Genomic DNA, 57,111 nt, shown 5'->3' on the forward strand with positions numbered 1-57,111 from the left:
GTCGCTTCGAGTTCGAGGTCGACACCGCCAAGGCGAACGAGGCCTGGGAGAAGGAAGTCGCCGAGAACCTCGAACGCACGAAGCACGAGGAAGAACAGGACAAGCAGGAAGCGGAGGTCTGACGATGAGCGCCTCGGCCCGAAAGATCACATGGGCGAAGTCCCCGGACTTCTCCGAATGGCCCGGCCGGGCCGAGGCCATCGCCGCTCAGACCGCCATCGACAAGATCGATTACCTGGAGTCCGGCCGGCACGAGGTGCAGTGCCGCGAGTGCGGCACGTGCGTCCTCGTCCGTAAGAACAGCCTGTCGCACACGAGCGTGCAGTGGCAGGAAGATCCGGACACCGTGTGCCCGACTTTCCGCGCGACCGCCTCGATACGAGGTTCGTCCATCACACCACGAGAAGGGTGTCCGCAGCTCGGGGCGAGCATCGACCAGGCCGTGCTCGACGGCACCCTCCCCGTTCCCGGCGAATCTCCCACCTGACCGACCGAGCACCGATCCACCACGCGACGGCACCGTCACACCGACTGTGCCGTCGCGTTCTGTTCTGCCGGTGATATTCGGTTCCACCACCGACATCACGTCGTCTTCGCTTCACGTCCAGGACTCTTCGTTTTCGGGGATGGACTCGGCACCACCATTTCTATAACGTGTTCTACATGACGGAGCAGGAGTACGACATCGTTGTCGTCGGCAGCGGCGCCGGCGGGATGACCGCCGCCATCACCGCGGCCCGCAAGGGCGCCGACGTGGTCCTGATCGAGAAGGCGCCGCGCTACGGCGGGTCGAGCGCCCGGTCGGGCGGCGGTGTGTGGATCCCGAACAACGAGGCGCTGAAGGCCGCCGGGGTGGACGACACCCCGGAGGAGGCCCGAAAATACCTTCACAGCATCATCGGCGACGACGTACCCGCAGAGAAGATCGACACCTACATCGATCGCGGACCGGAGATGCTCTCCTTCGTCCTGAAGAACAGTGCACTCGAACTGCAATGGGTACCGGGCTATTCCGACTACTACCCCGAGGCGCCCGGCGGACGTCCCGGGGGTCGTTCGGTGGAACCGACACCTTTCGACGGGCGCCGCCTCGGCGAGGATCTCGCACTCCTCGAACCCGATTACGCCCGCGCTCCCAAGAACTTCGTCATCACCCAGGCCGACTACAAGTGGCTGAACCTGCTCATGCGCAATCCGCGCGGACCGGTGCGAGCCCTGCGGGTCGGAGCCCGCTTCGTCTGGGCGAATCTCACCCGGAAACACCTGCTCGTCCGGGGTCAGGCTCTCATGGCCGGTCTGCGGATCGGCCTGCGCGACGCCGGTGTCCCCCTCCTACTGGAGACCTCGCTCACCGACCTCGTCGTCGAGGACGGCGCCGTGCGCGGTGTCGAGGTCGTCGCGAACGGCGAGAAGCGCATCATCCGTGCCCGCAAGGGTGTGATCCTCGCGAGCGGCGGTTTCGAACACAATGCCGAGATGCGGGCGCAGTACCAGCGTCAGCCCATCGGCACCGAATGGACCGTGGGAGCGAAGGCCAACACCGGTGACGGCATCCTCGCCGGACAAAAACTCGGTGCCGCAGTCGATTTCATGGACGACGCCTGGTGGGGACCGTCCTTCACGCTCACCGGCGGCCCGTGGTTCGCACTTTCGGAACGCAGTCTGCCCGGCTGTCTCATGGTCAACATGGCGGGCAAACGCTTCGTCAACGAGTCGGCGCCGTACGTGGAGGCGACCCACGCGATGTACGGGGGTAAGCACGGACGCGGCGACGGTCCGGGCGAGAACACCCCCAGCTGGCTGATCCTCGATCAGCGTTACCGCGACCGCTACACCTTCGCCGGCATCACGCCCCGCACCCCCTTCCCCCGCCGGTGGCTCGAGGCCGGGATACTCGTCAAGGCCGGCTCCATCACCGAACTCGCCGAGAAGATCGGGGTGCCGGCCGACACCCTCACCGAGACCGTGCAGCGGTTCAACGGATTCGCACGCGCCGGGAAGGACGAGGATTTCGGCCGCGGCGAATCCCACTACGACCACTATTACGGGGATCCGCGCAACAAGCCGAACCCGAGCCTCGGCGTGGTCGACAAGGCCCCGTTCTACGCGTTCACGGTGGTCCCCGGCGATCTCGGCACCAAGGGCGGACTCGTCACCGATGTCGACGGCCGGGTCCTGCGCGAAGACGGCACCGTGATCGACGGCCTCTACGCGACCGGCAACGTCAGCTCGCCGGTCATGGGCCACACCTATGCCGGCCCCGGCGCCACCATCGGACCGGCGATGACCTTCGGCTACCTTGCGGCGCTCGATATTCTCGGCCGCACACGTGACGACCGCACCGAAGAACTGCGAGAATCCGCCGACACCGTGTGACCCGACCGACCCGAGTTCGAGCCGTAGAAAGGAAGCGCCTGTGCCCATCGACCCCTCGGTAGCCGTCGGAGCCGAACTGCCCGCTCAGGAATTCGAGTGGAGCAGCACCGATGTCCAGCTCTACAACCTCGGCATCGGTGCCGGTTCCCGCCCCACCGACGCAGGAGAACTGCGGTACCTCCGCGACAAGGAGCCCCAGGTACTCCCCACCTTCGCCACCGTCGCCGCGACCTTTCACCACGTCGAGCCGCCGAAGGTGTCGTTCCCCGGAATCGAGATCGATCTCGCCAGGGTCGTCCACGGCAGCCAGGAGGTGACCGTGCACGCACCCATCCCGGCTTCGGGCAAGGGGCGTACGATCACCCGCATCGCCGAGGTCTGGGACAAGGGCAAGGCCGCTGTCGTGGTCCAGGAATCGAGGACCGAGGATCTCGACGGCAATCCCCTGTGGACCGCACGGTCGTCGATCTTCGCCCGCGGGGAGGGCGGTTTCGGCGGTGAGCGTGGACCGTCGGAGTCGGTGGAGTACCCCGATCGCGCGCCGGATGCCGAGTTCGACGTGCCGACCCTGCCTCAGCAGGCGTTGCTGTACCGGCTGTGCGGTGATCGCAACCCGCTCCACTCCGATCCCGAGTTCGCCTCGGCAGCAGGCTTTCCTGCACCGATCCTGCACGGGCTGTGCACCTACGGCATCGTGTGCAGGGCCGTGACCGACGGCCTGTTGGGCTCGGATGCCTCCCGCGTGAAGGGATTCCGTGCCCGTTTCGCCGGCGTGGTCTTCCCCGGCGAAACACTCCGGGTGCGCGTCTGGAACGACGGTGAACGCAAGCTCGTCACCGCATCCGTGATCGAACGCGACCTCGCCCCCGCCCTGGCCGACGTGGTACTCACCGTGGCCTGAGCGCCGCACCCCCCGAAAGAGCGACATACAACATGACACTTCGTGATTCGTCGCCGCGCCTGTCGCGGCGCGGCTTCCTCGCGGCCGGTGCAGGCGCACTGGCCGTCACCGCGATCGGCGGCTGGACTCCGGTCCATGCCGTTCCTTCCGGATCGGCAGGGGCGACACTCCCTACCCCGCCTGGCTTTCCCGAGGGCATCGAGCTCTACCAGCAGGCGTACCAGAACTGGTCGAAAGAGATCATGCTGGACGCGATCCAGACCTGCGCGCCGCGAACTCCCGACGACGTCGTGCGTCTGGTGAACTGGGCACACCGGAGCGGATACACCATCCGTCCGCGCGGAGCGATGCACGGCTGGACACCGCTGACGATCGTCAACGGCGCACCCGTCGACAGGGTGATCCTGGCCGATACCATGCTCCATCTCAACTGGGTCCAGGTGGAACCCGGCGGCTCGCCCGCGACCGTCACGGCCGGTCCCGGCGCGACACTCGACGCGATCACCACGGCACTGCAGGATCACGGCCTCGGACTCGCGAATCTTCCTGCGCCCGGCGTATTGTCGGTGGCAGGGGCTCTCGCCGTCAACGCACACGGTGCCGCTCTGCCCGCAGACGGTGAATCCACCCTGCCCGGACACACTTTCGGGTCGTTGAGCAACCTCGTCACCGAACTGACGGCTGTCGTGTGGGACGGAAACGCCTACGCACTGCGTACGTTCACCCGCGCCGACCCCGAGATCACACCCCTGCTCACCCACCTCGGCCGCACGTTCATCACGTCCGTCACCTTGCAGGCCGGACCGAACTACCGCATGCGGTGCCAGTCCTTCACCGACGTCTCCTGGCAGGAACTGTTCGCACCGGCCGGAGCGTCGGGTCGGACCTTCGAATCGTTCGTCGCCTCCGCAGGTCGCGCCGAGGCGATCTGGTATCCGTTCACGGACAAACCGTGGATGAAGGTGTGGTCGCTCGCACCGGAGAAGCCACCGACCTCGCGCGAGGTGACCGGCCCGTACAACTACCCGTTCTCCGACAATGTGCCCGAACCGATCACCGACCTGCTGGGGCAGATCACGGCGGGGAACACCTCGATCGCACCGGCTTTCGGCCAGACCTATTACGGCGTGACGGTGGCGGGTCTCGCAGCGACGGGATCGTCCGACATCTGGGGCTGGTCGAAAGATCTCCAGTTCTACATCAAGGCCACCACACTGCGTCTCACCGAGGGCGGCGGCGCGGTACTCACGAACCGGGCCAACATCGCCAATGTGATCCACGATTTCGCTCACTGGTTCGCCGAACGCATCGAGCACTACCGCGGTCTGGGACAGTTCCCCCTCAACGGTCCGGTCGAAATCCGTTGCTGCGGACTGGATCGGCCGGAAGACGTCCTCGTCCCGTCGGCAGGGCCTCCGACGATCGCCTCGACCCGTCCGCGGCCCGACCACCCGGAATGGGACACCGCCATCTGGCTCAACGTTCTCGGTGTCCCGGGCACGCCCGGGATGTTCGCCTTCTACCGCGAGATGGAACAGTGGATGCGGCAGCGGTACAACGGAAGCGACTCGACCTTCCGGCCCGAATGGTCGAAGGGCTGGGCATTCGGTCCCGATCTGCCGTACACGGACGAGCAGATCCTGACGCAGGGTCTGCCGGAGACCTATCGGGAAGGCGTACCGTCGGACGAGAACTGGGATTCGGCTCGCGCGGTGTACAACCGTCTCGATCCGCATCGGGTGTTCAGCAACACCTTCATCGACGCCCTGCTCCCCTGAGGGGCCCACGGGCACAGCTCGCTCGGCACGGGCACAGCGCGGTCCTTTGCTAGGGTTCGCACCATGCGGAACGTGCGAAGATGGATCGGTGCTGCTGCTGTGCCCGTGCTGGTTCTCGCGGGTGGTGTGACACTCGCCGGAACCGCGGTGGCTCTTCCCGATACGGGTTCGGCCACCGTGTCGAGCGGCAGCGACAGCCCGGTGACCTTCGAGGCCGCAGGCACCACCTTCCACGGCAGTCTCCGCAGTCCGGACGGTGCGACGGTCGCCGCCGCGCTGTTGCTCCCGGGCAGCGGCCCCACCGATCGCAACGGCAACCAGCCCGGCGCTGCGGCCGACACCCTGGTGCGCTCCGCGGACGCACTCGCCGCCCACGGCATCGCGAGCCTGCGGTTCGACAAGATCGGAGCCGGCGAGACAGGGCTCGGGACCTACACCCCCGAGACCGTCGGCGAGTACGGCTTCACCGAGCAGGTCGATCATGCCGAGGCCGCCGTGCGGTTGCTCACCGAACGCACCGGCGTCGCTGCCGAGGACATCCTCGTACTCGGACACAGCGAGGGCGGCCTGACCGCCCTCGCACTGGCCGATCGCGGCATCGGGAGCGGCTTCGCGCTGTTGGCGCCGCTCCCGATGCGCTATCTGGATCTGCTGTCCGCCCAGCTCACCGCGCTCGCCGACTCCGGGCAGCTCGGCGCCGATGCCGATGCCGTGCGAGCCGAGTTGCCGCGCACCGTCGAATCGTTGCGGACGACCGGCACCGTGCCGGCCGACCAGCACCCGATCGTCGCGCAGCTCGGTCTGAATGCCGCGAACGCCAAGTTCCTCTCCGAGGCCGACGAGCTCGATCCGGTCGAACTCGCCGCACGGTTGGCGACCGACACCCCTGTACTGCTGACCTGCTCCGACAAGGACCTGAACATCAGCTGCGCTCAGGTCGAACCGCTGCGTGACGCACTCGCACACACCGACCTGCAGTTCGAGCATTTCGCCACCGCGAATCACGGACTCGAGGAACTCGGCCCTCTGCAGCCGGGACCGGCCGACCTCATCGCGCTTCTGCCCGTGTCGTTCGAATTCTCGGCGGCCATCGACGATTGGGCCGAACGCGCACGCTGAGCGTGCGACGCACGTTCGAGGACGCGGGATTGTCGTCCGGGGGTGCGGGTATCCACGGCACATGACAGCACTCCACGCCGTAGCACTGAACTGCACTCTCAAGCCGTCTCCCGCCGAGTCCAGCACCGACAAGATGGTGGCGCACGTGTTCGACGCACTGTCGCAGCACGACGTCAGCGTCGAAACGGTCCGGGTCGTCGACTTCGACCTCAAGCCAGGCGTGGAAGCCGACATGGGCGACGGAGATCAGTGGCCGGAGATCGTCGAGCGCATCGCCTCGGCCGACATCCTGCTCGTCGCCACACCGACCTGGGTGGGACACATGTCGAGTGTCGCCCAGCGTGTCCTCGAGCGACTCGACGCCGAACTGTCGAACACCGACGACGAGAACCGGCCGCGCATGGTGGGCAAGGTCGGGATCGCCGCGGTCGTCGGCAACGAGGACGGTGCGCACAAGATCGTCGCCGACCTGTTCCAGAGTCTCAACGACATCGGGTTCTCCATCCCGGCCCAGGGTTCGACCTACTGGAACGGCGAGGCCATGTCGGGCACCGACTTCAAGGATCTCGCCGAGATCCCCGAAGCGGTGCGTTCGACCACCGAATCCGTCGCCCGGAACGCCGTGCACCTGGCCACGTTGTTGCGTCAGCGGCAGTACTCGCCCTATCCCGAGTGAGTCCCCACGTCGATGTGAGCTCGACCGTCAGCGGCTGACGGCCTTCTGGTACCTGCGAATTGCGAACGGCACGAAAACGATCAGCATCAGAGCCGTCCACATCAGCGATGCGAGGATCGGATTCTGCAGGGGCCACACGTCCGGAGGCGGCACCATGGGATTGGTGTTGCCGAACAACTCGCGCACCGCCTGCGTCAGCGCCGAGATGGGATTCCATTCGGCAATGGTCCGCAGCACCGGCGGCATCGTCGACGGGTCGACGAAGGTATTGGCGATGAACGACAGCGGGAAGATCACCATGAAGCTCGCGTTGTTGAAGACCTCGGGCGTGCGGATCCACATGCCGATCACGGCCATCACCCACGACAGGGCGTAGGCGAACAACAGCAGCAACAGGTAGCCGGCGAGCGCCTCTCCCAGCGAGGTGTTGATCCGCCAGCCTACGAGAAGGCCGGTCAACGACATCACGACAAGGCTGAGCACATTGATCAGTACGTCGGTGGTGGTGCGTCCGATGAGCACCGCGGACGGCGCCATCGGCAGCGACCGGAACCGGTCGATGATGCCCTTCTGGAGATCCTCGACCATCCCGAGGCCCGTCCAGGTGGATCCGAAGATCACCGTCTGGGTGAAGATGCCTGCGATGAGGAACTCCCGGTACGACATGCCCGGCACCTCGATCGCGCTGCCGAACACATAGGCGAACAGCAACACGAACATGATCGGGGAGAGCGTGGTGAACACCAGGAGATCCGGTACACGCTTGATCTTGATCATGTTCCGTTTCGCGATGGTCAGGCCGTCGGTTGCGACCATCTCGAGCGTGTTCACGACACCGCCTCCTCGACCTTGTCGTCCGTCCCGTGACCGGTGAGCGTGAGGAACACGTCGTCGAGCGTGGGCTTGCGCAGCGCGACGTCGGAGACCCGGATGCCCGCGGCCGACAATTTCCCCAGTGCGGTCACGAGACCGTCGGTTCCCCCGCCGGAATCCGCGCTCACCGGAACGGTGATACGGCCGGTGCTGCGCTCGACCCTGATCTCACCGGACGCGACCGATTCGAGTTCGCGGACCGCCCGGTCACGCTGATCGACCTCGGCCACGCCGAGTTCGATGCGTTCGCCCCCGACGCGGCTCTTGAGTTCGTCGGCAGTGCCGCGGGCGATGACCTTCCCTCGATCGATCACGGCGATGTCGTCGGCGAGGCGTTCGGCTTCGTCCATGTACTGGGTGGTCAGCAGCAACGTGGTGCCGCGCTGCACCAACGTGTCGATGACCTCCCACAACCCGAGACGGGCACGCGGATCCAGCCCGGTGGTGGGTTCGTCGAGGAAGAGCACCGGGGGATCGGCGACGAGAGCACCGGCGAGGTCGAGGCGACGTCGCATACCGCCCGAGTAACCCTTGACCGGGCGATCAGCCGCTTCCTCGAGGTCGAACTGCTCGAGCAGTTCCCGTGCCCGGAGCCGGCTCCGTTTGGTGCCGAGGTGATACAGACGCCCGACCATCTCGAGGTTCTCGAAGCCCGTGAGATATTCGTCGACCGCGGCGTACTGTCCCGACGCGCCGATCCGGGACCGGAGTGCGCGCGCCTCGGTGAGAACGTCGTATCCCGCTACCTCGGCGCGACCGGCATCGGGAACGAGCAGTGTCGTCAGGACGCGCACCGTGGTGGTCTTACCGGCCCCGTTGGGACCGAGCAATGCGGTGACGGTTCCTTCCGGCACCCGTAGGTCGACACCGTCGAGCGCTCTGACCTGCCCGTATGTCTTGATCAGTCCTTCTGCAACTATGGCGTCGGCCATGAGTTTCTCCCTGACTGTGGTGGCTAGCACAGTGTGCACGAAGAGACCGACACGATTCGACAGGTTTTCTCATCGCATCGACAGATGCTCAGCCCGTCACCCGCGCGGCATTTCCCGCATCGATCGGCAGCACGGTGCCGGAGATGTGTGCGGACGCCTCGTCGGCGAAGAAGAGAACGGCGCGGGTGATCTCGGCAGGTTCGAGCCACGGGACCGGTTGCGCGTGCAGCGAGGCGAACACCGGTGCGACGTCGTCGGCTGTCGGGTGCTCCAGGTCCGGCCGCAGCATCCCGTAGAGCGTGTCGTTGTGGATCATCGGCGTGGAGATGTTGCCCGGAGCGACCGCGTTGACGGTGATGCCGTTCTGCGCGAGGTCCAGGGCCGCGCTCTTCGTCAGACCGATCACGCCCCACTTCGACGCCGCATAGGCGGCCATATTGGTGTTGCCGGCCCGGCCGAGCATGGACGACACCGTCACGATGCGTCCGTAACCGCGCTCGATCATCCCGGGCGCCACCGCGGCGACGGTGTTGAACACCCCGGTGAGATTCGACGAGATCGCTTCGTCCCACATCGCCTGCGGCATGCGGTGCACCGGCGCCGCCACCGACACCCCGGCGTTGGCGACCGCGATGTCGATACGCCCCAATTCGTCGTGGGCCCGGGCTACCAGCGCGTCCATCGCCGGACGGTCGGCGGTGTCGAGTGTCGCCGAGACGACCCGGCGGCCGGTGGCTTCGACGAGGCGCACCGTCTCCGCCAGATCATCCTCCGTCGCGAGCGGGTAGCCCACCACCGGCGAATCTGCGCACCGATCGCAGATCACCAGATCCGCTCCGGCCTCGGCGAATGCGACGGCATGCGCGCGACCCTGCCCTCGCGCTGCTCCCGTGACGAACGCGACCCTGCCCTCGAAACCCATCATGACGTCCTTCCGTCGGCGCGTGGTTGCGTTACTTGTACCGCGCCGATCGTCGAGGACGGCGGACGGTCCCGGACACCGGAAGTGTCCGGGACCGTCGAGGCGAAGACGGGATCACAGTCCGGACTGTGCCTTCACCCGGCCCTGGTCCACTGCGTCGTGCAGCGCCTGCAGGTCACGTTCGGTCCGGTCTGCATAGGCCACCGCGAAGGACGCGAGCGCGTCGTCGAACTGTTCGTCCGTGCCGAGATAGGCCGCGAGCGCGATCCGGTCGCCCGCCCGGGCGTGGGCGTAGGCGAGGACCCGCGCACACAACCGCCCGTAGAGCTTCAGGCCCTTGGGCACCATCTCCTCGATCACCGCCGAGCCCTTACCGTCGCGGAGTTGGCGGATGTAGAAGTCCCGGTCCACTCCGTCGGCGCCCGTACCCCGCTGCCAGCCGAGGAAGATGTCGCTTGCGGACTGCATCAGGCGCTGACCGTTCACGACGCGTTCGCCCTCGTTCCGGAAGGACGGCCCGTCCACGTAGTACGACAGCACCGAACGCTGGGCCTCCTTCGCCTGCAGGAACAGCGGATCGTCGTCGTCCACACCCCGCAGCAGGAGGATCCACGCCCTCGTGCCGACACTTCCCACTCCTACGACCTTCCGCGCGGCCTGGACCAGTTCGAACTGTTCCAGAAGGACCCGGCGGTCCCACTGCAGTGTCGCCCGGTACGAACGGACACGGCCGTACAGCTCGTCGTAGATCGCCTCGGCGTCGAGGTCGGCGAAGACCTCCTCGACGGGCACGATGAGCGGCGGATCGCTGATGATCCGGCGGTGACCGTCGATGATGGTGGTCAGCTTCTCCAGTGCCTGGAGACTGTCGCGGCGCGAGGCTTTCTCGAGTACTTTCCGGGTGCGTTTCTCCATCTTCGCATCCAGCAGGTCGCCCAACTCCGCTATCTCGACCGTGGGATCGAGGTGGGAATACCGCACCGCCAGATTGCCGAGTTGCGCTTGCCTGCAGATCGTCTCGCGATACTCGGCCGCGCACGCCCGGGTGATCTTCCTGCATTCCTTCGCGGTGAACCCGTTGTCGCGACCTGCGATCTCGAGGCTTGCGACCAGGCGCTTGACGTCCCATTCGAACGGTCCCGGATACGTTTCGTCGAAGTCGTTGACGTCGAAGGCCGTCTTCCGTTCCGGAGTCGCGAACAGGCCGAAATTGCTCGCGTGAGCGTCGCCGCACAGCTGCGTGTGCAGACCACTGTCGGGCGTACGCGACAGATCGTCGGCCATCACCAGCGCGGCACCGCGGAAGAACGCGAACGCCGACGTCGCCATGCGGCCGTACCGGACCGGGACTAGCTGGGGGACGCGGGACTGTGCCTGACTCTCGAGCAGGGCGATCGGATCCCGGGACGACTCCCCGAGATCTGCCAGCGACTCGACCGGGGTGACCCTCCGAGCGGCGAGACCGTTCTGCACCCGCTGTTCGCGGGTCGGATGTACGACATGTCCGTTCGTCACCGACACGGGTCCTCCCACAGGGATCTCACCGGAGTGTGGGCCTTCATCGTAGGCAGGCCCACGTCCCCAGGGGAGGGAAACGGCCTCAGGACCGCGACAGCACCAGTCCCGAGGTCGGAACTCCCGTTCCCGCCGTGACCAGGACGTGGTCGACGTCGTCGACCTGGTTGACGGCCGTGCCACGGATCTGCCGGACGGCCTCGGCGATGCCGTTCATACCGTGGATGTAGGCCTCCCCCAGCTGACCACCGTGCGTGTTGATCGGCAGTCGCCCACCCACCTGGATGCCGTCGGCGACGAAGTCCTTGGCCTCGCCGCGTCCGCAGAATCCGAGTTCCTCGAGCTGCATGAGCACGTACGGGGTGAAATGGTCGTAGAGGACGGCCGTCGCGATGTCCTGCGGCCGGATGCCGGCCTGTTTCCACAGCTGGTCGCCGACGATGCCCATCTCGGGCAGTCCGGTCAGCCCGTCCCTGTAGTAACTGGTCATGATGTACTGGTCGGGTCCACTCCCCTGTGCCGCGGCCGCGATCACCGCCGGGGTCTGCTCGAGGTCCTTCGCCCGCTCGGCGCTCGTGACGACGACGGCGACGCCGCCGTCGGACTCCTGGCAGCAGTCGAGCAGGTGCAACGGCTCGGCGATCCACCGCGAGTTCTGGTGGTCCTCGAGCGTGATCGGTTTTCCGTGGAAGAACGCCTCGGGGTTGGTTGCCGCATGAGCACGGTCCGCGACGGCCACGGCACCGAAGTCGGCGCTCGTCGCCCCGGCGACGTGCATGTAGCGTTGCGCGACCATCGCGACGAAGGAGGCCGGGGTGCTCAGCCCGTGCGGGTAGGAGAACGCGTTGTCGGTGCCCGATGAATTCACCTGCGCGGCAAGTGCGGTGTTGACCTGACCGTAGCGCGCCCCGGATCGTTCGTTGAACGCCCGGTAGGCGACCACCACATCGGCCACGCCGGTCGCGACGGCCATCGCCGCCTGCTGCACCGTGGCGCACGCCGCACCGCCGCCGTAGTGGATGCGGGAGAAGAACTTCAGGTGCGGAATTCCCACCGAACGGGCTACGGCCACTTCGGTGTTGGTGTCCATCGTGAACGACACCAGACCGTCGACGTCGGTCGGCGCCAGACCGGCGTCGTCGAGGGCGGCGCGCACCGCTTCGGCTGCGAGGCGCAGTTCGCTGCGACCGGAGTCCTTCGAGAAGTCGGTGGCACCTATGCCGACGATCGCCGCTGCACCCGACAGGCCGCTCATGCAGTGTCTCCGATCACGAAAGTGGCTGTAGCCGTGATGTGTTTGCCCAGACTGTTGGTGCCGGTGATGTCGACGGTGACCAGTCCGTCCTCGACAGAGGCAACGGTGCCGGAGAGGGCCAGGGTGTCGTAGGCATACCAGGGCACACCCAGCCTCAACGAGATCGACTTCACCACCGCGCGGGGGCCTGCCCACTCGGTGACGTAGCGCTGTACGAGCCCGGTGTCGGTGAGGATGTTGACGAAGATGTCCTTCGATCCGCGTTGCTGCGCCTTGTCGCGGTCGTGGTGCACGTCCTGGAAGTCGCGTGTGGCCAGGGCCGTCGACACGACGAAGGTCGGATCCGCGTGGATCTCGAGGGAGGGCAGGCTCTCGCCCGTCGCAACGGTCGGGGTGCTCACGCGTCCTCCTCGAGGGGCTTCCAGGCGTACAGCGTCCACGCTTCTCCCCCGGTCTCGTCATCGCCGGGGAAATCGAGATAGGTGGCCGCCACCGGCATTCCGATGCGCACTCGCTCGGGATCGACGCCGCGGAGCTCACCGAGCATCCGGACACCTTCGTCGAGTTCGACGAGGGCGACGACGAAAGGCAGCTGCCGTCCCGGCACCTTCGGCGCGTGGTGGACGACGAAGCTGAACACCGTTCCGCGACCGGAAGATACGACGTAGTCGGTGGTCTCGGACTTGTCGAGCCAGAGCGCCGGGGCGGGTGGGTGCTGGAGCGTGCCGTCCGGACGTCGCTGGATGCGCAGTTCGTGGGCCGACACACCGTCCCAGAAGAACTGCGTGTCGCGGGAGACGGACGGGCGGAGCAGCCGTGTGGGGTCGAGATCGTCGGGAACCGAGGGTGCTCGGCCTTCGGAGGACGACGGCTCCTCCGCCTTCGCCGGCGGCGCGAACTTCAGTATGCGGAACAGCATCTCGGCGACCACTTCGTCGCCGACCTTCCACAGGTTGCGGGTCGTGAAGAACCAGCCCTCCCCGAGTCCGGTCTTCTTCGGGCCGACGACGTCCTCGAGGGTGGACTCGATCGTCACCTGTTCGCCGTGACGCAGGTAGCGGTGGTAGATCTGGTCGCAGTTGGTGGCGACCACCGACGTGTATCCGGCGTCGTCGAGGATCTGCGTCATCCGGCCGAGCGGGTCGTCCTTCTCGCGTTCGGTGCCGAGACCGCGCATCGTCCACACCTGTGCCATTGCAGGTGGGGCCACGAGACCGCCGTGACCGGCGGCGATCGCCGCCGATTCGTCGGTGTAGATCGGATTGTCGTCGCCTATCGCCTCGAGCCAGTTGCGGATCATCGGCATGTTCACCGGATCGCGTCCGGGTCGTGGTGCGGACGGGCCGTCGCCGCGGACCTTCACGGCGGCCTGCAGGATCTCCTCCGGGGCGTTCACCGGAACTTCTCGTGTCACCGAATTCTCCCGTGTCACCGCGGCACCCGCGGCATGCCCAGTCCGGACGTCGCGATCAATTCGCGCATCACCTCGTTGACGCCGCCACCGAAAGTGATGACCACATTGCGTTTGGCCATCATGTCGAGCCAGCGGAGCAGATCGGCGGTGTCGTCGTCGGCGGGGTCGCCGAAGGCACCGACGATCTCCTCGGCCAGACGCCCGACCCGCTGGATCCGCTCGGTGGCGAACACCTTGGTCGCCGAGGCATCGGCGATGTCGACGGCGTCGTTGCTGCTCGCCGCGACCTGCCAGTTGAGCAGTTCGTTGAGTCGCCAGGTCGCGTGGATCTCCCCGAGTGCGCGTCGCACCTCGGGACGGTCCTGGAGTTCGTGCGCGCGGACCCACTCGACGAGCCGGTCGTAGATGCCCGCCACGCGACCGGCCGGTCCGAGCATGACGCGTTCGTGGTTGAGCTGGGTGGTGATGAGTTTCCAGCCCTTGTTCTCCTCGCCGACGAGCATCTCGGCCGGAACGCGCACGTCGCTGTAGTAGGTGGCGTTGACGTGGTGGGCGCCGTCGCAGGTGATGATCGGCGTCCAGCTGAAGCCCGGATCCTTCGTGTCGACGATGAGCACGGAGATGCCGCGGTGACGCGAATCGGCGGGGCCGGTGCGGACCGCGAGCCAGATGTAGTCGGCGTCGTGCCCACCGGTGGTGAAGATCTTCTGTCCGTTGACGATGTAGTGGTCGCCGTCGCGCACCGCAGTGGTGCGCAGTGCGGCGAGGTCGGTCCCGGCCTCCGGCTCGGAGTATCCGATCGCGAAGTGCACCTCGCCGGCGAGGATGGCGGGCAGGAACTTCCGCTTCTGCTCATCGGTGCCGTAGACCTGCAGCGTCGGGCCGACGGTCTGCAACGTGACACTCGGTAACGGGACGTCGGCTCGGACGGCCTCGTTGGCGAAGATCTGTTGTTCGACGTCGCCGAAACCGTGGCCGCCGAATTCGACCGGCCACCCGACGCCGAGCCATCCGTCCTTGCCCATGCGACGGACGACCTCACGGTAGGTGGGGCCGTGCCGTTCCGTGCGCATGATCGCGGCCTCCTCCGGGGAGACCAGATTGCCGAAATAACGGCGCAGTTCGGCCTGCAGCGCGCGCTGCTCGTCGGTCAGATCGATGAACACCGGGCCCCCACGAGGTCGAGTCGGTACGAGGCGCCGCCGAGCAACCGGGCAAGATCCTTGGCGGCCGACGAATACTTGTGCAGCGGATAGGTCTCGTCGACACCTACGCCGCCGTGCAGGTGGTGCAGCACACGCATGGCCGGAGGCAGTTCGGCCGCGATCCAGTACGCGGTGACATCGAGATCGTCTGCGGCGTCGAGACCTTCGGACAGGCGCCACACCGACGACAGTGCTGCGACGTGCAGGGTGCGCGCGGTGACGTAGACGTCGGCGATCTGTTGCGCGACGGCTTGGAAGGTCGCGAGCGGCTTGCCGAACTGGTGCCGTTCGCTGACGTGTTTCGCGGTGAGTTCGGTTGCGCCGGAGAGCAGTCCGTCCGCGAAGGCCGCCACGGCGGCGAGCGCGATCCGGTGGAGTGTCGCCACGGCGTCGGCACCGGACTCCGCGAGGAGGACGCCGACGGCACCGTCGGCACGCAGCGAGAACTCCGGGGAGCCCGTCGAGGTGGGACTCGGGCGCAGTGTCACGCCGGTGGCGTCGGGAGTCACCGCGACCACACCGGCATCGGTGGGCAGGAGCACCAGGCGTGCCCGATCGGCATAGGGCACGGCGACGAACGACCCGGTGACCGCATGACCCCGGCCGGTTCGGACGGCGGTGGCGGCCGGCTGCTCCGGGAAGGCGCGGCCGGGTTCTCCGAGGGCGGCCGTCAGGACGGCTCCCTCCGCGACGCCGGCGAGCAGTTCGTCCTGCTGCTGCTCGGAGGCGAGCGCGAGGATCGGCAGCACGCCCAGACCGAGAGTGGCCAGGGCCGGCGTCTGCGCCGCTCCGCGTCCGATCTCGGTGAGAACCGTGGCCACTTCGCCGAGTCCGAGCCCCGATCCGCCGAGTCTTTCGGGCAGGGCGAGCGACAGCAGGTCGGCGTCGGCCAGCGCGGCCCACAACGCCTCGTCGGCGAGGCCGCGTTTCAGGAGACCGGCCGCCACACCGGCGATCTCCTCCTGTGTCTCGTCACGTGCGAAGTCCACCGTCACCCACCTTCGATGTAGAACGTGTTCCAGTTGTAGCACTCCCGGGCGTCCGGCGGAAGGACTCCTCAGTCGCGCGGCAGACCCAGAAGCCGCTCGGCCGCCACGGTCAGCAGAATCTGCTCGGTTCCACCGGCGATCGTCAGGCACCGGGTGTTGAGGAACTCCCGGGTGAGCGGTCCTTCCACCCAGCCGGACTCACCCGCGAGATCCATGGCGAGTTCGGCGGTGTCCTGCCGCTGCCGCACACCGATGAGTTTGCGGACGCTCGACGCGGCACCGGGATCCTGTCCCTCGAGTTGCGCGAGGGTGGCGCGCAGATCGAGGAGCGATCCGACCGTCGCTTCACCGATCTGCGTCGCGATGCGGTCCTCGGCCACGGGGTCGCCCGGGGTCGACAGTGCGAGCAACTCTTCGATCCGCGGCCCCAGCGACGACTTGCCCCCCATGGCGACGCGTTCGTCGGCGAGAGTCGTGCGGGCGAGTTTCCAGCCGTCGCCGCGTTTCCCGACAACGCAGTCGTCCGGCACGAAGACCGAATCGAGAAAGACCTCGTTGAACAGCGCGTCGCCGGTGATCTCGCGCAGCGGCGAGATCGTGATCCCCGCGGACTTCATGTCGACGAGGAAGTACGTGATGCCCTTGTGCTTGGGGACATCGCGGTCGGTGCGGGCGAGGCAGATCGCCCAGTCCGCCTGCTGAGCGAGCGAGGTCCACACCTTCTGCCCGCGCAGCACCCACCCTCCGTCGACCTTCTCGGCACTCGTGCGCAGTGCCGCGAGATCCGAACCCGCTCCGGGTTCCGAGAACAGCTGGCACCACACCACGTCGCCGCGCAGGGTGGGCATCACGAATCGTTCGATCTGCTCGGGCGTGCCGTGCCGGAGGACCGTCGGAACCGCCCACCAGCCGATCACGAGATCGGGGCGTTCGATACCGGCAGCGGCGAGTTCCTCCTGAACGACGAGTTGTTCCGCGGCGCCGGCTCCCCGGCCGTAGGGCTGCGGCCAGTGCGGCGCGAGGAGACCCGACTCGGCGAGAGCGACACGCTGCCCGGACTCGGGTGCGGCGGCGATCCTCTCGATCTCCGCGCGGATCCGCACCCTCTCCTCCTCGTGGTCGGACAGGTCGATCCCGAGATGACGACGCGCGCCGTCGCGCACCAATGTCGTGAGCCTCGACCGCCACACGCTGGAGCCGCCGAGTACCTGCCGGGTGGCGACCGCGCGGCGGAGATAGAAGTGCGCGTCGTGCTCCCAGGTGAACCCGATGCCGCCGAGGACCTGGATCGCGTCCTTGGCCGTCCGGACCGCGGCGTCGAGCGCGACCGCCGCCGCAGCGGCCGCCGCGATCGGCAGTTCGTCGGGCTGCGAGTCGACGGTGACCGCTGCGTCCCATGCCACGGCCCGGATCTTCTCGGTGCGGCAGAGCATTTCGGCACAGATGTGCTTGACCGCCTGGAACGCACCGATCGGTTTGCCGAACTGCTCACGGATCTTCGCGTAGTCGACCGCGGTGGTCAGCGCCCAGCCGGCGAGGCCGGCCAGTTCCGCGGCGGCGAGACCGGCGGTGAGGTCGCGCACGAAGCCGGCCGGGACGGTCGCGACACGATCCGCCGGGACGGTCGCGCCCTCGAGCCGGACACGGCCCACCGCGCGGGACGCGTCGATGGTGTCGAGCGGTTCGACCCGCAGACCCGGATCGTCGGCCTCGACGAGCGCCCAGCGTTCGATGGCCGGGCCACCGCCGGCGGGTTCGACGTCCGGCTCACCCTCGAGACGCAGGAGCACCGCGATCCCGGCCTCGGCGCCCACGGCCGGCCCGGCCTCGCCCCGCAGCACGAATCCGTCCCCTGCGGGTTCGGCGGCCACGGCCGAGTCGAGCGCGAGCGCGGTGGGGACCTCGCCCTCGGCGAGCCGCGCCGTCGTCTTGGCGACGGCCTCCCCGGCGCGGCCGAACACGAGAGCCGCCACGGCGGTCGTCAGGACGGGGCCGGGCGCGAGTTCGCGGGCGGCCTGTTCGAGCATGACGGCCAGGTCCACGGCGGTCGCTCCGAGACCGCCCGCGTCTTCGGGGACGGCGACACCGAAAATTCCGAGCTCTGCGAGGGACGACCAACCGTCGCGCCACGTCGTGTCGCCTCCACGACGTATCGTCGAGATGGGGTCGACGGCGCGTGACCAGGCCTGGACGGATGCCTGGACGGCCCGCTGCTCCTCGGTCGTGGCGATACTCACAGCGGTTTCCGCCCTTCCGAATGACATCATTGCTAGAACGTGTTCTAATATGACACCGATTCGGAGTCAAGGCGTGAGGAAACGAATTTATGGCCACCCCGTCCCGCTCCCGTGCCAACGGACACGGAACTCTGACCGCCCTCACCGAGGACGATCTCAGTTCCAATGCCCAGAAGGAACGGCGCAAGCGGATTCTCGACGCCACCCTGGCGCTCGCGTCCAAGGGTGGTTACGAGGCTGTGCAGATGCGGGCAGTGGCCGAACGAGCGGACGTCGCGGTCGGCACCCTCTACCGGTACTTCCCGTCCAAGGTGCACCTGCTGGTCTCCGCACTCGGCCGTGAATTCGCCCGCATCGAGGGTAAGGGCCGCATCCCACCCGGCCACAGCCCGCTCGAGCGTATGCACCTGATCCTGAGCCTGATCACCAAGGCGATGCAGCGCGATCCGCTGCTCACCGAAGCCATGACGCGGGCGTTCATGTTCGCCGACGCATCGGCCGCCGCCGAGGTCGATCAGGTCGGCATTCTCATGGACCGGCTGTTCGCGAGGGCCATGAACGACGGAGAACCCACCGAGGAGGAACTCGCCATCGCGCGCGTCATCAGCGACGTGTGGCTGTCGAACCTCGTCGCCTGGCTCACGCGCCGTTCGTCGGCCACCGATGTCGCCCGCCGGCTCGAACTGACCGTGGATCTTCTGCTCGGCGACGGCTCCCGCGCCCCGAAGACGATCGCCTCGGGAGTTTGAGGGTCGATTCCCGGTCTTCTGTAACCGGAAACACGCAATCGGAAGGCCGACGGGGTCCGACTCCCGCCCGACTCTGACCTAACGTGGTTCAGGTGAGTGCCCACGATCTTCCGATTGACCTTCGACGTGCTCTGGTGGCTGTCGCGCGGACGCCCCGCCTGCTCGTGGCGACCGACTACGACGGCACCATCTCCCCCATCGTGAGCGACCCGGAGAAGGCCTATCCGCACGACGATGCGGTGCGGGCGCTGCGGGGCCTTGCCGCTCTTCCGTCGACGTCCGCCGCGGTCATCTCGGGTCGCGCTCTCAAGGATCTCGCCGCCCTGTCGCGGTTGCCGGTCGAGGTCAAGCTCGTCGGCAGTCACGGTTCCGAGTTCGACATCGGATTCGTCCACGAGGTCGATCCCGAGGCCAGGGACCTGCTCGCCACGATCGTCGAGGGATTGGATGCGGTGGCGTCCCGGTTCACCGGCGTGCAGGTGGAGGTCAAGCCCGCGAGCGCCGCGCTCCACGTGCGCAATGCCGCCCCCCGCGACGCCGAACAGGCCCTCGACCTCGTGCGGAACGATCTCGCGCTCCGTCCGGGCGTGCAGGTCACCGAGGGCAAGGCCGTGATCGAGCTGTCCGTGGTGCCCACCGACAAGGGCAAGGCGCTCGACGTCATCCGGCATCAGGAGGCCGCCACTGCGGCGGTGTTCTTCGGTGACGACGTGACCGACGAGAAGGCCTTCCGTTCGCTGCAGGGCCCGGACGTCGGAGTGAAGATCGGCGACGGCGACACCGCCGCCGAGTACCACGTCCGCACCAGCGAAGAGGTCATCGCGGCGCTGGCGTTCCTGCTCGAGGAACGTCGTACGTGGCTGTCGGGTGCCCACGTCGCACCGATCGAACGTCTGACGATGCTCGCGAGCCCCCGTTCGAAGGCGCTCGTGACCCCCGACGGCACGATCACCTGGCTGTGCCACCCCGAACCCGATTCCGCTGCGGTATTCGCCCATCTGCTCGGCGGCGGCGCCGCCGGTCACTTCTCCATCGGCCCGACCCGTCAGGCACTGCCGCTCAGCCAGCGGTATATCGACTCGACGATGACAGTGGTGACCCGGTGGGCGTCGCTCGCGGTGGTCGACTACCTCCCGCACGACGTCGAGGCCGGCCGCACGGATCTGACCCGCGTGATCACCGGACGCGCGAGCGCGGTGGTGACCTTCGCTCCGCGACCGGAGTTCGGACAGGGCCAGGTCACCCTCGAGGTCGAGGACGACGGCATCCGGGTGATGGGCTTCAACGAGCCCTACGTACTGCGCTCTCCCGGGGTGCGGTGGGACATCACGACCGACGGGGTGCACCAGACCGCCCACGCCGTGGTCGATCCCACCGAGAACGACATCATCCTCGAGCTTCGTTGCGGCACCGATGATCTCGACGAACATCCGGTGCCGGAGGTCGAACGTCGGGCGCAGTCCGAGGCGTACTGGCACACGTGGGCGTCCCGTCTCGAACTCCCGCCGCTCAAGCCCGACCTCATGAAGCGTTCGGCGCTCACCCTGCGTGGGCTGGTCCACGGGCCCACGGGTTCGATCCTCGCCGCGGCGACCACCTCGCTCCCCGAGGAGATCGGTGGCGTCCGCAACTGGGACTACCGCTACTGCTGGCTGCGCGACGCCGCGCTCTCGGCGCAGGCGCTCGTGCGGGTCGGATCACTCGAGGAGGCCGAGAACTACCTCGATTGGGTCCACCGTGTCCTCGAGACCGTCCCCGGCCCCGAACGCCTGCACCCGCTGTACACGCTCGCCGGCGGAGCGCTTCCGCCCGAGGCCGTGCTCGACTCGCTTCCCGGTTACGCCGGTTCGCGGCCCGTGCGTATCGGCAACGCCGCGAACCAGCAGGTACAGCTCGACGTGTTCGGTCCGATCGTCGACCTGATCGCCGACCTCGCACACAGCCGCGAGGAACGCGGCGTGCCCCACGATCAGGCCCTCACCGACCGCGACTGGGAGCTCGTCTGCTCGATGGTCACCGCGGTGGAACGCCGCTGGTTCGAGCCGGATCACGGCATCTGGGAGATCCGCCACGCACCCCGTCACCACGTGTACTCGAAGGTCATGGGATGGCTGACCGTCGACCGGGCGCTCACGCTCGCCGAGAAGTTCGGCCGGACCGCCGGTGAGGGATGGGTGGCGCTGCGCGACGAGATCGCCGACGAGGTCACCGAGAAGGGCTGGAACGACGAGGTCCAATCGTTCACCTCGGCCTACGACGGCACCGATCTCGACGCGGCCACCCTGTTCATCGGACTCACCGGACTCGTCGACCCGCAGGACGAGCGGTTCCGGGCGACCGTGCAGGCCACCGAACGGGAGTTGCGCAGCGGCGCGACCGTTTACCGCTATCACAGCGACGACGGCCTGCCGGGCGCCGAAGGCGGCTTCCACCTGTGCGCGGCGTGGCTCGTGGCGGCCTACCTGCTGATCGGGCAGCGCAACGATGCCGAAGCACTGTTCGCGCAGCTCGTCGCGGCGGCCGGACCGACCGGTCTGCTCAGTGAGGAGTACGACCCGGTCGCGGAACGTTCACTGGGCAACCACCCGCAGGCGTACAGCCACATCGGCCTGCTGCGCTGCGCCCAGCTGCTGTCGGGGGCGAAGGCCATGGGCGACCGGGCTCGCTGAGCCCCCGGGCGACCGGGCTCGCTGACACCCTGCGGCCGACGGCGCTGCGCTATTCCGCGTACCACTCGCTCTCCACCCGGCCCGAGGTGGCACCGAACCACAGCTGGGTCCCCAGGGTCTCGAGTGCGGGCACCCCGGAATGCGAGGGGGCGGCGAGGAGCAATTCGCCGGCGCGCCGCCCCTTGTCCTTCTGCGGTTGCCGCACGGTCGTGAGACCTTCGCGGATCGCTTCGTCGATGCCGTCGAATCCGGTGATCGACAGATGCCCCGGCACGTCGAGACCCATCTGGTTGGCCCATGCGAGCGCGCCGAGCGCGAGTACGTCGGTGGTGCACACGAGCGCGGTGATCCGCGGGTTGACCCGCATGATCTGCGCTGCGGCGGACAGTCCGTCCTCCGCGGTGTGGGTGTAGCGCTCGACGACGGTGAGCGAGTCGGGGGCCAGACCCGCAGCGCTCATGGCGTCCTGGACGCCGCGGATGCGTTCGCGCTGCACGTGGAAACCGCTGGTCCCGATGGTCGACAGATCGACGACCCCGTCGTGTCGTTCGCGGCCGAGGCGCATCGACAACATGCCGATCTGGCGGTGGCCGAGCTCGATGAGATGGGCGGCGAGATCGCGCATCGCCCGCCGGTCGTCGATGCCCACCACCGGGATGTTCTCGAGTCCACGCGGCTGGTCGCACGCGACGACGGGGAGGTGCCGTTCGAGTACGGCCGCCAGATAGGGATCCTCTGCGGGGACCGAGTACACGACGAAACCGTCGACGGACGACCGGTGCACGACCTGCGCGGCCTCGTCGTCGGTGCGTCCGGGCCCGGCGGGGATGAGCAGCAGTCCCTGCCCCGCCGCTTCGCAGGCCTCCGACAGTCCCGACAGGAAGCTCATGGCCGCGGGATCCCTGAAGGAATAGCTCAACGCTTCGGTGAGCAGGACCCCCACCGCTCCGGCCTTCCGAGTACGCAGCGACCGCGCCATCGGATCCGGTCCGGCATATCCGCGTCGCTTGGCGACTTCGAGGACACGCTCACGCAGTTCGGCGGACAACTGATCGGGACGGTTGTACGCGTTCGAGACCGTGGTGCGGGAGATCTTCAACTCGGCGGCTATCGACGCCAGGGTCGCCTGTCGGCGCGGCTGACGAGACCTGGACATGAGAGGACCGTAGTCCTGTGTCCATGCTCACGACCACTCAGGGATGGTGGGAGGGCTTCGCGTCGTCCGCTAAAGTGGAACGGTAACGGTTACCAATAACGTTTGGGTCGGTCGCTCGGTCGTTCCGGACCCTGTTCGTCGAAGACCGCCGATCCTCAGGAGAAGAACTGTGCGACTGTCCTCCCGCACGGCCCTCGCGGCCGCTGCCGTAGCCTGCGCGACCGCACTCGCCGCGTGCGGCACCGATACATCCGGTGCCGGTGCCGGTGCCGACGACGACGCGATCAGCGTCGTCGCCTCCACGAACGTGTGGGGGTCGATCGCGCAGGCTGTCGCCGGAGACCGCATCGAGGTCCGCTCCCTCATCACCGAGCCGAACGCCGACCCGCACTCCTACGAGGCCAGCCCCCTCGACGCCGCGGCGATCAGCGACGCCTCGCTCGTGGTCTACAACGGGGGCGGCTACGACCACTTCGTCGACGACATCCTCGACGCCGGTGGCGAGAAGCCGGCCGTCGTCGAGGCCTTCGCCCTGTTCGAGTCCGGCGCGTACTCGGACCTGCACGCCGGGCACGACCACGGCACCGGCAGCGAAGACGGCACCGAGAACGATTCGGACACAACCATGTCCGATGATCCTTCGCACGAGGCCGGCGACGGTCACTCGCACGAGGGTCACGACCACGGCGGCATCAACGAGCACGTCTGGTACGACCTCGCGACCGCCGACGCCGTTGCGCACGCGGTCGCCGACCGGCTCGCCGAGCTCGACCCCGAGGGTGCCGCCACCTACGAGGCCAACGCCGCGGCCTTCCATGAGAACCTGCACTACGTGGCGGATGTCGTCGACAGGATCGCCGACACGCACGGCGACGCTCCCGTCGCCCAGACCGAGACCATCGGTCACTACCTCGTCTCGGCCGCGGCACTCGACGACGTCACTCCCACGGACTTCACCAATGCCATCGAGAACGGCACCGACCCGTCCCCGGCGGCGATCGCGACGACGCGGCAACTGTTGGTCGACAAGCAGGTTCGCGTCCTGATCTACAACCCGCAGACCGAGGACCGGATCAGTCGCGAGATGCGCACGGCAGCAGAGTCGTCGGGCGTCGCGGTGGTCGAGGTTTTCGAAACCCTGCCCGACGGTGTCGACTACATTCAGTGGCAGGCCCGGACCGCCGAGACCCTCGCCGCCGCGCTCGATACCGCCTCCTGACCATCCGAGCGAGAACACGGACTTCGGTGACACCTCCTCCATCCGACCGCACACCCACCGTCGAACTCCGCGATGCCCGGCTGGCATTCGGAGATCGCGTCCTCTGGGAAGGTCTCGACCTCGCCGTCGAGCCCGGCGAGTTCCTGGCGGTGCTCGGGCCGAACGGTGCCGGCAAGACATCGCTGCTCAAGGTGTTGCTCGGCCAGCTCCCACTCACCTCCGGAACCGCGACGATCGCCGGACAACCCGTCCGAACCGGGAACTCCCACGTCGGCTACGTACCGCAGCAGAAGTCGCTCGACGAGGGCGTACCGCTCCGGGGGCGCGACCTCGTCGGCCTCGGCATGGACGGACACCTGTGGGGAACCGGCCTGCGGACCCGCCGGCGCCGCCGCGTCGCGGTCGACGACGCGATCGCCCAGGTGGGCGCCGAGTCCTACGCCGGTGCCCCGATCGGTACGCTCTCCGGTGGCGAGCAGCAGCGGCTGCGTATCGCGCAGGCGCTCGTCGGCGATCCACGGGTGCTTCTGTGCGACGAACCGTTGCTGAGTCTCGATCTCGCCAACCAGCACCTGGTGTCGTCGCTCATCGACCGCCGCCGCCGCGACCACGACACCTCCGTGCTGTTCGTCACCCACGAGATCAATCCGATCCTGCCGTTGGTGGATCGCGTGCTGTACCTCGTCGACGGCCAGTTCCGCATCGGCACTCCCGCCGAGGTGATGACCTCGCAGGTGCTCTCCGAGCTGTACCGCACCGACGTCGAGGTGCTCGAGATGCGCGGACGCCTGGTGGTCGTCGGCACCGGAGACGCTATCGACGCGCTCGGCAGTGCCGGCGGACTGCGCCCCGGGGAAGGCGTCCACCACGATCACGAGGACCATGAATGAGCAGCAAGTTCACCGACGCCCTGGGCCGGATGTTCGACGTGGAGACCACCGTCCAACTCCTGCAGTACGACTTCGTGCAGCAGGCACTGATCGCCGGCGCGATCCTCGGCCTGCTCGCCGGCGTGATCGGTCCGCTGATCATCAGCCGTCAGATGGCGTTCTCCGTGCACGGCACCTCCGAGCTGTCGCTCACCGGTGCCGCCGCGGCGCTCATCATCGGGGTCTCGGTGGGACTCGGCGCCGTCGCGGGTGCCGTGATCGCCGCGATCCTCTTCGGGGTCCTGGGAACACGTGCACGCGAACGGGACTCCGTCATCGGCGTGGTGATGGCCTTCGGTCTCGGCCTGGCCGTCCTGCTGCTGTGGGCCTACGACGGGCGCACCGGTGCCGCTTTCTCGTTGCTCACCGGCCAGATCGTGGCACCCGGCGGTACCGGGATCGCCCTGCTCGCCGCGTGCGCCGCCGTCGTGATCCTCACGCTCCTGGTGATCTACCGTCCGCTGTTGTTCGCCAGCACCGACCCGGAGGTGGCGGCCGCCCGCGGCGTCCCGGTCCGCGCGTTGTCGATCGTGTTCGCTGTACTGGTGGGTGTCACCGCCGCCCTCGGCGTGCAGATCGTCGGGGCGCTGCTGGTGATGGCACTGCTCATCACCCCGGCCGCCTCGGCGGCACGTGTGGTCAGCGGACCGCTCGCCGCCACCGTGCTGTCGGTGGTCTTCGCGGAGATCTCGGCGGTCGGCGGCATCCTGCTCGCACTGGCGCCGGGGGTGCCGGTCTCGGCGTTCATCACGACGATCGCGTTCGTCATCTACATGGTGTGCCGCGTGATCGGCACCGCCCGCAGCCGGCGGGGTTCCGGGCGGGTCGCCGCTGCGGCCTGACGTCACTGCCACCGGAACGTGATCTTGACGCGCTCCGCGGTGCCTGCCTAGATTCCCGAGATTGTTCCGGTAACGGGACGTCACAGGCATCGGGGGTCAGAGAATGCAGCACGTCACGCGTCGGTCCTTCCTCGCCGGAGCGGCCGCGGCCGCCGGCCTCGCCTTCACCGGCGCCACGAGCGCCCAGGCGGCACCCGGCATCCCCGCCCGCGTGAACCACGTGCCGCTCACCCACGAGGAACACCGGGTCGTCGTCATCGGTACCGGCTTCGGCGGTGGCGTGACGGCCCTGCGACTGGCCCAGTCCGGAGTACGCGTGCACATGCTCGAGCGCGGCATCCGATGGCCCACCGGCCCGAACGCGAACACCTTCCCGCGCGTCGACAATCCGGACGAGCGCTTCCTCTGGCACCGGTCGAACCCCGAGGTCTTCGGCCGCCACCTCGCCTTCGAGCCGTACACCGGTCTCGTCGAGGCCTGCGTCGGCGAGAACATGACCGCCCTGTGCGCTGCCGGTGTCGGCGGCGGGTCACTCGTCTACCAGGGCATGTCGCTGCAACCCGACGAGGCGGTGTTCGAAGCCAACTTTCCGAACGAACTCGACTGGGCGCGCATGGACCGCGTCCACTACCCACGGGTCGCGCAGATGCTGCGCTTGGCCGTGGCACCGAACGAACTCGTCGACAGCCCCAACTACGCGACGTCGCGCATCTTCGCCGACCGTGCACGGAAGGCCGGACTGCCGATCGACAAGATCCCGATGCCGATCGACTGGAACTACGCGCTCGCCGAACTCCGCGGCGAGATGGCCCCGGCCTACACCGACGGTTCCGGAGCCATGGGCGTCAACAACGGCGGCAAGCACTCCGTCGACGTCACCTACATCGCGGAGGCCGAAGCCACCGGCCTGGTGACCGTGGCGACACAGCATGAGGTCACCGACATCGAGCGTCGCAAGGACGGCCGGTGGACGGTGCACGTGAACCACATCGACACCTCCGGTGCGGTCCTCGAGAACAAGGTCCTCACCACCGACGCCCTGGTGTTGTCCGCGGGCACCATGAACACCACCCGGTTGCTGATGAAGGCGGCAGCGAAGGATCTGATCTCCGATCTGCCCGAGGGCGTCGGTCAGGGCTGGGGTTCCAACGCCGACCGCATCTACCTGTGGACGAACCTCGAGGAGGAGTTCGGTGCCGTCCAAGGCGGTCCCGTCGTCTACGGCAGCAAGAACTGGGACGACCCGAACGCCGCGTACACCGTCATCCAGGCCTCCATCCCGGGCTTCTACGGGATCGACATGCGCAGCACGGTCATGGTGGGCTTCGGTGTCAGTGCGGGTCGCGGGCACTTCGTCTACGACGCCGGTCGCGACGACGCCGTCCTGCGCTGGCCGCACGAAGGGGATGCGGCGGTGCAGACAGGCTGCATCGATCCGACCGTGCGCCGCATCGCCGGTGAACGCAGCATCCTGACCGATACGAACGCGATCGTCCCGTCGACCTGGCATCCGCTCGGCGGGGCGAGCATGGGCACGGTGTGCGATCTCGAGGGCCGGGTGCTCGGCCAGCGCGGGCTGTACGTGCTCGACGGCGCCCTCATGCCGGGCAACACCGCCGCGTGCAACCCGTCGATGACGATCGCCGCGGTCGTCGAACGGGCCCTCGACGACATCGTCGTCCGCGACGTCGGAACGGTCTTCTGACCGCGCCTAGACTCGGGTCGTGACCCGCATCGATCTCAACAGCGACCTCGGCGAGAGTTACGGCCAGTGGCGTCTCGGCGACGACGAGACCATGCTCGACATCGTCACCAGTGCCAACGTGGCGTGCGGATTCCACGCCGGCGACCCGGCGACACTGCTGAGCACCTGCCACGGCGCTGCGAAGCGCGCGGTGCGGATCGGCGCTCAGGTCGGATACAACGACCTCGCCGGCTTCGGTCGTCGCTTCATCGAGGTGCCGTCCGCAGATCTCACCGCCGAGATCATCTATCAGATCGGTGCCCTGGACGGTCTCGCGCGGGCGGCGGGATCGTCGGTGAGTTACGTCAAACCCCACGGGGCGCTGTACAACGCGATCGTTCATCACCGCGAGCAGGCCCGGGCGGTCGTGGATGCGGTACGCACCTACGACGCCTCACTTCCGGTCCTCGGACTGCCCGACTCCGTCTTCCTCGAGGAAGCCGAGCGGGCCGGACTGAGGGTGGTCACCGAGGCGTTCGCCGACCGCGCCTACACCCCCGAGGGCACACTGGTCTCCCGGCGCGAACCCGGTGCGGTACTGCGTGATCCGGGTGAGGTCGCCGAGCGGGTCCTGCGCATGGTCACCGAGGGAATGGTCACCGCGATCGACGGAAGCGACGTGCGTGTAGGAGCGCAGTCGGTGTGCATCCACGGCGATTCCCCCGACGCGACGGCGATGGCCGTCGCCGTCCGGCGCCGCCTCGACGCCGAGAACATCGACATCCGGGCGTTCGTGTGAACGCCGGGACTCCACGAGGTATACCGATGCGAATCATCCGCGCCGGGGACGGCGCACTGCTCGCCGAATTCGAGTCCCTCGACGAGGTTCTCGGCCACTTCCGGGCCCTGGACCGGGAGCGGCCCGGCGGCGTCGTCGATCTCGTTCCGGCGGCTCGAACGTTGCTGGTGTGTTTCGATCCGTCCGAGACGGACGTGCAGGTCGTGCACCGGTGGATCGCCACCACCCCACCGTTGTCCGGGGACACCGCCACCGTCGAAGAGGTGACGCTCGAAGTCCGGTACGACGGGGACGATCTCGAAGAGGTCGGCGAGTTGACCGGACTGGGTGCCGACGGCGTGGTCGCCGCCCACACAGGCAGCCTCTGGACGGTCGCCTTCGGCGGATTCGCGCCCGGCTTCGCCTATCTCACCGGTGGGGACCCGCGGTTGCACGTGCCGCGCCGCAGTTCGCCACGCACCACCGTGCCGTCCGGCGCAGTGGGGCTCGCAGGCGAGTTCTCGGGCGTCTACCCGCGGCAGTCGCCCGGCGGGTGGCAGCTGATCGGAACCTCCGACGCCCTGCTGTGGCAACCGGGCCGGACGCCTGCGGCGCTGTTGCGCCCGGGACACGCGGTGCGCTTCATCGCGATCTGATCCGCTCCCTCGCCGTGTTCAGATTCCCAGCACGGCCTTTGCGATGAGGAAGTAGATCACCAGGCCGGTCGCGTCGACGAAGGTCGTGATGAACGGATTGGAGAAGACCGCAGGGTCGGCGCGAATCGACTTGGCCACCAACGGCATCGCACCACCGACCGTGGCGGCGAGAGTGCAGATGCTCACCAGCGTCAACCCGATCACCGCGCCCACCGAGGAGTCGTAGACCAGGGACGTCAGGACGAACGCGACCGTACCCAGCAGAACACCGAGGGACAGACCCACCCGGAACTCGCGAGCGACCACCCCACCGATGTCGCGTGGCGTCACGTCGTCGAGCGCCAACGCGCGGGTGACGGTGGTGGCGGCCTGATTTCCGGTATTGCCCCCGGTCCCGATGATCAGTGGCACGAACAGCGCGAGGGTGACCACCTGGCCGAGGGTCGACTCGAACACTTCGAGGACCTGAACCGTCAGGGTCGCGCCGAGGGCCAGGACGAGCAACCACACCACCCGTGAACGCACCAACAGCCCCACCGGTGTCGCGAGATACGGCCGGCGCAGGGGCTCGGTACCACCGATCCGCGCCTGATCCTCGCTGTCGGCGATCTCGAGGATGCTCAATGCGTCGTCCACGGTCAGGATGCCCACCAGCCTGGTCTCGCGGTCGACGACGAGCAACGCGAGCAGTTTGAGTTCGGCACATCGGCGCGCGGATTCCTCTGCATCATCGGTGACGCGCGCCCAGTACGGCTCGTTCATGATGTCGGCGATGACCGTTCCCGGCGCCGCCCCCATCAGCTCGCGCAGGCCGACCACGCCCAGGAGCACACGACCGTCGTCCACCACCGGCAGGGTGTACACCGTCTCCGCATCGTCGAGGCGACGACGCACGGCGTCCATCGCCTCCTCTACAGCCATGTCGTGACGTAGTGACACGAAGGCCGGGCTCATCCGTCGACCGATCGCACGCTGCGGATAGCCGAGGATCGCGGCGGTCACATCCCGATCGGCGGGTGGCAGTCCGTGCATCAGGGACGATGCGACCGTGGCCGGGAGCTCGTCGAGCAGTTCCACGCGGTCGTCCGGCTCGAGGCTCGCGAAGATCGCGGCCACCTGGTCGTCGCGGAGAGCCTGGACCAGTTCGCTCTGCATACTCGGATCGAGATGTTCGAAGACGTCGATCGCGCGGTCCTTGGGAAGAAGCCGGTAGAGCACCGCACGGTCGGTCCGGCCGAGTCGTTCGAGCACGTCGACGACCTGTTCGACGTTCAGTTCCGCTACGGCGTCGTGCGCTGCGGGAAGGTCGTCGGCCTCGAGGGCCTTCTCGACGCGTCTCGTCGTCGTTGCACGGACGTCCGCTTCCTCCATGTCCACCACCTCCGTCCTCGATCATCTTCAACCTAACCCGTCCGTTCGGAAGGAGTCCGGCCGTGCGAGCGAACGCGGTGGGTGAGAATGAACGTCGTGGCGTGGTTCGAGGTGATCTCCGGCGGAATGCTCACGACGGTGCAGGATCGCGGACGTCCCGGTTACGGCTCCTCGGGGCTCACCCGCTCCGGCGCCGCCGACCGGCGCGCGCACGACGCCGCGAATCGGCTCGTGGGCAACCAGCCGGACGCCGCGACACTCGAGGTCACCGGCGGCGGTCTCGTCGTCCGCAGTGTCGGCGAGACGACGGTGGCGGTGACCGGTGCCCGCGCCCACGTGACCGTGTGCGACCGACCGGTCGGCGACTGGGCGCGCATCGCCCTGCGGAACGACGACGTGCTGCGGATCGGCCTCCCGAACGACGGGTTGCGGATCTACCTCGCGGTGCGCGGCGGCATCGACGTACCGGAGGTGCTCGGCAGCAGATCAACCGACACCCTGTCGAACACCGGACCGTCACCGGTACGCACCGGTGACAGGCTGCTCGTCGGCGCGATGTCGGCCACCCTGCCCGATGAGGAACAGTTCCCACCTCCGCCGTCGATGGACGATCCTGTGGAGATCCGGGTGCGGCCCGGGCCGCGCGACGACTGGTTCACCCCCGGATCGTTGCGCGCACTGTTCCACGAGACCTGGACGGTGACACCACAACTCGACCGGGTGGGCATCAGGTTCCATGGCCCCGGCCGCCTGCACCGGGCACGGCACGAGGAAATGCCCAGCGAGGGCATGGTTCCGGGGTCGCTGCAGATACCGCCGGACGGGCACCTGGTGCTGTTCCTCGTCGACCATCCCGTCACGGGCGGCTATCCGGTCGCCGCGGTGGCGATCGCCGCAGACCTGCCCGTCGCTGCGCAATTACGTCCCGGACAACGGGTGCGGTTCGTGCCGGTGCGGTGACCGTCGATTCTCGTGACCGCCGAGTCTCGTGATCATCAGATTCGGGACCGGACGGACGGATCGGCCTCGTCCGTCGGGTCGGCGGTCGTCACCTGTCGCACGAAAGTGATCGCCTCGTCGAGTGCGTGTTTCGCCGGCGGCGAGATACCCGGCAGGCTGAGATAGCCGTGCACCGTGCGGGGGTAGTCGGTCTCCGTCACGTGACCACCCTTGTCCCGCAATGCCGACGCATAGCGAACGGCGTTGTCGCGCAACGGGTCGTGTCCCGCCATTTGCACAAGGGCGGGCACGGCGGCACCGGCGAGCGTGCCGCGCAACGGTGCCGCGGTCGGCGCGTACGGGTCGGCTCCGGCCAGATAGAGACGAACGAACGCCCGCATGCCGCGGGAGGTGAGGACGGGAGCGTTCGCGAACTGCCGCTCCGACGGGAACTCATCCTCCATCTCCGTCGCCGGATAGATCAGCACCTGGCCGACCGGCAGCGGACCGTCCGACCGTCCGGCGACATCGGCGACGACGGCCGCGAGATTGCCGCCGGCACTGTCGCCCGCGACCACGACGCGGGACGGATCACCGTCGAACTCCGCAGCGTGCGCGACGACCCACCGGAACGCGGCCCAGCAGTCCAGGACCGCCGCGGGATACGGATGTTCGGGGGCGAGCCGGTAATCCACCGACACCACGACGCACGGGGTCCGCGCGGCCGTGTGGCTCGCCCACCATTCGTTCTGCTCCGGGTTGCCGAGCACCCATCCACCGCCGTGGAACAGCAGCACGACCGGCAGCGGGCCGCTCACGCGTGCGGAGGGTCGATAGATCCTCAGACGGGTCCGGACCGGCGAGTCCTCGGCTGCGAGGTCGTCGATCGCGTCGTGCTCGAGGTCGACCCACCGGTCCTCGATCCGCACGCCGGGATGCGGCCGGCCCGAGATCAACCGGCCGACCGGAGACGACAGCAGCTTCGCGCGCGCAGCGCGGCGTGCCGGAATCTCGTCGACGCGTGCGTCGGCGATGGACTTGTTGGTGAAGCGTTCGAGGAACGCGAACACTTTCGTACGGAACGGCAGGGAGGCGACCACGAGGACAGACTAGGCCCTCGTGGCGGTGGAACCGGCCGACTCGGTCGGACTCGGCGCTGCCGCGCAGGCGGTCAGGCTCGGCGCTGCCGCGCGATGTCGGCGAGCACCACGCCCGCGGCGACGGAGGCGTTGAGCGACTCGACGTCTCCGGCCATCGGGATCGACAGCACCGCGTCGCAGGTCTCCCGCACCAGGCGCGAGAGTCCCTTGCCTTCCGAACCCACGACCACGACCACGGGATCGGTGCCGTCGAAATCGTCGAGGTTGGTATCGCCACCCGCATCGAGACCGACGACGCGGACGCCCCGGGACTGCCAGTCCTTGAGAGTGCGCGTGAGGTTGGTGGCACGCGCGACCGGCAGCCGGGCTGCGGCTCCGGCACTCGTGCGCCACGCCACTGCGGTCACCGACGCCGAGCGGCGCTGCGGGATGACCACACCGTGCCCGCCGAAGGCCGCGACCGACCGGATCACGGCACCGAGATTGCGCGGATCGGAGATGTTGTCGAGGGCCACGAGCAGCGGCCGCTCGTGATTCTCCGCGGCGCGGGCGAGCAGGTCGTCGGGGTGCGCGTAGCGGTAGGGCGGTACCTGGAGACCGATGCCCTGGTGCATCCCGTTGGCCGACAGACGGTCGAGTTCGGAACGCGAGACCTCGAGGATCGAGATGCCCATCTCGGCCGAGCGCTGCACGGCTTCCTTGAGCCGCTCGTCGGCCTCCGCACCGAGGGCGACGTACAGAGCGGTCGCGGGGACACCGGCACGCAGGCACTCGACGACCGGGTTGCGGCCCAGCACCATCTCCGGCCCGTCCTCGGCCTTGCGACCTGCTGCGGGACGACGACCGCCGCCGCGAGGATCTGTGGCCTTGGCCGCGGCCCGGGCACGCCGTGCGGCGGGGTGGTAGGGCCGGTCCTCGGCCTTCGGGGTGGCACCACGCGCTTCGAGTCCGCGACGCCGCTGCCCGCCGGAGCCGACGACCTGGCCCTTCTTCGTGCCGCCCTTACGAATAGCGCCGCGACGCTGGGAATTGCCTGCCATCACTGTCCTGCTTTCAGAGACCACTCGGGTCCGTTGGGCGTATCGGTCACTTCGACCCCCGCAGCTGCGAGACGATCCCGCACCTCGTCGGCCACCGCCCAGTTCTTCTCGGCCCGGGCGGTCGTGCGGCGTTCGAGATCCGCGCCGACCAGGACGTCGAGGGCCGCGAGCGCAGCCGATCCGGAATCGTCGGTCGAGCACCAGTGCTCGTCGAGCGGATCGACACCGAGGATGCCGAGCATGCTCCGGATCTGAGACGCGATCTGCACGGCCGCGTCGAGATCGCCGTTGTCGAGCGCCTTGTTGCCTTCGCTGCGCTTGCGGTGGATCTCGGCGAGCGCCTTGGGTACACCGAGGTCGTCGTCGAGCGCCTCGGCGAAGGCATCGGTCCAGGCGCCCACGGGCACTTCTCCGGCCCGATCGCGGGCCTTGAGGACGAACGACTCGAGCCCCCGGTACGCTGCGGCCGCTTCGGCGAGCGCGTCGTCGGAGTACTCGAGCATCGAGCGGTAGTGGGCACTGCCGAGGTAGTAGCGCAATTCCTGGGGGCGGACCCGGGCGAGCACGTTGGGGATGGACAACACGTTGCCGAGCGACTTCGACATCTTCTCGCCGCCCATCGTCACCCAGCCGTTGTGCAGCCAGTAGCGGGCGAAGCCGTCGCCCGCGGCGCGGGACTGGGCCATCTCGTTCTCGTGGTGCGGGAAGACGAGGTCCATGCCTCCGCAATGGATGTCGAAGGTGCCCCCGAGATAGAAGCCCGCCATCGCGGAGCACTCGAGATGCCAACCGGGACGACCGCGTCCCCACGGGGTGGGCCACGACGGCTCCCCGGGCTTCTCGGCCTTCCACAGCGTGAAGTCGCGCGGGTCGCGCTTGCCGAGCCCGGCGCTCTCACCCTGGTGGACGTCTTCGATGCGATGACCGGAGAGGGCTCCGTATTCCGGATAGCTCAGCACGTCGAAATAGACGTCGCCGTCGGAGGCGTAGGCATGCCCGGCATCGATCAGGCGCTGGATGAGTTCGATCATCTGCGTGATGTGGCCGGTCGCGCGGGGTTCCACCGAGGGAGGAAGCACACCGAGAGCGTCGTAGGCGCGGTTGAAGGCCCGCTCGTAGGTCGAGGCCCATTCCCACCACGGCCGACCCGCCTCCGCGGCCTTGCGGAGGATCTTGTCCTCGATGTCTGTGACATTTCTCACAAACAAGACATCGAGACCCTTGGCTCCGAGCCACCGGCGGAGCACGTCGAACGCAACGCCGCTGCGTACGTGCCCGATGTGGGGTTCGCCTTGGACGGTGGCGCCACACAGGTACACCGAGGCCTGGCCGGGGACCAGCGGTTCGAAATCCCGCACGGCCCGCGATTCGGTGTCGTATAAGCGCAAGGTCACGACCGTCGATCCTACCGCTCGTCCTGCTGCGCCAGGACCAGTGCGGTCGCAACCGCGGCCACACCTTCTCCCCGGCCGGTGAGGCCGAGCCCGTCCGTGGTGGTCGCCGACACGGAGACCGGACCGCCGAGCGCCTCGGACAGCACCGCCTGCGCCTCCTCGCGTCGCGGCCCGATCTTCGGGCGGTTCCCGATCACCTGAACGGCGGCGTTGCCCACCACCCAGCCGGCCTCGGAGAGCAGGCGTCGCACCTCCTCGAGCATGGCGACGCCGGAGGCACCGGCCATCTCGGCGCGTCCCGTACCGAAGACCGCGCCGAGGTCGCCGAGACCGGCAGCCGAGAGCACGGCATCGCACAGGGCGTGCGCGGCCACGTCACCATCCGAATGACCCTCGCATCCGTCGGCATCCTCGAACAGCAGCCCGGCCATCCAACACGGCCGGCCGGGCTCCACGGGATGCACGTCCGTTCCGATGCCGACACGCACGATGCTCACATCTCCTTACTCGGTGCGGAGGCCGGATGCGAGCACGGCACGTGCCAGCACCAGATCCAGCGGGGTGGTGATCTTGAAAGCGAGCGGATCGCCCTCGACCGTGGTGACCCGGTGACCCAGCCGCTCGACGAGTCCCGCGTCGTCGGTGGCGTCAGCGGCGTCGCGGTTGGCCCGTTCGAGCAACGCGACGTCGAATCCCTGCGGAGTCTGTACCGCGCGAAGGGTCGACCGGTCGGGGGTGCCGGTGACGACGCCCTCGGCGTCCACACTCTTGATGGTGTCGACGACGGGCAGGACAGGAATCACCGCATCGCTACCCGTCCGCAACGCATCCACGACCCGGACGAACAGATCGGCCGGGGTGAGCGCGCGCGCGGCGTCGTGGACGAGGACGAACCGCGCTCCCGATGCCGCCGAGAGACCGGCACGCACCGAGTCGGCGCGTTCGGCTCCGCCCGCCACCACACTCACCCGGTCGGCGAACGCCTCGCCGACCAGCCGGGCCGCGGGGGTCGCAGCCAGCTCGGGTGGCGCGACGATCACGACACGGTCGATCACCGCCGAGGTGAGCATCGCCTCGACCGAGCGGTCGAGCATCGTGCGACCGTCGAGTTCCACGAACGCCTTGGGCAGCGGTTCACCCAGGCGAACACCGCGGCCGGCCGCCGGAAGGATTCCGACGACCGGCCCGTTGCGATCGTTCATGTGCAGTTTGCCGATGTCGCGCCCGTCAGGAAGCGGCAGCGAGAACCTCGTCGAGCATGGTTTCCGCCTTGACGTCGTCGGTGCCCTCGGCGAGTGCGAGCTCGCCGACGAGGATCTGACGCGCCTTGGCGAGCATCCGCTTCTCACCTGCGGACAGGCCGCGGTCCTGCTCCCGGCGCCACAAGTCGCGCACCACTTCTGCGACCTTGTTGACATCGCCGGAGGCCAGCTTCTCGAGGTTGGCCTTGTACCGCCGTGACCAGTTGGTGGGTTCTTCCGTATGAGGTGCGCGCAGCACCTGGAAAACCTTGTCGAGGCCTTCCTGCCCAACGACGTCGCGAACTCCGACGTACTCCGCGTTCTCTGCAGGTACCCGGACCGTCAGGTCGCCCTGCGCGACTTTCAGAACCAGATATTCCTTCTGCTCACCCTTGATGGTGCGTGTTTCGATTGCTTCGATCAGCGCCGCACCGTGATGGGGGTATACGACGGTGTCTCCGACCTTGAAAATCATGTGTCCCGTGCCCCTTTCGATTCTCCCAGTTTAACACGTGACCACATCGCCCTCCCGTCAACGGTGCAGGTCAGGGGCATCGAGCGCTGAGCCTGGGGCTTGACAGGCAGTCCGTTCCGTGTATCGGGTGACGTCCGACACACCCGCCGATCGGCGCCGGTCGCTCTCGCCGTCCGGACGAGAATCCGCACGAGATCCGGCCCCGACGTACACAGCGCACACGGGAACTACTACTCTGCCTAGTGGATTGCGAGCCTTACTCGAGTGGAGGAACCCGTGACTGCTCTCAAAGCGCCGACTCGCCGAGTCGTGACCGCTCTCGCCCTTGCCGCGGGAGCGGCGCTCACGATGTCCGCGTGCAGCGCCGGTCAGATCACCCAGACCTCGACCCAGGTCGCGGCCATCAACGGTTCCAACGTGGACGCCGGAAGCCTCGCGCTGCGCAACGTGCACGTGATCTACCCGGACTCCGAGGAATACAGCATCGAGCCCGGCGGCACCGCCCTGCTCGGCTTCACGATCGTCAACCTCGACCCGTACGTAGGCGACAACCTCACCGGTATCTCCACCGATTTCGCGGCCTCGGTCACGGGCACCCCCATCGAGGTCCCGCCGCAGTCCTCCGTGGTCGCCGGTGTCTCCGAGGCGAATGCCGCCCTCGTCGAGGAGGTCGACGAGTCGCCGCGTCCGAACAGCACCGAGGAGACCCCCTCTCCGGCTCCGGCCGCCGTCGTCAACAACGTCGAGCTCGTGAACCTCTCCGAGGGTGTCCGTCCGGGTCTGACCATCCCCGTGACCTTCACGTTCGCCGAGGCCGGCGACGTGACGCTGTCCGTGCCGATCGATGCCGGACCGGAGCTCCCCCGCGACGAGTCGGAGCTCTCGCCGATCGTGGGCGAAGCACACTAGGAATTTCCGCGGAAGGGCCCGGTCGAGCACAGCTCGGCCGGGCCCTTCCGTGTCCGCCCGGTGTCGGTACGACCGTCTATTCTCCGGCCGTGGCAAAGACCAAGACCCTCTATCGCTGTTCCGACTGCGCGCACACCGTCGCGAAATGGGTAGGACGCTGCCCCGAATGCGGAACGTGGGGGTCGATGGACGAAGCAGCCGTCCAGCCCGTCGCGGTCGCGGCACGAGCCGGCACCTCGCTCGCCCGCGCCGGTGCCGCCGCCGTGCTGCCGAGCACCCCGGCCACTCCCCTGTCGCAGATCGACGGCAAGGCCACCCATGCGAAATCCACGGGCATCCCGGAGCTCGACCGCGTCCTCGGCGGCGGTGTCGTCCCAGGTTCCGTCGTCCTCCTCGCCGGCGAACCCGGCGTCGGCAAGTCCACGCTGCTCCTCGAGGTCGTGCACCGCTGGGCGCTGCGCGGCGAGTCCGATCGAGCCCTCTACGTCACCGGTGAGGAGTCGGCCGGTCAGGTGCGGTTGCGCGCCGATCGTACCGGTGCGGTGCACGACCGGGTCTATCTCGCCGCCGAGAACGACCTCGCGACGATCTTCGGACACGTCGAGCAGGTCGGGCCCACGCTGCTGGTCGTCGACTCCGTACAGACGATGCTCGCCGCCGATGTCGACGGCGTCACCGGCGGTGTTACGCAGGTACGCGCGGTCACCAGCGCCCTGACCTCCCTCGCGAAGTCCAGCGGCATCCCGGTGCTGCTCATCGGTCACGTCACCAAGGACGGCGCGGTGGCCGGTCCGCGCTCCCTCGAGCACCTCGTCGACGTGGTGCTGCACTTCGAGGGCGACAAGCACTCCACGCTGCGCATGGTCCGCGGGGTCAAGAACCGCTTCGGGGCCGCAGACGAGGTGGGCTGCTTCGAACTCGCCGAGGACGGGATCGTCGGCGTGAGCGACCCGTCCGGATTGTTCCTGCAGCACCGAGACGAGGCTGTGCCCGGCACGGCCGTCACGGTGACGATGGACGGCAAGCGCCCGCTTCTCGGCGAGGTTCAGGCCCTCGTGGTGCCCACCCACAATCCGTCTCCACGACGTGCCGTGAGCGGCCTCGACTCCGCGCGGGTCGCGATGGTGCTCGCGGTGCTCGAGCGTCGCTGCGGCCTCGGCCGGCTCGGCAACTGCGACGTGTATGCCTCCACCGTCGGCGGCATGCGGATCACCGATCCGTCCGCCGACCTCGCGCTCGCGCTCGCCGTCGCCTCGGCCGTGCGCGATCAGCCCGTACCGGCCGGCACCGTGCTCCTCGGGGAGGTCGGCCTCGCCGGCGAGGTCCGTCGTGTCGCAGGCGCAGGCCGTCGTCTCGCGGAGGCGAACCGGCTCGGCTTCGACCGCGGAGTCGTTCCACGCGATGTCGAGGGTGTGCCGAAGGGCATGAAGAAGTTCGAGGTGTCGAACGTGGCACAGGCACTGTCGACACTCACGCGCTGAACCGCGATCCCGCTGCCGTGTCGGCGGCCGGTGCGAACATGTGTTCGTGTCCGATGCGACGGTCCTGCACGCCGACCTCGACGCGTTCTACGCGTCGGTGGAGCAGCGCGACGATCCCTGGCTGCGCGGCAAACCGATCGTCGTGGGCGGGGGTGTCGTGCTCGCGGCGAGCTACGAGGCGAAGGCGCACGGCATCGTCACTGCGATGTCCGGCCGGGCCGCCCGCGCGCTGTGTCCGGGAGTGATCTCGGTGCCTCCCCGTATGGAGGCCTATGCGCAGGCCTCCCGTGAGGTGTTCGCGATCTTCGACCGCACGACGCCGGTCGTGGAGGGAATCTCGATCGACGAGGCGTTCCTCGACGTCTCCGGTCTGGGGCGTATCGCGGGCAGTCCCGTCGACATCGCCGCGCGTCTGCGCCGCACGGTCGCCGAGGAGGTGGGCCTGCCGATCACCGTCGGCGTCGCGCGCACCAAGTTCCTCGCGAAGGTCGCGAGCGGGGTGGCCAAGCCCGACGGCCTGCTCCTCGTCCCTCCACACGCCGAATCGGAGTTCCTCCACCCGTTGCCGGTGGAGCGGTTGTGGGGCGTCGGCAAGGTCACCTCGGCGAAGCTGCACGCACACGGACTGAGGACCGTGGCCGACGTCGCCTCTCACTCCGAGTCCGATCTGGTATCGCTGCTCGGACGCGCGGCGGGAGGCCACCTGCACGCCCTCGCGATCGGTCACGATCCGCGTCCGGTCCGTCACCGGCGGCGCAGTTCGATGGGCGCGCAGCACGCTCTGGGTCGCGGACCGCACAGCATCGGGTCGGTGGAGGAAACGCTGCAGTTGCTCGTCGACCGGGTGTGCCGGCGGATGCGCCGGGCCGGGCGCCTCGGGCGGACGCTCGTCCTGCGGATGCGCTTCGCCGACTACACCCGCGCGACCCGCTCCCACACCCTTCCCGGGGCCACCGCCCGCACCGACATCCTGTCCGCGGCGGCACGCGACCTGCTCGAACAGACCCGGCCGCTCATCGCCGACCGTGGTCTCACTCTGATCGGGATCGCAGTGACGAATCTCGTCGGCGAAGGCGTCGAACAGCTCGAGTTACCGTTCGACGAACCCGTCGAAGCGGACGCCGCCGGTACCGGCGATGCGCGGACTCATCGTGCCGTCGACCGGCATGCCCTCGACGCCGTCCTCGACGACCTGCATTCCCGCTACGGTGCCGGCACGGTCACCTCGGCCGCCCTGCTCGGGCGCGAGCACCGTTCCGGTGTTCCGTTGCTTCCCGACGACCCCGGCGAACCGACCTCTTAGATCGCCGAGATGTCGTGCTCGCTCTGCGGGACACCGTCCACGAAGTCCCGTCCTTTGGCGAAGTGCTCATGCCCGACCAGCACGAACAGCGCCACCGACGACGCGACCACGACGTCCGGGTCGGCCAGTGGCCCGTCGACGATGCGTGCCTCCGCACTGGTGTAGACCTTGCGACGCACGGTGCCGTCGACACGCGCCCGGAACTCGAGGACCGAACCCAACGGGATCGGACGGGCGAAGTCCGTCTCGAAATGCCCGGTGACCACGGCGGAACGCAGAGCGGCGTTGCACGCCATGCCCTGCACCTCGTCGAATGCCGTCATCAGGATGCCGCCGTGGATGAATCCCGGTCCGCCCTGATAACGCGTGGCGACGTCGAGCCGGCCGAGCACCTCGAGGCCCTCACCGAGCGTGAACTCCATCGCCAGACCCGACGGTTGGTCGTCACCACAGCCGAAGCATTTGCCCCAGTGCTGCGGCACCGGCACACCCGGGCCGGGATGGTCTTCCGGCAGGTCGGGAACGACGAGGTCGTCGGGCAGAGTCCAGGTGCTGCGCATAAGCAAGTAATGTAGTTGCGCGGTCGGGAGCGCCGATCCGAGAGTCCGCGCATTGTGACGACCACCGCAGACCGCACAGGGAGGGGATGTCCAGATGACCGAGTCGGCGCCGGCCTCGACGCTGAGCGACACCATCGCTCGTCTGGCGCCCGGCACCGCGCTACGCGACGGTCTCGAACGGATCCTTCGTGGTCGGACGGGCGGACTGATCGTCCTCGGTTTCGACGAGAAGGTCGCCGAGCTGTGCGACGGCGGATTCGAACTCGACGTCGAATTCGCCCCTACCCGGCTACGGGAACTGTCGAAGATGGACGGGGCGGTGGTCGTGTCCACCGACGGCTCGCGCATCGTGCGCGCCAACGTCCAGCTCGTGCCCGATCCGAGTATCCCCACCGTGGAGTCCGGCACCCGGCATCGCGCCGCGGAGCGCACCGCGATCCAGACCGGATATCCGGTGGTCTCGGTCAGCCAGTCGATGAGCATCGTCAGCGTGTACGTCGACGGTCGCCGCCACGTCATCAACGACTCCGCGACCATCCTGTCCCGGGCCAATCAGGCCGTTGCGACACTCGAGCGCTACAAGGCCCGGCTCGACGAGGTGACCCGGCAGTTGTCCGTGGTCGAGATCGAGGACATCGTCACGCTGCGCGACGCGCTCACCGTGGCACAGCGACTCGAGATGATGCACCGCCTGTCCGTGGAGATCGAGCAGGACGTGCTCGAACTCGGTACCGACGGTCGTCAGCTGGCCCTCCAACTCGAAGAACTCGTCGGTGACAACCAGCTCGCCCGGCAGCTCATCGTGCGCGACTACCTGGCCGGCGATCATGTTCCCTCTCCGCAGGAGGTAGAGCAGGCGCTCGAGCGTCTCGCCCGCCTGACCGACGTCGATCTGCTCGATCTGACGACCCTTGCGCGCGCCTTCGCATATTCGGGCACCATCGAGGCCCTCGACACCTCGATGAGTCCTCGCGGTTATCGCGTGCTCCATCGGGTGCCGCGGCTGCAGACCCGGCAGATCAACCGGCTCGTGGGGGCATTCGGCACCCTGCAGGGACTGCTCGCCGCCACCGCTGCCGATCTCCAGGCCGTCGACGGTGTCGGCGCCCTGTGGGCCCGGTACATCCGCGAAGGACTGTCGCGGCTGGCCGAAGCCGCCATCAACCATTACGACTGAGCGGCCGTTACCTGCTCAGGGCGTGATGTTGAACGGCTCGGGCACGCTGCGCAGGCCGCCGAGCTGCCCCACCACGGTGTAGGCACCGGGACCGACCGGTTCGCGCGGTGCCGTGCAGCCGGGTTCGGAGGTCGTCGCCGACCACTTGACGGAGTAGGCCGCCTGGTCGCCCGGAGCGAGCGACCGGATATCGGCGGTCGATTCGGGGAAGCAGTCGGTGTTCGCCCAGAGCCGCTCGTTACCGTCGAGGCTGTAGACGAGCACCTGCTGCAGACCGGCACCGAGGTCGCGTTCGCACTGCGACGTCCCGATGTTGGTGATGACGATCGTGAAGTCGGGTTCGGAGCCGACCCGGTAGTTCGGCTCGTCGGCCGTCACCCGCACGGCCAGCGACTGATCGGAGCACTGGCCGGGCGGAACCGGCGCGGCGGAGGTGGTGCTCGTGGACGACTCGTCCTCGTCTGCGTCCGCCGACGCCGAACCCTCCGGGTCGCGTGAGCCGGACGAGGCCGACCCTCCCCCGCTCCGCGTGGTGCTCCCGGCCGCCGCCTCGGCGGACGCATCGGCCGCCGTGGTCGTGGCGGAGGTCGTCACTTCCGCGGCCGCGGGCTTCGGGTCGGGATCGTCGCCGCCGGTGAACGCCAGCACGAGCCAGATGACCAGCGCCAGCACGACCACCGAGACTCCGATCGCGAGAACGCGTCGTCGCCAGTAGATCTCGGGGGGCAGAGGACCGGTCGGTTCAAGCACGCCCCCCACGGTATGTGCCGCGGGCTGCGCACGGCTACACCCACCGTCGGCGTGTCGCTGTGACCTGCGGTCACATCGCTGCGACCGACAGGTTCACATCTCTCAGTTGTCGGCGACCTCACCGATATCTCCGATGTGGCCCCGCAGGCTCACGCGACCGTCATCGAGCTTGTAGGTGACGCCGACAATGGCGCAGCGACCGTCCGCAATGCGGTCGGCGATGATCCGCGAACGATCCGTGAGCAGTTTTCCGGTCTCGACCACGTGCCGGCCCTCGAGTTCGTCGACAGTGCTCAGGCCTTCGGCCCGGCCCATGAGGATCGACGGTGCGACCCGCTCGACGAGGCTGCGGATGTGACCACCCGGCACCGAACCCTTGTCGAGCGCGTCGATGGTCGCGGCGACGGCACCACAGCTGTCGTGGCCGAGGATGACGATGAGGGGGACGTCGAGGATGTCGACGGCATACTCGATGGAGCCGAGCACAGAGCTGTCGATGACGTGGCCTGCCGTGCGAACGACGAACATGTCGCCGAGGCCCTGATCGAAGATGATCTCCGCGGCCACCCGGGAGTCACCGCAGCCGAACAGGACAGCGGTGGGGTGCTGACCGTTGACCAGTTCGGCCCGACGGTCGATTCCCTGGCTCGGATGCAGCGGCGTACCGCTGACGAACCGGTGATTACCCTCGGTAAGAGATTTCCAGGCGGAGATGGGATTCGAGTTCGGCATGCGTACATTATTCACCCGCGCGCGTGTCCGATTTCGTTCGACGTCTCCGAAACGGATCCCGACGCCCGACCCTGTGACCCGAGGAGACCCGAGATGTCCGTCGATGCACCGTCGTTGCTGCGCTGGTACGCAGCCCAGGCCCGCGACCTGCCGTGGCGCCGTGACGGGGTGACGGGCTGGCAGATCCTCATGTCCGAGGTCATGCTGCAGCAGACGCCGGTTGCCCGGGTGGCGCCGATCTGGGAGGAGTGGGTGCGGCGCTGGCCCGTGCCGTCGGCGATGGCCGCTTCGAGCCAGGCGGAGGTCCTGCGGGCGTGGGGAAAGCTCGGCTATCCGCGCCGCGCGCTGCGCCTGCACGAATGCGCCGGCGTGCTCGCCACCGAACACGACGATCGCGTACCCGAGGACGTCGATGTCCTGCTGAGCCTGCCCGGTGTCGGCGCCTATACCGCGCGGGCGGTCGCGTGCTTCGCATACGGGCAGCGTGTGCCGGTGGTGGACACCAACGTGCGGCGTGTCGTCGCCCGGGCCGTCCACGGTCGGGCAGAGCCGGGGAACCCGTCGACCACACGGGATCTCGCCGACGTCGAGGTACTCCTCCCGCGTCAGCGTGCCCGTGCGGCGACCTTCTCCGCGGCGCTGATGGAACTCGGCGCGACCGTGTGCACCGCCCGCACTCCCGACTGCGGGCGCTGCCCGCTGCCCGACTGCGCGTGGGTGCAGGCCGGGCGACCCGCGCACGACGGACCGCCCCGGAAGGTGCAGAAGTTCGCCGGTACGGATCGGCAGGTGCGCGGCCGGTTGATGGCGGTACTGCGCGAGAGCAGCGTCCCGGTGGAGCGTCCCGTTCTCGACAGCGTGTGGACCTCGGATCCGGGCCAGCGCGACCGCGCTCTGCATTCGTTGCTGGTGGACGGTCTCGTCGAGCAGACCGACGACGGCCGGTTCGCGCTCGCCGGCGAGGGGGCGACGTCCTAGAGCCGACCGCGCGACAGCGAATGCGTTGTCAGGAAGCGCTCCACTGCGGCGCGGAATTCGTCGGGTCGGTCGTCGTGCACGAGGTGTCCCGCGCCCTCGACCAGAACGTACTCGGTGCCGGGGCGCGTCGCCATCTGCCGCATCTGCCCCTCCGGGGTGATGGTGAACTCGCCCTCGAGCAGCAGCGCGGGCACCCGCACCGAGTTCCACTCGTCCCAGAAGTGCCGTGCCCCCCACTCCTCCGAGATGTCGCGGAAGGTCGCGACGTCGCCGTGCAGATGCCAGCCGTCCTCGCGGCGGACGAACGAATCGAGGAAATAGCGCCCCGCGACAGGACCGAAATGGTCGAGCACCGCGTTCTCCGTGGGGAACGGCTGCGGCCACTGTTCGACCATCGCCGCCCAGTTCGCGGCCGTGCGTCCCCGGAAGTCGGGTGCCATGTCCTCGAGCACCAGCGCGGTCACGCGTTCGGGATGAGCCGCGGCGAAGCACCACGCGTGCAGGGCGCCCATCGAGTGTCCGAGCACGGTGAGCGGTTCGGTGAGCCCGTGCAGATGGGCGTGAAGATCGGCGACGAATGCCTCGGTGGTGAGTTCGTCGGGAGCGGAGCGACCGTGTCCGGCAGCGTCGAAGGTATGGACGTGCCCATGTTCACGCAGCCACGGCACGTGGCGACGCCACGTCCGCGCGCTGCCCATCAGACCGTGCAACAGCAGGATGGGTCGTCCGGTTCCGCCCTCGTCGTGCAACACAATCGACCAAGTTAGCGGAGTAGGCTCTCGCGCATGGCAGTCGTGAAGATCAATGCAATCGAGGTTCCCGAAGGCGCAGGCCCCGAGCTGGAGAAGCGGTTCGCGAATCGTGCGCACACCGTCGACAACTCCCCCGGATTCCTGGGTTTCCAGCTGCTCCGCCCCACCGCCGGCGAGAACCGGTACTTCGTCGTGACGCAGTGGGAGACCGAAGAGGACTTCGCTGCATGGCGGGACGGGGGCGCACGTGCCGCACACGCCGGTGAGGCGAGGAACCCCGTCGCGAGCGGCGCGTCGCTGCTCGAGTTCGAGGTCGTCCTCGACGTCAAGAAGTCCTGAGATGTCCGCGTCCGGCGAGTCCGGGCGTGAGCTCACCTATCCGGAGGTGGGAGCGAGTCTGCGGGCCTTCCGAGGCGAGGCGCCGCTTCCCTCCGGTTATCGGCACCTGAGAGTCGGGAGCGAATTGGGCAGCGGCGACACCGTGTTCGAGGTCGCCGCTGCCCGGTTGCTCTCATGGGACATGCACCGCGGTGCCGGAATTCACGTTCCGGCGGACACCCCCGCCGCGGCAACCGGACTCGACGTGAGGCTCGGTTTCGGCCTCGGACCGGTACGGGCAACCGCGCCGTGCCGTGTGATCGAAGTGTTCGATACGGATCGGCAGCGGGGTTTCACCTACGGCACGCTCGACGGGCACCCGGAGAGCGGTGAGGAGACCTTCGTCGTCGAGCGCACCGCCGACGGACAGGTCAGGGGCACGGTGATCGCGTTCTCCCGCCCCGCCCGCTGGTACACCCGACTGGGCGGGCCGGTCGGGCACATGCTCCAGCGGCGGATCGCGCGACGTTATCTCGCGGCACTCACAGCGTGACCGTCACATCGTCGACGGCTCTGCGCAGGAACGCCCGGAAGACATCCGCCGGCTGGGCACCCGACACCGCGACGGCACGGTTGGCCACGAAGAACGGTACGCCCTGCACGCCCAGGTTCCGCGCTTCGAGGAGATCGGCGGCCACGGCGTCGCCCGCCGCCTCACCGGCAGGGTCGTCACCGTCGAGGGCTGCCCGCGTCCACTGCGGATCGAGTCCGACCTCGGCCGCGACCTTCACGAGGACATCCGGGTCGTCGATCACCTCACCGTCGACGAAATGCGCCCGAAACAACGCTTCGAGGACCTCGTCGCGCTTGTCGCCGGCGAGATGTGCGAGCCGATGCGCGTCGAAGGTGTTGGCGGCGACGACCTTGTCGAAGTCGATGTCGAGGCCCACGCCGCCTGCGGTCTCGGAGACCTGAGCGAACATCTGCCTGACCTGCTCGGCCGGCACGCCCTTCATCGCGACGAGCGCCTCGATCTCCGGGACCCGCCGCCCGACCGGCGTATCGGGCGAGAGCTGGTACGACCTCCAGGTGACCTCGATCCGGTCGCGCTCGTCGAAGGATGCGAGGGCCTCCGCGAAACGACGCTTGCCGATGTAGCACCAGGGGCAGGCGATGTCGGACCGGATCTCGATATGGGCTGTGGGGAGAAGTACGTCGGGCATGCTCATACTCGGGTACAACCCGGCCCTGACGTGCCCTGTTCCCCTGCCGGTCAGGCGTGCTCCGTTCCTCCGCCCGTTCAGCCTTCGAGAGCAGCGTCCAGAGAGATGTCGACGCCGGTGAGTGCCTTGCTCACAGGGCACCCGGCCTTGGCGCCCTCCGCGGCCTTGGTGAAGCCGTCGGCGTCGAGGCCGTCGACCTCGCCCCGCACCTTCAGCGTGATCCCGGTGAGCCGGAAACCGCCTGCCGGGTCCGGTCCCAGCGAAACGTCGGCGGTGACCTCGAGGCTCTGCGGTGTGCCGCCCGCTTCCGCGATCAGCGCGGACAACTGCATCGCGTAGCACGACGAGTGTGCGGCGGCGATGAGTTCCTCGGGACTGGTGGTGCCGTCCGCATTCTCGGCCGAGCGCTTGGGGAAGGACACGTCGAACGTGCCGCGGCCCGAACTGGTGAGCTCCACCTGTCCGGAGCCCTCCTGCAGATCTCCGTTCCACGCGGTCCGTGCAGTACGTGTGGGCATGATGTCTCCTTCTTCGTGTGGGCAGCACTCCGGAAACCACACTTGCAGAATCACCGGGATGGCGAGGGTCGTTCGCGGCAGAGCGTTCCCGATGTCCGGATCAGGCCGATCGCGCCCGGAGTTCGCGGTCCCGCTCCCCGATCGCCTGCACGGCTTCGTCCCGTTCGTAGGGCCGCACCTCGAGCCGCCGCTTCACCTCGGCGATCTCCCGCATGCGCTCGGCGTGACCCCGCCGGGCGGCGCGTCCGGCATCTCCGGGCACCAGGACACTCAGGCGGTCGCGCACGAGATTGCGCGCGAACCACACCGGATACAGCGCCGCCATGGGGCTCAGGCGGGGAATTCCCACGGCGTCGGCGTATCCGGAGCCCAGCGACAGACGGGCCAGGTCGGCGTGGAAGTGGTAGTGCGCCCAGCTCCTGATCCGGTTCGACAGGCCGGACCCGTCGAGGCCGTAGATGCGGGGCACGGCCTTCAGCGCGGCGTCGGTGAGAGCCGCGGACGAGTCGTCGGGGTCCACTTCCGACCAGACCGCCAGCCAGATCAGGCGCAGGAGTTCGTCGAGAGAGGTGACCTGCAGTTCCGCCGTGACTCCCATCGTGTGCGCGATGTAGCGGTAGAGGTGGACGATCGCGTCGCGCTCACGTCGCGAGTACCAGTGCCCGGCCGCCATGACGGCGAGAGCCACCCCGGCGATCGGGATCATCGTCACGCAGTAGTGCAGCTGGTTCACGGGCCGGCCGTGCGTGTCGGTGTTCCAGTCCTCGACCCGGCCGATCCCGGCACGGATATAGGCGTGGACGACGCGGACACGAGCGGTGTTCTTCGTCCCCTCCCCGAAACGCTCCATTCCGCCCGGAGCCGTGCAGTCCATCGACCAGGAGACCGTCTCGACGATGCGGGCCGCAGCGCGCTTCGCGAGGTCGCCGCCGCGCAACAGCACGTCGTTGACGCGCGGGGAGACGTAGCTGGCCGGGAAGGCGATGGCGGTGGTGAACGCCATAAGGGTGCTCATCGGCATACGCGCGATCGCCCGCGCGGCGAGATCGAGCTTGTCGTAGTCGACCCAGAACGGCACGTCGTCGAGGGCGGCGATGAACGCTTCCACTTCGGGCGCGGGGTCGTCGACCGTCTCGATGCCGTGTTCGAGTGCCTGCTCGAACTGCGTGCGGATCCGGAGCCGGTCGCGGCGCATGGCCGCGACCAGATCGTCGGCCACCGGATCGCAGGTGTACGCGAACTTGGCGAACGCCCGGGCCTGGGCGCGGGTGGGACGCACCGAGTCGCCGGCGAGCAACGACATCGCCAGGCGAGGACCGCCCTCCTTCAGGATCGGCTTCGGTGCGAGTCGGTCGGTTCGGTCGTGCAGGTGGGCTGTCGGCGGGGCTTCGATCGTCACGTTTTCCTCCTCGTCCGGATTCGGGACCGACTATGACAAGGATCGCTCAATTAGTAAACAATTGATTCCGGAATCTTCAGATTCCGGAAGGTTGTAGTGGTTGTGCAACACTCGACGATGTGTCCGAGCCCGAAGCCACCCGTGCATATCGCGGCGTTGCCCCGGCCGATCGACGCGCCGAACGCCGCACACGCCTCCAGAGAGCGGTGATCGACGTGGTCGCCGACGAAGGATGGTCTGCGGCGACGGTACGGAAGGTCGCGGCCACCGCCGGAGTCGGTCCGCGCTTCTTCTACGAGAGCTTCACCGACATGAACGACCTCGCCACCACCGCCTACGACGAACTCGGTGCCACACTGCTCGAATGCGCCGTCGACGCGATCACGTCGGCCCCCGACGACCTGCACGCCAAGGCACGCGCCGCGATCGGAGCGATCGTCGGTGCCGTCGAACTCAACCCTCAGCAGGGTCGTTTTCTCATCTCCGACGCGCCCCCGCTCGCCGAACGGAAGAGCGCATTCATCCGCGCCGCCGCCGACGAACTCGTCAAGCAGAGCGACGCGGTGGGCAGCCGCCTCGACTCCCGGCAGGCCGAACTGTGTGCGGTGGTCGTCATGGCCGGGGCCGTCGAACTCGTCCGCGGCTGGCTCGACGGCACCCTCGACATCCGCCCCGACGAACTCACCGAGATCGTCGCCAGCACGCTGTCGACGCTCACCGCGCACATGCCGACCATCGGCAGATGAGCCGATCCGGGCGGATGGTCCGGAAGAGGACCTCTGCTCAGCCCTGCACCGTGGCCGACAACCCGACCAGCGCCTGGTCGATGTGGGCGGGCCATTCCCGGGGGTCGATCCGGTGCGCGCCCGACTCCCCCGCGAACGCACTCGAGATCACCACATCGGGCTCCGTCGCCGCCAGCAGACGCAGACTGTCGGTGAGCGCACGGGCATCGCTCATTCCCTCGATGTAACCGGCCCGCCACTTCCCCGAAGCACCGCGATACAGCGTGTCGCCGGTGAACAGATAGCGGGTTCCGTCCGCGCCCGGCACCAGATAGCAGATGCTGCCCACCGTGTGCCCGGGCGTCGGAACGATCTCCACCCCGTTGTCGTCCACGTGACCTTCCGTCAACGGGACGTCGATGCGGGCGTGCCGGCCGATCACGTCGGTCTCCACCGCCGCCGCGTGGAGTCTCGACCCGAAGCGCTCGGCGATCCTGCCGAGCATCGGGCCGGCCTCGTCCTGATGGGACAGGTACTGGTCGGTGATCCCCCCGAGGCGGTCCAGTTCGTCGAAATCGGCCTCACTCGCGACCGAGTAGAAGAGCACATTGTTCTTCCCGGTCCACAGATAGGCGTGCGTCCTCAGCCCTGGGAACGGGTTGTCCTCCTGCGTCTCCCACAGATCGGGCAGTACTTGCCGCATTGCGATACCTCCCTGGTCGTCGTCCGTTCACGACCCACCGTGCAACCTCGAGCCGACTGGAGGTCAAGCAGGGAAGGAAGAGTCCGGACATCCTCGGGTGAAGCGGCACCTGCAGGCGCAGCACGGAGCGGTGACCACGATGCAGCAGGATCCCCGCCCACTCGTCCGCGCAGCCGTGGACCGCGCACGCCGGATCGTGAACTGGGTAGGGCGTGCCGGCGCCCCCTGGTCCGGTCGACGAGGCCGAACGCGCAGCGAGAGGGGCGACACCCTCTCGGGTGCCGCCCCTCTCGGTACAGCAGTGCCTGCTACAGGCAGCGGGCGCTTATCCGGCTTCGGACTCGCCCTCGCTGGACTTGGCCAGCGCGACCGCCGGGGTATCCGGGACCTCGGCCGGCTTCTCGCTCGGCGTGAACGTGAACTTCGCGTTCTCGCCCGCACCCTCGCCGTCCCAGCCCTCGACGTCGACGAGGACGATCTGGCCGGCGCCGATCTCACCGAACAGGATCTTCTCGGAGAGCTGATCCTCGATCTCACGCTGGATCGTGCGACGCAGCGGACGTGCGCCGAGCACCGGGTCGAAACCGCGCTTGGCGAGCAGCGACTTCGCCTTCTCGGTGAGCTCGATACCCATGTCCTTGTTCTTCAACTGCGTCTCCACACGTCCGACCATGAGGTCGACCATCTGGATGATCTGCTCCTGCGTGAGCTGGTGGAAGACGATGATGTCGTCGATACGGTTGAGGAACTCGGGCCGGAAGTGCTTCTTCAGCTCGTCGTGGACCTTGTTCTTCATCCGCTCGTAGTTCGACGCCTCGCCCGTGCCGGCGGAGAAACCGAGCCCGACGGCCTTCGAGATGTCGGCGGTGCCGAGGTTCGACGTGAAGATCAGCACGGTGTTCTTGAAGTCGACCGTGCGTCCCTGACCGTCGGTGAGGCGACCGTCCTCGAGGACCTGCAGAAGGGTGTTGTAGATCTCCTGGTGGGCCTTCTCGATCTCGTCGAACAGAACCACGGAGAACGGCTTGCGGCGCACCTTCTCGGTGAGCTGGCCGCCCTCCTCGTATCCGACGTAGCCGGGAGGAGCACCGAACAGACGCGATGCGGTGAAGCGGTCGTGGAACTCGCCCATATCGATCTGGATGAGAGCGTCGTCCTCACCGAACAGGAAGTTCGCGAGCGCCTTGGACAGCTCCGTCTTACCCACACCGGACGGGCCGGCGAAGATGAACGAACCGGACGGACGCTTCGGGTCCTTCAGGCCGGCACGCGTACGACGGATCGCCTTGGCGACGGCCTTGACGGCGTCCTCCTGGCCGATGATCCGCTTGTGCAGCTCGTCCTCCATGCGGAGCAGACGCGTGGTCTCCTCCTCGGTGAGCTTGAACACCGGGATACCGGTCCAGTTGGCGAGGACCTCGGCGATCTGCTCCTCGTCGACCTCGGCGATGACGTCGAGATCGCCCGCACGCCATTGCTTCTCGCGCTCGGCACGCTGCGCGACGAGCTGCTTCTCCTTGTCGCGCAGGCTCGCGGCCTTCTCGAAGTCCTGCGCGTCGATCGCCGATTCCTTCTCGCGACGGGCATCGGCGATCTTGTCGTCGAACTCGCGCAGGTCCGGCGGCGCGGTCATGCGGCGGATGCGCATGCGGGCACCGGCCTCGTCGATGAGGTCGATCGCCTTGTCGGGCAGGAAGCGGTCGTTGATGTAGCGGTCGGCGAGAGTGGCCGACGCGACGAGCGCCTTGTCGGTGATCGAGACGCGGTGGTGCGCCTCGTACCGGTCGCGCAGGCCCTTGAGGATCTCGATGGTGTGCTCCACCGTCGGCTCCCCGACCTGCACCGGCTGGAAGCGGCGCTCGAGCGCGGCGTCCTTCTCGATGTACTTGCGGTACTCGTCGAGGGTCGTCGCACCGATGGTCTGCAGCTCACCGCGGGCGAGCTTCGGCTTGAGGATCGAGGCGGCGTCGATCGCACCCTCGGCGGCACCCGCACCGACCAGCGTGTGCAGCTCGTCGATGAACAGGATGATGTCGCCCCGGCTGTTGATCTCCTTGAGGACCTTCTTCAGGCGTTCCTCGAAATCACCGCGGTAACGGCTGCCGGCGACGAGCGAGCCCAGGTCGAGCGTGTAGAGCTGCTTGTCCTTGAGGGTCTCGGGGACCTCACCGTTGACGATGGCCTGCGCGAGACCCTCGACGACCGCGGTCTTACCGACACCCGGCTCGCCGATGAGCACAGGGTTGTTCTTCGTACGACGCGACAGCACCTGCATGACGCGCTCGATTTCCTTCGCCCGGCCGATGACCGGATCGAGCTTGCCCTCGAGAGCTGCCTGCGTGAGGTTGCGGCCGAACTGGTCCAGGACGAGCGACGTGGACGGAGTGCCGGTCTCGCCACGGCTCGTGCCGGATTCCGTGGGCTCCTTGCCCTGGTATCCGGACAGCAGCTGGATGACCTGCTGACGCACCCGGTTGAGGTCGGCGCCGAGCTTGACGAGCACCTGCGCCGCCACGCCCTCACCCTCACGGATGAGACCGAGCAGGATGTGTTCGGTGCCGATGTAGTTGTGTCCGAGCTGGAGCGCTTCGCGCAGGCTCAGCTCGAGGACCTTCTTGGCACGAGGAGTGAAGGGAATGTGCCCCGAGGGCGCCTGCTGCCCCTGGCCGATGATCTCTTCGACCTGGCTGCGAACACCTTCGAGGGAGATACCCAACGACTCGAGCGACTTCGCCGCCACACCCTCACCCTCGTGGATGAGGCCGAGGAGGATGTGCTCCGTGCCGATGTAGTTGTGGTTGAGCATCCTGGCCTCTTCTTGAGCCAGGACAACGACGCGCCGCGCGCGATCGGTGAACCTTTCGAACATCGCACTCCCTCACACTCTCCGGCCGCCGGTCCGGTACGCCGATCGTCCCGCACCCTGCTGCCGCTCTTAAGCTCCGGCACTCGAGTCGTTCGTCGGAACCGTTTCGAGGTTCCAAGCTCCCACTCCACACTCTAGTGGTCGTGGTATCGACTCGCTTTCCCTCTACCCTTCGCAAGGCGGCAGGAAAACCCGGTTTCAGAAGTCAACGCTGCACGTGGCGGATACGTTTCCGCAAGCTGTACGCCACAAGCGAACAGCGGCAGCAGGGGAATCAACGGGCGAAGAACCGCTCGATCCTGCGTCCGAGGCTCCGCGAGGCACGTTCGGGATCGGCCAGAGCGCTTTCGGCGAGGACACTGTCCTCGTCCGATACCGTACCCGGTTCGAACGGCCGCAGCGAACGTCCCGGCCCACGTAACCGCTCGATGGTGGAGATGAGCGATCCGCCCTCCTCCGTGGCCTCGGCAACCAGCTTCGGGTCGACATCCAGATGTTCCGCCACCAGGATGTTGCGCAGCTCGACGGCTGCGCGGCCGACCGCGTCCCCGGGTTCGGCGGACTCGATCGCCAGGTCGCATTCGGTGTCGAATCCCATCGAACGGTTGTTCAGGTTCGACGACCCGATCCGCAGCAGCGTCTCGTCCATGACGACGACCTTCGCGTGCACGTAGATCGGCTCCCCGCCGGCCGTGACGGGATAGTAGGCGGCGAAGCGGCCGTGCGCGTCGGCGTCCCACAGCATGTGCAGCAGGGCACGCCGGGCACCGTCCATCGCCTTGCGTTCGAGCCAGCCCTCGGCGTTGCGCGGGATCACCACCACGATCTCGGGCCCGTCCGGTTCCTGCAGTCGCTCTGCGAGCGCGTCCGCGATCCTGCGCGAGGCCAGATACTGACTCTCGAGGTAGAGGGTGTGCCGAGCCTTCTCGATCACCGACAGGTACAGCGACTCGATCTCGTGGACGCCGTCCTTTCCGCCGTAGGCGGGCAGCGTGCGGGCGATGCCCACGTCGACGCCACGCAAGGTCGGCTCGAGGCCGTCGGGCCAGATCGGTTCCGGGTCCGGCACCGGATCGAGTTCCTCGCCCGTGGCCGCCTTCCACCGGGCACGGGCCTGGTCGCCGAGGGCCTGCGCGGCCCCACCGTCGACGGCAGTGGTCACGTCGTGCCAGGGCCCGTAGCGTTTGCCGCTCGGCTCCCGCCGGTACTTGCTACGGTCCGGGTGATCCGGCGTATCCCAGCGGTCGACGGTCATATCGATACCGCCGCAGAAAGCGATACTGTCGTCGACCACGAGAATTTTCTGATGATGGGCGGCACCCACAGGATGTGCCCCGTCTATTTCGAAGTGCAGCCGCGGGTCGGTGAGCCAATCGAGTACGAACACCGGAGTCATTCCCCGCGCCAGGGCGCTGAACGCGCCGATGTTCCACTTGAGTAGATAAATATCGAGATCGGGCCGCCGTTCGGGGAGCCATTCGAGGAATTCACCGAGTTTGTTCGGTCCCTCGAGAGTCGGACCGTCCGGTTCGAACTTGATTCGGGTGTCGAAATCCCACCCGATCAGCATGATGCGCTTTTTCGCCCCGAGCATCGCCGACTTGGCATGACGGAAATAGTCGGCTGCATCGACGATGCAGGTCAGCCTCTCCGCTCGCGCGATTCGCCAGCAGGTGGAACCCGGTTCGAGCACGGTCTCGGCCATGAGCGGATGCTACTCCCCGACCGCATCGCCCCAGCTGGCCCACATCGGGGATCGGTGTGACGGAGACCACTGAGCCACAAGCGAACCCGCCTTCGACGATTGTGGGGCGCCGTCCACGGATGGACGACGCCCCACGGACGACCTGTCGTCGGTGTGCCTCGACGACGATGTCGTCAGTGTGCCTTGTTGTACGCCTCGACGATCTCCGCCGAGATACGGCCACGCGCGGAAACCGGCAGATCGTTGTTCCGTGCCCATTCCCGGATCGCAGCCGTCTGCTCGCGACCCGCACTTCCGGATGCGCCCTTGCGTGCGACCGGAGCAGCACCGACCGCAGCTTTGCTCCGCTTGCGGCCGCCGACCTTACGAGCGTGTTCGATCCAGAATTCCAACTGCTCGCGCAACCGTGCCGCATTGTCCTCGGAAAGGTCGATCTCGTACGTCACTCCGTCGAGTCCGAACTCCACCGATTCGTCCGCCGCCGATTCCTGATCCACATCGTCGATCAGGGTGACAGTGACTTTCTTCGCCATGTGGTGTAAATCCTCTCGCATGCGCTTCCCCCCGCGGGACGGGCACCACACTACCCCCCGATTAACGCATCGCAATATGGAGCGGCGAAATCCGATTAACGGGTGTTCGGTCGGACAATCGGGAAGAGGATTGTTTCACGGATTCCCAGACCGGTAAGTGCCATGAGGAGGCGGTCGATTCCCATTCCGGTACCCGTGGTCGGCGGCATTCCCTGTTCCATCGCCGCGAGGAAATCCTCGTCGAGCACCATTGCCTCGTCGTCCCCTTCCGAGGCCAGACGCGCCTGGTCGAGGAAACGCTCACGCTGAATCACCGGATCGACGAGTTCCGAGTAGCCCGTGGCAAGTTCGAAACCGCGGACGTACAGATCCCATTTCTCGGTGACACCACGCACGTCGCGATGATCGCGCGTCAACGGCGAGGTCTCCACGGGGAAATCGCGGACGAAGGTCGGCTCGTGCAGCTGGTCGCCGCACATGTGCTCCCACAGTTCCTCGACGAGCTTGCCGTGGCCCCAGCCCTTGCCCTCGGGAATCTCGAGACCGACGCGACCTGCGAGCGCGGTCAATTCTTCGACGGTGGTGTCAGGGGTCACGTCCGAACCGATCGCCTCGGACAACGAGGGATACATTTCGAGCGTTTTCCATTCACCCCCGAGGTCGTATTCGGTGCCGTCGGCCAGCGTCACGACGTGGCTGCCGAAGACCGCGAACGCGACCTCCTGGATGATCTCGCGAATCATCCGCGCCGAATCGTCGTAGGTGCCGTACGCCTCGTACGTTTCGAGCATCGAGAATTCCGGCGAGTGCGTCGAGTCGGCACCTTCGTTGCGGAAATTACGGTTGATCTCGAAGACCTTCTCCATACCGCCGACCACACACCGCTTGAGGAACAATTCCGGGGCGATGCGCAGGAACAGATCGATATCGAGCGCGTTCGAGTGCGTTACGAAGGGGCGCGCGGCGGCACCGCCGTGCAGGGTCTGCAGCATGGGCGTCTCGACCTCGAGGAATCCGCGACGCTCAAGCGCGTTGCGCAGCTCGCGGACCACCGCGACACGCATGCGCGCGTTTCGCCGTGCCTCGGGACGCACGATGAGGTCGACGTAGCGCTGACGCACCCGTGCCTCTTCGTTCATCTCCTTGTGCGCGACCGGCAGCGGACGCAGCGCCTTCGACGCCATGGTCCACGAGTCGGCCATGACACTGAGCTCGCCGCGTCGGGAGCTGATGACCTCACCGTGCACGAACACGATGTCGCCGAGGTCCACCTCGGACTTCCAGCCGGCGAGCGCGTCCTCGCCGACACCGGCGAGGCTCAGCATGACCTGCAGCTGGGTGCCGTCGCCCTCCTGGAGCGTCGCGAAGCACAGCTTGCCGGTGTTGCGCGAGAACATCACGCGTCCGGCGACACCGACGATGGTGCCGGTGGCGGTGTCGGGCTCGAGGTCGGGATACTCGGCACGGATCTCCGCGAGCGTATGGGTGCGCGCGATCGTGACGGGATAGGCCTCCGAGCCCTGTGCCAGGAGCCGTTCGCGCTTCTCGCGGCGGACCCGCATCTGCTCGGGGGTGTCGTCGGGCTGCTGAACGGTGGCATCACTCACGGGTAACCAGACTATCGGACACCCGGGGTCGTTCTTCCTGCAGATGCGCGCTTTCAGTGCGCGGTGACCCGCGCCACGTCCTGCGCGACGTGCTGGGCCTCGGCCACCGCCCCGACCAGGCGGGCGGCGCGGATGGCGTCGTAACCACCGACGAGATGGGTGACCCGCCGCAGACCCTGCGCGTGCAACTCGGCGACCACGCCGTGCGAGCTTGCACCGTCGGCCGAGACGAGGATCCATTCGACGTCGCGATCGACGGCGAGAGCGAGACGGCCCGACCCGCTCGGATCGAGCCGCTCGGCGACAAGATCGGCGGAGATGGCCAACGCGCCGGGAAGTGTTCCCTGAGAAGCACGTTCGACGTGCGAGCGGATGTCGACGACGACGGCGCCGCGGGCGACCGCTGCGGACAGTTCGGTGGGGTACGTGCGCTCGACG

The 57,111-nt window shown here is 67.9% G+C and carries 55 protein-coding genes (2 of these 55 only partly in view); 24 read left to right on the top strand and 31 right to left on the bottom strand.

The window, feature by feature from the left end; all coding sequences use genetic code 11:
• From GON09_RS15190 to GON09_RS15220, 7 genes are all read left to right on the top strand, one after another.
• A protein-coding gene (locus GON09_RS15190) for a Rieske 2Fe-2S domain-containing protein (RefSeq protein WP_213932514.1) crosses the window boundary here: on the top strand, nucleotides 1-122 show its 3' portion. 1,027 nt of this gene lie to the left of the window's left edge; 122 of the gene's 1,149 nt are visible here — the last part of the coding sequence; its start codon lies beyond the left edge, outside the window; it ends in the stop codon at nucleotides 120-122.
• A gap of 2 nt (nucleotides 123-124) precedes the next feature.
• Nucleotides 125-487 carry a hypothetical protein gene (locus tag GON09_RS15195; RefSeq protein ID WP_213932515.1) on the top strand — a complete coding sequence of 121 codons (363 nt, stop codon included), beginning with the start codon at nucleotides 125-127 and terminating at the stop codon, nucleotides 485-487.
• Between the two features lie 176 nt (nucleotides 488-663).
• Nucleotides 664-2,376, top strand: a complete 1,713-nt coding sequence (gene kstD, locus GON09_RS15200; RefSeq protein ID WP_213932516.1) for a 3-oxosteroid 1-dehydrogenase — start codon at nucleotides 664-666, stop codon at nucleotides 2,374-2,376.
• A gap of 40 nt (nucleotides 2,377-2,416) precedes the next feature.
• Nucleotides 2,417-3,277: a MaoC/PaaZ C-terminal domain-containing protein gene (locus tag GON09_RS15205; protein WP_213932517.1), complete on the top strand. Its 861-nt coding sequence runs from the start codon at nucleotides 2,417-2,419 to the stop codon at nucleotides 3,275-3,277.
• Between the two features lie 32 nt (nucleotides 3,278-3,309).
• Nucleotides 3,310-5,055 (top strand): cholesterol oxidase substrate-binding domain-containing protein, encoded by a 1,746-nt coding sequence (locus GON09_RS15210; RefSeq protein WP_213932518.1) that lies wholly within the window; start codon nucleotides 3,310-3,312, stop codon nucleotides 5,053-5,055.
• Nucleotides 5,056-5,118: 63 nt separating this feature from the next.
• Entirely contained in the window at nucleotides 5,119-6,174 is a 1,056-nt protein-coding gene (locus tag GON09_RS15215) for an alpha/beta hydrolase family protein (RefSeq protein WP_244865520.1), read from the top strand.
• A gap of 61 nt (nucleotides 6,175-6,235) precedes the next feature.
• A complete protein-coding gene (locus GON09_RS15220; RefSeq protein ID WP_213932519.1) occupies nucleotides 6,236-6,850 on the top strand; it encodes a flavodoxin family protein in 615 nt (204 codons plus the stop codon).
• 27 nt (nucleotides 6,851-6,877) lie between these two features.
• Here GON09_RS15220 and GON09_RS15225 read toward each other — a convergent pair whose 3' ends face one another.
• From GON09_RS15225 to GON09_RS15270, 10 genes are all read right to left on the bottom strand, one after another.
• Nucleotides 6,878-7,666 (bottom strand): ABC transporter permease, encoded by a 789-nt coding sequence (locus tag GON09_RS15225; RefSeq protein ID WP_213934461.1) that lies wholly within the window; start codon nucleotides 7,664-7,666, stop codon nucleotides 6,878-6,880.
• 11 nt (nucleotides 7,667-7,677) lie between these two features.
• Nucleotides 7,678-8,655 (bottom strand): ATP-binding cassette domain-containing protein, encoded by a 978-nt coding sequence (locus GON09_RS15230; protein ID WP_213932520.1) that lies wholly within the window; start codon nucleotides 8,653-8,655, stop codon nucleotides 7,678-7,680.
• Between the two features lie 88 nt (nucleotides 8,656-8,743).
• The gene (locus GON09_RS15235; RefSeq protein WP_213932521.1) at nucleotides 8,744-9,580 is read right to left on the bottom strand and encodes a mycofactocin-coupled SDR family oxidoreductase; all 837 of its coding nucleotides are present in this window, start codon (nucleotides 9,578-9,580) and stop codon (nucleotides 8,744-8,746) included.
• A gap of 111 nt (nucleotides 9,581-9,691) precedes the next feature.
• The gene (locus GON09_RS15240; RefSeq protein WP_374195326.1) at nucleotides 9,692-11,092 is read right to left on the bottom strand and encodes a DUF2252 domain-containing protein; all 1,401 of its coding nucleotides are present in this window, start codon (nucleotides 11,090-11,092) and stop codon (nucleotides 9,692-9,694) included.
• Nucleotides 11,093-11,177: 85 nt separating this feature from the next.
• Nucleotides 11,178-12,347 carry a lipid-transfer protein gene (locus GON09_RS15245; RefSeq protein WP_213932523.1) on the bottom strand — a complete coding sequence of 390 codons (1,170 nt, stop codon included), beginning with the start codon at nucleotides 12,345-12,347 and terminating at the stop codon, nucleotides 11,178-11,180.
• Nucleotides 12,344-12,748: a MaoC family dehydratase gene (locus GON09_RS15250; RefSeq protein WP_213932524.1), complete on the bottom strand. Its 405-nt coding sequence runs from the start codon at nucleotides 12,746-12,748 to the stop codon at nucleotides 12,344-12,346. The genes GON09_RS15245 and GON09_RS15250 overlap by 4 nt, the downstream gene beginning before the upstream one ends.
• The gene (locus GON09_RS15255) at nucleotides 12,745-13,743 is read right to left on the bottom strand and encodes a bifunctional MaoC family dehydratase N-terminal/OB-fold nucleic acid binding domain-containing protein (RefSeq protein WP_213934462.1); all 999 of its coding nucleotides are present in this window, start codon (nucleotides 13,741-13,743) and stop codon (nucleotides 12,745-12,747) included. Before GON09_RS15255 ends, GON09_RS15250 begins: the two co-directional genes overlap by 4 nt.
• A 32-nt stretch (nucleotides 13,744-13,775) precedes the next feature.
• Nucleotides 13,776-14,927 carry an acyl-CoA dehydrogenase family protein gene (locus GON09_RS15260; protein WP_213932525.1) on the bottom strand — a complete coding sequence of 384 codons (1,152 nt, stop codon included), beginning with the start codon at nucleotides 14,925-14,927 and terminating at the stop codon, nucleotides 13,776-13,778.
• A complete protein-coding gene (locus GON09_RS15265; RefSeq protein ID WP_213932526.1) occupies nucleotides 14,912-15,955 on the bottom strand; it encodes an acyl-CoA dehydrogenase family protein in 1,044 nt (347 codons plus the stop codon). Before GON09_RS15265 ends, GON09_RS15260 begins: the two co-directional genes overlap by 16 nt.
• A gap of 68 nt (nucleotides 15,956-16,023) precedes the next feature.
• Entirely contained in the window at nucleotides 16,024-18,192 is a 2,169-nt protein-coding gene (locus tag GON09_RS15270) for an acyl-CoA dehydrogenase (protein ID WP_213932527.1), read from the bottom strand.
• A gap of 89 nt (nucleotides 18,193-18,281) precedes the next feature.
• Here GON09_RS15270 and kstR point away from each other — a divergent pair, with 89 nt between their 5' ends.
• Both kstR and otsB read left to right on the top strand, forming a co-directional pair.
• Nucleotides 18,282-18,941, top strand: a complete 660-nt coding sequence (gene kstR, locus GON09_RS15275; protein ID WP_213932528.1) for a cholesterol catabolism transcriptional regulator KstR — start codon at nucleotides 18,282-18,284, stop codon at nucleotides 18,939-18,941.
• A gap of 92 nt (nucleotides 18,942-19,033) precedes the next feature.
• Entirely contained in the window at nucleotides 19,034-21,610 is a 2,577-nt protein-coding gene (gene otsB, locus GON09_RS15280; RefSeq protein WP_213932529.1) for a trehalose-phosphatase, read from the top strand.
• Nucleotides 21,611-21,659: 49 nt separating this feature from the next.
• On the opposite strand, the gene GON09_RS15285 is transcribed toward otsB, so the two are convergent.
• Complete coding sequence (locus GON09_RS15285; protein ID WP_213932530.1) at nucleotides 21,660-22,766, bottom strand: LacI family DNA-binding transcriptional regulator; 1,107 nt, start codon at nucleotides 22,764-22,766, stop codon at nucleotides 21,660-21,662.
• Between the two features lie 169 nt (nucleotides 22,767-22,935).
• On the opposite strand from GON09_RS15285, the gene GON09_RS15290 reads away from it, so the two are divergent.
• From GON09_RS15290 to GON09_RS15315, 6 genes are all read left to right on the top strand, one after another.
• On the top strand, nucleotides 22,936-23,985 hold the full coding sequence (locus GON09_RS15290) for a metal ABC transporter solute-binding protein, Zn/Mn family (RefSeq protein ID WP_213932531.1): 1,050 nt from the start codon (nucleotides 22,936-22,938) through the stop codon (nucleotides 23,983-23,985).
• Nucleotides 23,986-24,011: 26 nt separating this feature from the next.
• A complete protein-coding gene (locus tag GON09_RS15295) occupies nucleotides 24,012-24,875 on the top strand; it encodes a metal ABC transporter ATP-binding protein (protein WP_213932532.1) in 864 nt (287 codons plus the stop codon).
• Nucleotides 24,872-25,756, top strand: coding sequence for a metal ABC transporter permease (locus tag GON09_RS15300; protein ID WP_213932533.1), 885 nt, complete (start codon nucleotides 24,872-24,874; stop codon nucleotides 25,754-25,756). The genes GON09_RS15295 and GON09_RS15300 overlap by 4 nt, the downstream gene beginning before the upstream one ends.
• Before the next feature lie 103 nt (nucleotides 25,757-25,859).
• On the top strand, nucleotides 25,860-27,461 hold the full coding sequence (locus GON09_RS15305; protein WP_213932534.1) for a GMC oxidoreductase: 1,602 nt from the start codon (nucleotides 25,860-25,862) through the stop codon (nucleotides 27,459-27,461).
• 19 nt (nucleotides 27,462-27,480) lie between these two features.
• Nucleotides 27,481-28,239 (top strand): LamB/YcsF family protein, encoded by a 759-nt coding sequence (locus GON09_RS15310; protein WP_213932535.1) that lies wholly within the window; start codon nucleotides 27,481-27,483, stop codon nucleotides 28,237-28,239.
• 26 nt (nucleotides 28,240-28,265) lie between these two features.
• Entirely contained in the window at nucleotides 28,266-28,874 is a 609-nt protein-coding gene (locus tag GON09_RS15315; protein ID WP_213932536.1) for a 5-oxoprolinase subunit B family protein, read from the top strand.
• A gap of 18 nt (nucleotides 28,875-28,892) precedes the next feature.
• Here the strand turns inward: GON09_RS15315 and mgtE are convergent, their stop codons facing one another.
• Nucleotides 28,893-30,245, bottom strand: a complete 1,353-nt coding sequence (gene mgtE / locus GON09_RS15320; RefSeq protein ID WP_213932537.1) for a magnesium transporter — start codon at nucleotides 30,243-30,245, stop codon at nucleotides 28,893-28,895.
• Nucleotides 30,246-30,332: 87 nt separating this feature from the next.
• On the opposite strand from mgtE, the gene GON09_RS15325 reads away from it, so the two are divergent.
• Nucleotides 30,333-31,205 (top strand): biotin-dependent carboxyltransferase family protein, encoded by an 873-nt coding sequence (locus GON09_RS15325; RefSeq protein WP_213932538.1) that lies wholly within the window; start codon nucleotides 30,333-30,335, stop codon nucleotides 31,203-31,205.
• Nucleotides 31,206-31,240: 35 nt separating this feature from the next.
• Here the strand turns inward: GON09_RS15325 and GON09_RS15330 are convergent, their stop codons facing one another.
• The 6 genes from GON09_RS15330 to carD form a co-directional block, all read right to left on the bottom strand.
• Entirely contained in the window at nucleotides 31,241-32,284 is a 1,044-nt protein-coding gene (locus GON09_RS15330) for an alpha/beta hydrolase (RefSeq protein ID WP_213932539.1), read from the bottom strand.
• Nucleotides 32,285-32,355: 71 nt separating this feature from the next.
• Nucleotides 32,356-33,324, bottom strand: a complete 969-nt coding sequence (gene rlmB, locus GON09_RS15335; protein WP_213932540.1) for a 23S rRNA (guanosine(2251)-2'-O)-methyltransferase RlmB — start codon at nucleotides 33,322-33,324, stop codon at nucleotides 32,356-32,358.
• On the bottom strand, nucleotides 33,324-34,718 hold the full coding sequence (cysS, locus tag GON09_RS15340) for a cysteine--tRNA ligase (RefSeq protein ID WP_213932541.1): 1,395 nt from the start codon (nucleotides 34,716-34,718) through the stop codon (nucleotides 33,324-33,326). Before cysS ends, rlmB begins: the two co-directional genes overlap by 1 nt.
• A gap of 11 nt (nucleotides 34,719-34,729) precedes the next feature.
• Nucleotides 34,730-35,206, bottom strand: coding sequence for a 2-C-methyl-D-erythritol 2,4-cyclodiphosphate synthase (gene ispF / locus GON09_RS15345; protein ID WP_213934463.1), 477 nt, complete (start codon nucleotides 35,204-35,206; stop codon nucleotides 34,730-34,732).
• Between the two features lie 15 nt (nucleotides 35,207-35,221).
• A complete protein-coding gene (gene ispD / locus GON09_RS15350) occupies nucleotides 35,222-35,920 on the bottom strand; it encodes a 2-C-methyl-D-erythritol 4-phosphate cytidylyltransferase (RefSeq protein WP_213932542.1) in 699 nt (232 codons plus the stop codon).
• Nucleotides 35,921-35,945: 25 nt separating this feature from the next.
• Nucleotides 35,946-36,434, bottom strand: a complete 489-nt coding sequence (gene carD / locus GON09_RS15355; protein ID WP_006550486.1) for an RNA polymerase-binding transcription factor CarD — start codon at nucleotides 36,432-36,434, stop codon at nucleotides 35,946-35,948.
• A gap of 276 nt (nucleotides 36,435-36,710) precedes the next feature.
• On the opposite strand from carD, the gene GON09_RS15360 reads away from it, so the two are divergent.
• The 3 genes from GON09_RS15360 to dinB all read left to right on the top strand — a co-directional run bounded on the left by GON09_RS15360 (nucleotide 36,711) and on the right by dinB (nucleotide 40,127).
• The gene (locus GON09_RS15360) at nucleotides 36,711-37,343 is read left to right on the top strand and encodes a hypothetical protein (protein ID WP_213932543.1); all 633 of its coding nucleotides are present in this window, start codon (nucleotides 36,711-36,713) and stop codon (nucleotides 37,341-37,343) included.
• A gap of 89 nt (nucleotides 37,344-37,432) precedes the next feature.
• Entirely contained in the window at nucleotides 37,433-38,824 is a 1,392-nt protein-coding gene (gene radA / locus GON09_RS15365; RefSeq protein ID WP_213932544.1) for a DNA repair protein RadA, read from the top strand.
• 40 nt (nucleotides 38,825-38,864) lie between these two features.
• Nucleotides 38,865-40,127 (top strand): DNA polymerase IV, encoded by a 1,263-nt coding sequence (gene dinB, locus GON09_RS15370; RefSeq protein ID WP_213932545.1) that lies wholly within the window; start codon nucleotides 38,865-38,867, stop codon nucleotides 40,125-40,127.
• Here the strand turns inward: dinB and GON09_RS15375 are convergent.
• On the bottom strand, nucleotides 40,124-40,687 hold the full coding sequence (locus GON09_RS15375) for a PaaI family thioesterase (protein WP_213932546.1): 564 nt from the start codon (nucleotides 40,685-40,687) through the stop codon (nucleotides 40,124-40,126). The two genes, dinB and GON09_RS15375, sit on opposite strands and share 4 nt — an antisense overlap.
• A gap of 94 nt (nucleotides 40,688-40,781) precedes the next feature.
• Here GON09_RS15375 and disA point away from each other — a divergent pair, with 94 nt between their 5' ends.
• Entirely contained in the window at nucleotides 40,782-41,864 is a 1,083-nt protein-coding gene (gene disA, locus GON09_RS15380) for a DNA integrity scanning diadenylate cyclase DisA (protein ID WP_213932547.1), read from the top strand.
• A gap of 15 nt (nucleotides 41,865-41,879) precedes the next feature.
• Here disA and GON09_RS15385 read toward each other — a convergent pair whose 3' ends face one another.
• On the bottom strand, nucleotides 41,880-42,614 hold the full coding sequence (locus GON09_RS15385; protein ID WP_213932548.1) for a hypothetical protein: 735 nt from the start codon (nucleotides 42,612-42,614) through the stop codon (nucleotides 41,880-41,882).
• Nucleotides 42,615-42,716: 102 nt separating this feature from the next.
• Nucleotides 42,717-43,346 (bottom strand): carbonic anhydrase, encoded by a 630-nt coding sequence (locus GON09_RS15390; protein WP_213932549.1) that lies wholly within the window; start codon nucleotides 43,344-43,346, stop codon nucleotides 42,717-42,719.
• A gap of 93 nt (nucleotides 43,347-43,439) precedes the next feature.
• On the opposite strand from GON09_RS15390, the gene GON09_RS15395 reads away from it, so the two are divergent.
• Nucleotides 43,440-44,324, top strand: coding sequence for an A/G-specific adenine glycosylase (locus tag GON09_RS15395; protein WP_213932550.1), 885 nt, complete (start codon nucleotides 43,440-43,442; stop codon nucleotides 44,322-44,324).
• Here the strand turns inward: GON09_RS15395 and GON09_RS15400 are convergent.
• A complete protein-coding gene (locus GON09_RS15400) occupies nucleotides 44,321-45,076 on the bottom strand; it encodes an alpha/beta fold hydrolase (RefSeq protein WP_213932551.1) in 756 nt (251 codons plus the stop codon). The two genes, GON09_RS15395 and GON09_RS15400, sit on opposite strands and share 4 nt — an antisense overlap.
• A 33-nt stretch (nucleotides 45,077-45,109) precedes the next feature.
• Between GON09_RS15400 and GON09_RS15405 the strand changes: the two genes are divergently transcribed.
• Together GON09_RS15405 and GON09_RS15410 are read left to right on the top strand one after the other, a co-directional pair.
• Nucleotides 45,110-45,415 (top strand): antibiotic biosynthesis monooxygenase family protein, encoded by a 306-nt coding sequence (locus tag GON09_RS15405; protein WP_064063132.1) that lies wholly within the window; start codon nucleotides 45,110-45,112, stop codon nucleotides 45,413-45,415.
• Between the two features lies 1 nt (nucleotide 45,416).
• Nucleotides 45,417-45,947 carry a DUF1990 family protein gene (locus GON09_RS15410; RefSeq protein WP_213932552.1) on the top strand — a complete coding sequence of 177 codons (531 nt, stop codon included), beginning with the start codon at nucleotides 45,417-45,419 and terminating at the stop codon, nucleotides 45,945-45,947.
• Here GON09_RS15410 and GON09_RS15415 read toward each other — a convergent pair.
• The 3 genes from GON09_RS15415 to GON09_RS15425 all read right to left on the bottom strand — a co-directional run bounded on the left by GON09_RS15415 (nucleotide 45,937) and on the right by GON09_RS15425 (nucleotide 48,534).
• On the bottom strand, nucleotides 45,937-46,617 hold the full coding sequence (locus GON09_RS15415) for a DsbA family oxidoreductase (protein ID WP_244865521.1): 681 nt from the start codon (nucleotides 46,615-46,617) through the stop codon (nucleotides 45,937-45,939). The two genes, GON09_RS15410 and GON09_RS15415, sit on opposite strands and share 11 nt — an antisense overlap.
• A gap of 77 nt (nucleotides 46,618-46,694) precedes the next feature.
• Nucleotides 46,695-47,135 (bottom strand): OsmC family protein, encoded by a 441-nt coding sequence (locus GON09_RS15420; protein ID WP_213932554.1) that lies wholly within the window; start codon nucleotides 47,133-47,135, stop codon nucleotides 46,695-46,697.
• Between the two features lie 100 nt (nucleotides 47,136-47,235).
• Complete coding sequence (locus GON09_RS15425) at nucleotides 47,236-48,534, bottom strand: oxygenase MpaB family protein (RefSeq protein WP_213932555.1); 1,299 nt, start codon at nucleotides 48,532-48,534, stop codon at nucleotides 47,236-47,238.
• A 119-nt stretch (nucleotides 48,535-48,653) separates the two neighbouring features.
• Between GON09_RS15425 and GON09_RS15430 the strand changes: the two genes are divergently transcribed.
• Nucleotides 48,654-49,280: a TetR/AcrR family transcriptional regulator gene (locus GON09_RS15430; RefSeq protein WP_213932556.1), complete on the top strand. Its 627-nt coding sequence runs from the start codon at nucleotides 48,654-48,656 to the stop codon at nucleotides 49,278-49,280.
• A gap of 37 nt (nucleotides 49,281-49,317) precedes the next feature.
• Here the strand turns inward: GON09_RS15430 and GON09_RS15435 are convergent, their stop codons facing one another.
• From GON09_RS15435 to GON09_RS15460, 6 genes are all read right to left on the bottom strand, one after another.
• Nucleotides 49,318-49,962 carry an MBL fold metallo-hydrolase gene (locus tag GON09_RS15435; protein ID WP_213932557.1) on the bottom strand — a complete coding sequence of 215 codons (645 nt, stop codon included), beginning with the start codon at nucleotides 49,960-49,962 and terminating at the stop codon, nucleotides 49,318-49,320.
• Nucleotides 49,963-50,287: 325 nt separating this feature from the next.
• Nucleotides 50,288-52,831: an ATP-dependent Clp protease ATP-binding subunit gene (locus GON09_RS15440; RefSeq protein ID WP_213932558.1), complete on the bottom strand. Its 2,544-nt coding sequence runs from the start codon at nucleotides 52,829-52,831 to the stop codon at nucleotides 50,288-50,290.
• 271 nt (nucleotides 52,832-53,102) lie between these two features.
• Nucleotides 53,103-54,533, bottom strand: coding sequence for a phospholipase D-like domain-containing protein (locus GON09_RS15445; protein WP_213932559.1), 1,431 nt, complete (start codon nucleotides 54,531-54,533; stop codon nucleotides 53,103-53,105).
• A 173-nt stretch (nucleotides 54,534-54,706) separates the two neighbouring features.
• Nucleotides 54,707-55,066, bottom strand: coding sequence for a histone-like nucleoid-structuring protein Lsr2 (locus tag GON09_RS15450; protein WP_213932560.1), 360 nt, complete (start codon nucleotides 55,064-55,066; stop codon nucleotides 54,707-54,709).
• Nucleotides 55,067-55,161: 95 nt separating this feature from the next.
• Nucleotides 55,162-56,628, bottom strand: a complete 1,467-nt coding sequence (lysS, locus tag GON09_RS15455) for a lysine--tRNA ligase (RefSeq protein ID WP_244866519.1) — start codon at nucleotides 56,626-56,628, stop codon at nucleotides 55,162-55,164.
• Nucleotides 56,629-56,726: 98 nt separating this feature from the next.
• Nucleotides 56,727-57,111 carry the 3' portion of a rhodanese-like domain-containing protein gene (locus GON09_RS15460; RefSeq protein WP_213932562.1) on the bottom strand. It continues 86 nt past the right edge of the window, so 385 of the gene's 471 nt are visible here — the last part of the coding sequence; the start codon falls outside the window, past its right edge — the gene reads right to left on this strand; it ends in the stop codon at nucleotides 56,727-56,729.

Origin of the sequence: Rhodococcus sp. B50 (assembly GCF_013602415.1) — a bacterium.
GTDB lineage: Bacteria > Actinomycetota > Actinomycetes > Mycobacteriales > Mycobacteriaceae > Rhodococcus.

What these genes read in the sequence shown, in the direction of transcription:
- GON09_RS15195 (WP_213932515.1), top strand. Translation starts at nt 125, where the DNA reads ATGAGCGCCTCGGCCCGAAAGATCACATGGGCGAAGTCCCCGGACTTC.
- kstD (WP_213932516.1), top strand. Translation starts at nt 664, where the DNA reads ATGACGGAGCAGGAGTACGACATCGTTGTCGTCGGCAGCGGCGCCGGC.
- GON09_RS15210 (WP_213932518.1), top strand. Translation starts at nt 3,310, where the DNA reads ATGACACTTCGTGATTCGTCGCCGCGCCTGTCGCGGCGCGGCTTCCTC.
- GON09_RS15215 (WP_244865520.1), top strand. Translation starts at nt 5,119, where the DNA reads ATGCGGAACGTGCGAAGATGGATCGGTGCTGCTGCTGTGCCCGTGCTG.
- GON09_RS15220 (WP_213932519.1), top strand. Translation starts at nt 6,236, where the DNA reads ATGACAGCACTCCACGCCGTAGCACTGAACTGCACTCTCAAGCCGTCT.
- GON09_RS15225 (WP_213934461.1), bottom strand. Translation starts at nt 7,666, where the DNA reads ATGGTCGCAACCGACGGCCTGACCATCGCGAAACGGAACATGATCAAG.
- GON09_RS15230 (WP_213932520.1), bottom strand. Translation starts at nt 8,655, where the DNA reads ATGGCCGACGCCATAGTTGCAGAAGGACTGATCAAGACATACGGGCAG.
- GON09_RS15235 (WP_213932521.1), bottom strand. Translation starts at nt 9,580, where the DNA reads ATGATGGGTTTCGAGGGCAGGGTCGCGTTCGTCACGGGAGCAGCGCGA.
- GON09_RS15245 (WP_213932523.1), bottom strand. Translation starts at nt 12,347, where the DNA reads ATGAGCGGCCTGTCGGGTGCAGCGGCGATCGTCGGCATAGGTGCCACC.
- kstR (WP_213932528.1), top strand. Translation starts at nt 18,282, where the DNA reads ATGGCCACCCCGTCCCGCTCCCGTGCCAACGGACACGGAACTCTGACC.
- GON09_RS15285 (WP_213932530.1), bottom strand. Translation starts at nt 22,766, where the DNA reads ATGTCCAGGTCTCGTCAGCCGCGCCGACAGGCGACCCTGGCGTCGATA.
- GON09_RS15300 (WP_213932533.1), top strand. Translation starts at nt 24,872, where the DNA reads ATGAGCAGCAAGTTCACCGACGCCCTGGGCCGGATGTTCGACGTGGAG.
- GON09_RS15305 (WP_213932534.1), top strand. Translation starts at nt 25,860, where the DNA reads ATGCAGCACGTCACGCGTCGGTCCTTCCTCGCCGGAGCGGCCGCGGCC.
- GON09_RS15315 (WP_213932536.1), top strand. Translation starts at nt 28,266, where the DNA reads ATGCGAATCATCCGCGCCGGGGACGGCGCACTGCTCGCCGAATTCGAG.
- mgtE (WP_213932537.1), bottom strand. Translation starts at nt 30,245, where the DNA reads ATGGAGGAAGCGGACGTCCGTGCAACGACGACGAGACGCGTCGAGAAG.
- GON09_RS15325 (WP_213932538.1), top strand. Translation starts at nt 30,333, where the DNA reads ATGAACGTCGTGGCGTGGTTCGAGGTGATCTCCGGCGGAATGCTCACG.
- rlmB (WP_213932540.1), bottom strand. Translation starts at nt 33,324, where the DNA reads ATGGCAGGCAATTCCCAGCGTCGCGGCGCTATTCGTAAGGGCGGCACG.
- ispD (WP_213932542.1), bottom strand. Translation starts at nt 35,920, where the DNA reads ATGAACGATCGCAACGGGCCGGTCGTCGGAATCCTTCCGGCGGCCGGC.
- carD (WP_006550486.1), bottom strand. Translation starts at nt 36,434, where the DNA reads ATGATTTTCAAGGTCGGAGACACCGTCGTATACCCCCATCACGGTGCG.
- GON09_RS15375 (WP_213932546.1), bottom strand. Translation starts at nt 40,687, where the DNA reads ATGCGCAGCACCTGGACTCTGCCCGACGACCTCGTCGTTCCCGACCTG.
- disA (WP_213932547.1), top strand. Translation starts at nt 40,782, where the DNA reads ATGACCGAGTCGGCGCCGGCCTCGACGCTGAGCGACACCATCGCTCGT.
- GON09_RS15390 (WP_213932549.1), bottom strand. Translation starts at nt 43,346, where the DNA reads ATGCCGAACTCGAATCCCATCTCCGCCTGGAAATCTCTTACCGAGGGT.
- GON09_RS15395 (WP_213932550.1), top strand. Translation starts at nt 43,440, where the DNA reads ATGTCCGTCGATGCACCGTCGTTGCTGCGCTGGTACGCAGCCCAGGCC.
- GON09_RS15405 (WP_064063132.1), top strand. Translation starts at nt 45,110, where the DNA reads ATGGCAGTCGTGAAGATCAATGCAATCGAGGTTCCCGAAGGCGCAGGC.
- GON09_RS15410 (WP_213932552.1), top strand. Translation starts at nt 45,417, where the DNA reads ATGTCCGCGTCCGGCGAGTCCGGGCGTGAGCTCACCTATCCGGAGGTG.
- GON09_RS15415 (WP_244865521.1), bottom strand. Translation starts at nt 46,617, where the DNA reads ATGCCCGACGTACTTCTCCCCACAGCCCATATCGAGATCCGGTCCGAC.
- GON09_RS15420 (WP_213932554.1), bottom strand. Translation starts at nt 47,135, where the DNA reads ATGCCCACACGTACTGCACGGACCGCGTGGAACGGAGATCTGCAGGAG.
- GON09_RS15435 (WP_213932557.1), bottom strand. Translation starts at nt 49,962, where the DNA reads ATGCGGCAAGTACTGCCCGATCTGTGGGAGACGCAGGAGGACAACCCG.
- GON09_RS15440 (WP_213932558.1), bottom strand. Translation starts at nt 52,831, where the DNA reads ATGTTCGAAAGGTTCACCGATCGCGCGCGGCGCGTCGTTGTCCTGGCT.
- GON09_RS15445 (WP_213932559.1), bottom strand. Translation starts at nt 54,533, where the DNA reads ATGGCCGAGACCGTGCTCGAACCGGGTTCCACCTGCTGGCGAATCGCG.
- GON09_RS15450 (WP_213932560.1), bottom strand. Translation starts at nt 55,066, where the DNA reads ATGGCGAAGAAAGTCACTGTCACCCTGATCGACGATGTGGATCAGGAA.
- lysS (WP_244866519.1), bottom strand. Translation starts at nt 56,628, where the DNA reads ATGCGGGTCCGCCGCGAGAAGCGCGAACGGCTCCTGGCACAGGGCTCG.